Here is a 57,671-nt window from a genome sequence, read left to right on the forward strand (position 1 = left end):
GGGGGGTGGGGGGGGGGGGGGTGCGCGGGCGGGGGCCCCCCCGCTACCCGGGGGGGGCGGGGGGGGGGGGGGCGGGGGCCCCGCGCGCCCCCCCCGGCCGGCGGACGGCACCCGCACGGCCGTACGTGCCCAGCCTGCCGCGTCCGCATGTCGCGGGCGGGTCGGGCGCGTTGCCCGCGCGTAACCGCGATCCGCGCGGCGGGACCGCGGCTCAGTCCTCCGGGGGGACCACCGTCTTCTCCTCGGCGAAGTGGCAGGCGCTGGGGTGCGCCGCCGGGGAGTCCAGGCCGCGGAAGACCGCGGGGACGGCGAGTTCGGGGACTTCCAGGGCGCAGCGCTCCTGGGCCTTCCAGCAGCGGGTGCGGAAGCGGCATCCCGACGGCGGGTCGGCCGGGGAGGGCACGTCGCCGGAGAGCAGGATGCGTTCGCGGTGCCCGCGGGCCTCGGGGTCGGGCACGGGGACGGCGGAGAGCAGGGCCTGGGTGTAGGGGTGCGTGGGGTGTTCGTAGATCTGGGAGTCGTCGCCGGTCTCCACGATCCGCCCGAGGTACATCACCGCGACGCGGTCGGAGATGTGCCGGACGATGGACAGGTCGTGCGCGATGAAGACGTAGGACAGCTCGAACTCGTTCTGCAGCCGCTCCATCAGGTTGACGACCTGGGCCTGCACGGACACGTCCAGCGCCGAGACCGGCTCGTCGGCGACGATGATCTCCGGGCGCAGGGCCAGGCCGCGGGCGATGCCGATGCGCTGCCGCTGGCCGCCGGAGAACTGGTGCGGGTAGCGGTTGATGTACTCGGGGTTGAGGCCGACGACGTCCAGCAGTTCCTGCACCTTGCGGCGGCGGTCGCCCTTGGGGGCGACCTCGGGGTGGATGTCGTAGGGCTCACCGATGATGTCGCCGACCGTCATGCGCGGGTTGAGCGAGGTGTACGGGTCCTGGAAGACCATCTGGATGTTCCGGCGCACCGCTTTGAGGGCGCGCCCGGACAGCCGGGTGATGTCCTCGCCCTTGTAGAGGATGCGGCCGGCGGTGGCCTGCTCCAGATTGACCAGCAGCCGGGCGACGGTGGACTTGCCGCAGCCGGACTCCCCCACGATGCCGAGGGTCTCGCCCCTGTACAGGTCGAAGTCGACGCCGTCGACGGCCTTGACGGCGCCGATCTGCTTCTTGACCAGGATGCCCTGGGTGAGCGGGAAGTGCTTGACCAGCCTGCGCACTTGGAGGACGGGTTCAGTGCTCGTGCCCACCGAGGCACTCCCTCCAGAAGTGGCAGGCGCTGCCGCGTGTGTCGCTGACCCGGTAGAGCCCGGGTTCGTCGGTGCGGCACCTCTCGCGGGCCATCGGGCAGCGGGGGTGGAAGGCGCAACCGGGCGGGATGCGCAGCAGGTTGGGCGGCAGGCCCTTGATGGCGAACAGGTCCCGGCCCTTGTGGTCCAGGCGCGGGATCGACGCGAGCAGGCCCTTGGTGTACGGGTGGGCGGGGTTCTTGTAGATCTCGTGGACGGGGGCGGTCTCCACGATGCGCCCGGCGTACATCACGGCGATGTGGTCCGCGACGTCGGCGACCACGCCGAGGTCGTGGGTGATGAGGATCAGGCCCATGCCGTACTCGCGCTGGAGCTCCGCCAGCAGCTCCATGACCTGCGCCTGGACGGTGACGTCCAGGGCGGTGGTCGGCTCGTCGGCGATGATCAGCTCGGGTTCGAGGGCGAGCGCCATGGCGATCATGACGCGCTGCCGCATACCGCCGGAGAACTGGTGCGGGTACTGGCCCACGCGCTCCTTCGCCGCCGGGATGCGGACCCGGTCCATCAGTTCGACGGCCTTGGCCCTGGCGTCCTTGCGCGACATGCCCCGGTGCACCCGGAACATCTCGCCGAGCTGGTCGCCGACGGTGAGTACGGGGTTGAGCGAGGACAGCGCGTCCTGGAAGATCATCGCCATCCGGGCACCGCGGACCTTGCGGCGCTCCTCGCCGCTCATCGTGAGCAGGTCCCGGCCCTGGAAGAGGATCTCGCCCCGGGTGACATGGCCGGGCGGCGAGTCGAGGATGCCCATCACCGCCTGGGCGGTCACCGACTTGCCGCTGCCGGACTCGCCGAGCACGGCGAGGGTCTGGCGGGACCGCACGGAGTAGCTCACGCCGTTGACGGCCTTGGCGACGCCGTCGCGGGTGCGGAACTCCACGTGCAGGTCGCGGACGTCGAGCAGCGGCGCCGCGTCCCGCGCCGCCGCCGCGTCCGTCACCGGGCCGGTCATCACGCCTCCGTCCATCAGCGCAGCTTGGGGTCGAGGGCGTCGCGCACGGCGTCGCCGAGCATGATGAACGCCAGCACCGTCACGCTGAGCGCCCCGGCGGGCCACAGCAGCATGTGCGGGGCGTTGCGGATCTGGGTGGACGCCTGGGAGATGTCGATGCCCCAGGACACCGTGGGCGGTTTCAGGCCGACGCCGAGATAGGACAAGGTGGCCTCCAGCGCGATGTACGTGCCGAGCGCGATGGTCGCGACGACGATGACCGGCGCCACGGCGTTGGGCGCGATGTGCCGGAGCAGGATGCGCCCGTTGCCGGCGCCCAGTGCCCGCGCGGCCTGCACGTAGTCGTTGTGCTTGGCGGTGATGACCGCGCCGCGGGCGATACGGCCGATCTGCGGCCACCCCAGCAGCACGATGAAGCCGACCACCGGCCAGACCGTGGAGTTGGTCACCACCGACAGGAAGACCAGGCCGCCCAGCACGATGGGGATGCCGAAGAAGATGTCGCTGACCCGGGAGAGGACCGCGTCCGTCCAGCCGCCGAAGTAGCCCGCCAGGCCGCCGAGGAGGCTGCCGAGCAGCGCGGCGCCGACGGTGGCGCAGATGCCGACGGTGACCGAGGCGCGGGCGCCGTACACGACCCGCGTGTAGACGTCGCAGCCCTGGTTGTCGAAGCCGAAGGGATGGCCGGGCGCCGACCCCAACTGGGAGTTGGCGAGGTTGCAGCTGAGCGGATTGCCGTCGGCGATCAGCTGCGGCCGGATCGCGATGACGACGAGGAAGGCGATGACGAGCGCGGAGAGCAGGAAGACCGGATTGCGCCGCAGGTCACGCCAGGCGTCCGACCACAGGCTGCGCGGCCTGTCCGCGATCGCCGGCCCCTGCTCGCCGGGGCCGCCGGGGCCGCCCGGAAGGGGCTTCTCCAGGCTGCGTGCCTCGTCCTGCCCCAGCCCCATGGAGGCGCCGGTGCCGCCGGCGGCCTCCATGGCCTCGTCGGGGTGGTCGGTGGGTTCGGGCATGGTGGTCCCCCGGCTCGGGCTGAAGGTGCTGCCGGTTCGCTCCGGGCCGCCGATGTCCGGCTCAGGCATAGCGGATCCTCGGGTCGAGCACCGCGTACAGGAGGTCGACGAGCAGGTTCGCCACGAGGAAGACGATGACCAGGATCGTCACGAAGCCGACGACGGTGGCCGAGTCCAGCCGCAGGATGCCCTGGTAGAGCTGGAAGCCGACGCCGCGGATGTTGAAGATGCGCTCGGTGACGATGGCGCCGCCCATCAGGGCCCCGATGTCGGTGCCGATGAAGGTGACCACCGGGATGAGGGAGTTGCGCAGCAGATGGCGGGTGACCACCCGGCGGCGCGGAAGTCCCTTGGCGACGGCGGTGCGCACGTAGTCGGCACGGGCGTTCTCCACGATCGAGGTACGGGTGAGCCGGGTGACGTACGCCAGTGAGGTCAGCGCCAGGACCAGGCCCGGGACGATCAGTTCCCCGAAGGGTGCCTCGATGGAGACCGAGGGCGCGATCAGGCCCCACTTGACGCCGAGCAGGTACTGCAGCACGTAGCCGGAGACGAACGTCGGGACCGAGATGACGATCAGGGTGGCGAGCAGCGCCGCGGTGTCGGCGGGGCGGCCGCGGCGCAGCCCGGTGAGCACCCCGAGGCTGATGCCGATCAGGATCTCGAAGAGGATCGCGACGATCGTCAGGCGCAGCGTGACCGGGAAGGCGGTCCGCATCAGTTCGGTGACCGCCTGGCCGTTCCAGGCCGTGCCGAAGTCGCCCTGGAAGATCTGCCCCATGTAGTGCAGGTACTGCTGCGCCAGGGGGTGGTCCAGGTAGAGGTCGTGGCGGATCTGCGCGGCGGTGGCGGGGTCGCAGGCGCGGTCGCCGCACTTGGCCTGCACCGGGTCGCCGAGCGCGTACACCATGAGGAAGATCAGCAGGGTGGTGCCGATGAACACGGGGATCATCTGCAGCAGCCTGCGGACGACGTACCGGCCCACGGCGTCAGCTGACCTTGATCTGGTTGTAGACGGGGACGCTGAACGGGTTGAGCGCCACGCCGGACAGCCGCTCCGACCAGCCCGCGCTGCCGTTCTGGTACCACAGCGCGATGGCCGGCACCTGCTGCGGCAGGATGCGCTCGGCGTCCTTGAACGTGGCGACGGCCTTGGCGAGGTCGGTCTCGGCGTTGGCCCGGTCGACCAGCTTGTCGAACCTCGGGTCGCTGAAGTGCGAGTCGTTGGACGAGGCGCCGGTGTAGTACAGCGGCTGGAGGAAGTTCTGGATCAGCGGGTAGTCCATCTGCCAGCCTGCCCGGAAGGGGCCCTTCATCTGCTTGTTGGCGATCTGGTTGCGGAAGTCGGCGAAGGTGCCGACGGGATTGCCGACGCAGGCACTGTCGTTGCCCAGCGCGTTGTTGATGCTGTTGCAGACGGCGTCGACCCAGTCCTTGTGCGACCCGCTGTCGGCGTTGTACGTGATCTTCATGGTGCCGCCGGGAATGCCGCCGGCCTCCTTGACCAGCTGCTTCGCCCGAGCCGGGTTGTAACGGCAGACGTCGCCGCAGATGGTGTCGTCGAAGCCGCCCTGCGCGCCGAGCACCGGTGAGGTCCAGTCCTTGGCGGGCGTGCGGGTCTTCTGGAAGATCTGCTGGGTGATCTGGTCGCGGTTGATCGCCATCGAGATGCCCTGGCGCAGCTTGGCGGAGTCCGGTCCGGACCAGGCCTTGTCGTACAGCGGGAAGGCGAGGGTCTGGATGATGCCGGCCGGGGTGTTGAGGTAGCGGTTGCCGAGGTCGGACCGGACGTGCCTCAACTGCTGGGCGGGGACGTCGTCGACCAGGTCGAGGTTGCCGGCCTGCAGATCGGTGTAGGCGGTGTTGCTGTCGGTGTAGACCTGAAGGTCCACACCGCCGTTGACCGCGGCGTCGGCGCCCTTGTAGCCGCGCCATGTGCGCAGCTTCATGACCTGGCCCCTGGTGTACGAGTCGACCTGGTAGGGGCCGTTGCCGACCGGCTTCCTCAGCCAGGCCGCGTGGTCGGTGAAGAAGCTCTTCGGCAGCGGCATGAAAGCGTTGTAGCCGAGGGTGTCGGGCCAGCTGGAGAACGTCTGGTTGAGCTTCACGGTGAAGTTCAGGGCGTCCTTCCTCACCAGTCCGGACAGCACCTTGGCGGTCGGGGCGCCACTGGCCGGGTGCACCGTGCCGTACCCCTCGATGTAACTGAAGAAAGGCGCATTGACCTGCTTGTTCGTCACCAGCGCCGCGTAGTTCCAGGCGTTGATGAACGAGTCGGAGGTGACCTTCTCGCCGTTGCTGAACGTCCAGCCGTCCTTGAGCCGCACCTCGAAGGTGCGGGAGTCGGTGGTCGAGACCGAATCGGCGACGACGTTCTCCGCGGCGCCGGTCCTCGGGTTGTAGCGCTTCAGGCCGCGGAAGATCATGTCGAGCACTTTGCCGCCCTGCACCTCATTGGTGTTGGCGGGCTCCAGCGGGTTCTGCGGGTCGCTCCACGAGGCACTGAGCACGCCCTCGCCGTCCGGCTCTCCGCCCGCGCCGCCTCCGCCGCCCCCGCACGCCGTCGCCGCCAGGACGAGGGCCGCCGCGCTCATGGCCCGACCCGCCGTGCTCCGTCGCATCGGATGCGCCTCCTCAGGGAGCTCTCGCCACACAGGACACCTGAGCCCCCATCAGACCTCAAAACCGGACATTGCGCACTGCGGCTCACCGGGCCCGGGCCGGGCCGCCGCGGCGATGGAGGGTTATCCCTCGGTCCCGGTCCGCCAATAAGGGTTTACCCGATCGTCAGGTTAAGTTTCGATCAAGAAAATAAAGGATCGATCACGACGAACCGGCCTTCATTGACGCGGATGTAATTCCGTTGCGAAAGTCCCACTCAACCCGCAAGGGCCGCGCACCCCCACTCGCACGACCTGCGAAGACGGATGCGTCCCCCATGTTTCAAACGCGTTGCACCACTATGCCAGAGACGGCTCAAACGTAACGCCGAATTATTTTTCATTATCTTCAACCGAGTGAGAGTGTGTGACTCGTGGGCCGATATCTGCTGCGCCGACTCGTCAACTATCTGGCGCTGGTCCTCATCGCGGCCTCGCTCACCTACACGCTGGCGGCGCTGAGCCTCGACCCGAGGTCCAACTTCCTGGGCCGGAACCCCCCGGTCTCGGCCACCTCCGTGTCGGCCACCCTGGACGAGTACAACCTCAACCCCGACACCCCCTTCGTGGTGCGCTTCGGCCACTGGGCCGACGGTGTGGCCCACGGCGACCTCGGACGGACCGTCACCGGCGGCCAGGTCAACGACGAGTTCGCCCGGCGCGTCGGGGTGAGCACCCGGCTGCTGCTGATCGCCACCATCGTCGGCTCGATCGGCGGCGTGCTGGTCGGTGCCTGGGGCGCCATCCGGCAGTACCGCGTCTCGGACCGGGTCGCCACACTGGGCTCCTTCTTCATCCTGGCGATGCCGGTGCCCGTGATCGCGGTGACGCTCAAGCTGTGGTCGATCGACGTCAACGAGGCCGTCGGCTTCAAGCTCATCGAGTACACCAACGAGTACGATCCGGGCCTGACCGGCACCTGGGACATCCTGCTCAGCCGGCTCCAGCACCTGCTGGTCCCCAGCCTCACCCTGATCCTCGTCCAGGTGGCGCTCTACAGCCGCTACCAGCGCAGCACCATGCTGGACGTGCTCGGCAGCGACTTCCTGCGCACGGCACGGGCCAAGGGCTTGTCCCGGCGGGCGGCCCTGATGAAGCACGGACTGCGCACCGCCGTGCTGCCGGTGGTCCCGCTGCTGGTCTACAACGTCGTGCTGCTCTTCACCGGTGCCACCTTCACCGAGAAGATCTACGGCTGGCACGGCATGGGCGAGTGGCTGGTCGACTCCATCCACACCAATGACGTCAACGCGGTCGCCGCCGTGGGCATGTTCACCGCCCTCGTCGTCCTGGTGGCCGGTCTGCTCTCCGATGTGCTCTACGCGGCACTCGATCCGCGCGTCCGGGTGCGCTGAACCCCACCGCGCCTCCGTCGCCCTGATCCCGCGTCACCAGGAGCCCTCTCTCATGGCCGTCCAGACCCCCTCCGTCCAGCCCGCCACCCTCCCCGCCCCGCCGGCCCGGCGCCGCAGCGGCGGACGGCTGCGGCTCACCGCCGTCCGCTTCGCCCGCAACCGCCTGGCGCTGTTCGGGCTGTGCATGCTCCTCGTGCTCTTCGTCCTGGCCTACGGCTCCCCGCTGTTCTACAAGTGGAGCTACACGGACCTGGACTTCACCGCGTTCCAGAAGCCGCCTTCGGGAGCCCACTGGTTCGGCACCGACCAGACCGGTACCGACCTGTTCGCCATGACCATGCGCGGCCTGCAGAAGTCCCTGGTCATCGGCATCCTGACCGGCATCATCTGCACCTTCTTCGCCGCCGCGGTCGGGGCGAGCGCGGGCTACTTCGGCAGCTGGACCGACCGCTCCTTGATGTGGGTGGTCGACCTGCTGCTGGTGATGCCCAGCTTCCTGATCATCGCGGTGCTCTCCCCGCTCTTCCAGGGCACCACCTGGCTGGTGTTCGTGCTCCTGCTGGCGCTGTTCAGCTGGATGATCACCGGCCGGGTCATCCGCAGCATGACGCTGACGCTGAAGGACCGCGAGTTCGTCAAGGCCGCCAAGTACATGGGCGTCCCGGCACCGGTCATCATCTTCCGGCACATCCTGCCGTCGATGGCCTCGATGCTGATCATCGACGGAACGATCCAGGTCGGTGCGGCGATCATCGGCGAGAGCAGCCTGTCGTACTTCGGCTTCGGCGTGCAGGCCCCCGACGTCTCGCTCGGCACTCTCATCGCCACCGGCACCCCCGCCGCCCCCGCCTTCCCGTGGCTGTTCTACTTCCCGGCCGGCTGCCTGGTGCTGATCTGCCTGTCGATCGCCTTCATCGGCGACGGGCTGCGGGACGCCCTCGACCCCAACTCCGCCGGCGCCAAGGCCCGCGCCCCCCGCACGCTCAAGAGCACGTCCAAGGAAGGACGCACGTCGTGACCGAGATCCCCGCCCTGGAGGTCACCGACCTCCACGTCTCCTTCCCGAGCGAGGCCGGGCCGGTCGGGGCCGTACGCGGCGTCTCCTTCTCGGTGCGGCGCGGCGAAGTCCTCGGCATCGTCGGCGAATCGGGTTCCGGCAAGTCCGTCTCCTCCCTGGCCGTCCTCGGCCTCCTGCCGGACAGCGCCGAGGTCAAGGGCTCGGTGAAGCTGCACGGCCGTGAGCTGCTGGAGCTGGACGACCGGGAGATGACGAAGATCCGCGGCAAGGACATCGCGATGGTCTTCCAGGACCCGCTGTCCGCGCTGACCCCGGTCTACTCCGTCGGCGACCAGATCATCGAGGCCCTGCGCATCCACCAGGACCTGGACAAGGACGCCGCCCGCAAGCGCGCGGTGGAACTGCTGGACCTGGTCGGCATCCCCGACCCGCAGCGGCGCGCCGACGCCTTCCCGCACGAGTTCTCCGGCGGCATGCGCCAGCGGGCGATGATCGCGATGGCGATCGCCAACGACCCCGAGGTGATCATCGCCGACGAGCCGACGACCGCCCTGGACGTGACCATCCAGGCGCAGATCCTGGACGTGCTGAAGAAGGCCCAGGAGGTCACCGGCGCCGCCATCGTCATCATCACCCACGACCTCGGTGTGGTGGCCGGCTTCGCCGACCGGGTCCAGGTGATGTACGCGGGCCGCCCGGTGGAGACCGGCCCCGTCGACGACGTCTACTACGCGCCCCGCATGCCGTACACCATCGGCCTGCTGGGCTCGATCCCACGGCTGGACGACGGCGGCCGGCACGCCCTGACCCCCATCGACGGCAACCCGCCGTCGATGGTCGCCCTGCCGACGGGCTGCCCCTTCGCCGCCCGCTGCCCGGTGGCGATCGACGTGTGCCGCCGTGTCGAGCCGGAGCTGACGGTGCGCGAGGGCGGCAACCACCCCACCGCCTGCCACCGCAGTCACGAGCTGGAGGACGGCGGCTCCCTGGACCCGGCCACCGTCTACCCGGTGCCGGAACTGCCCCCGCCGCCCGCCGCGGACGTGCCCCGCGACCTGCGCGACACCGTGCTGGAGGTGCGCGGGCTGGTCAAGCACTTCCCGCTGATGCACGGCGCCGTCATCAAGCGCCGGGTCGGCGAGGTGCGGGCCGTCGACGGCATCACCTTCGACATCCGCGAGGGCGAGACCCTCGGCCTGGTCGGCGAGTCCGGCTGCGGCAAGACCACCACGCTGCTGGAGATCCTCGACCTGCCGACGGGCCAGTCCGGCGCCGTCACGGTCTTCGGCAAGGACATCCGGGGGCTGGGGCGCGCCGACCGCAAGGCGCTGCGCCGCGACCTCCAGGTGGTCTTCCAGGACCCGATGGCGGCCCTCGACCCGCGCATGCCGGTCGGGGACATCCTCGCCGAGCCCATGAAGACCCACGGCTGGTCCCGGGACCGCATCGCCGCCCGCGTGCCCGAACTGCTGTCGCAGGTCGGCCTCGACCCGGACCACGTGGACCGCTTCCCCGCCGAGTTCTCCGGCGGCCAGCGGCAGCGCATCAGCATCGCCCGCGCCCTGGCCCTGGAGCCCAAGCTGGTCGTCCTGGACGAACCGGTCTCCGCGCTGGACGTCTCCATCCAGGCCGGTGTGCTCAACCTGCTGGACGAGCTCAAGTCGCGGCTGGGGCTCAGCTATCTGTTCGTCGCGCACGACCTGTCCGTCGTACGGCACATCGCCGACCGCATCGCCGTGATGTACCTGGGCCGGATCGTCGAGATCGGCTCCGCGGAGGCCGTCTTCGACGCCCCTTCGCACCCGTACACCCAGGCCCTGCTGTCGGCGGTCCCCCTGCCCGACCCCCGCAAGGAACGGATGCGCAAGCGCGTCCTGCTCTCCGGTGACCTGCCCAGTCCCACCGATGTGCCCACCGGCTGCCGCTTCCGCAACCGGTGCCCGAAGTTCGCCTCCCTCGACGAGGTCCAGCGCGGCCGCTGCCGCGACGAGGACCCGTCACCCTCCGCCCTGGCGGGCGACCACAACGCGGCCTGCCACTACGCCGCCGCGGTCACTGTCGTCTGACCCCCTTGTTGTCCCAACCCGTTAGAGGAGAGAGTCCGTTGAACAGAACCCGTACCTCCGCGGTCATGGTCGCGCTGGCCACCGCCGGCGCGCTGGTCCTCACCGCGTGCGGCGGCGACAGCGGCGGTGACGACGCCGCGGCCAAGAAGAACTCGGTGCCCAAGTCCAGCGCCAACAACATCAAGGCCACCGACCGCGACCAGCTGAAGGAGGGCGGCACCCTCAACTGGCCGGTCGCGGAGATCGCCGAGAACTTCAACTACAACGAGATCGACGGCACGCTCGCGGACGGCTACGACGTCGAGCGCTCCCTGATCCCGATCACGATGCTGTCGGACGCGACGGGCACCGTGACGCCGAACCCGGACTACCTGACCTCGGCGAAGGTGGACGACAGCTCCGGCAAGCAGGTCGTCACCTACGAGATCAACCCCAAGGCCAAGTGGTCCGACGGCACGGCCATGTCCTGGAAGGACTACGAGGCCAGCTGGAAGGCGCTGAACGGCAAGGACGCCAAGTACAAGATCTCCTCCAGCACCGGCTACGAGCTGATCAGCAGCGTCGCGAAGGGCAAGACCGACCAGGAGGTCGTGGTCACCTTCGACAGCCCCTTCGGTGACTGGAAGAGCCTGTTCAGCCCGCTCTACCCGGCCTCGGTCATCGGCACCCCGGACGGCTTCAACACCGGTTACCTCGGCAAGATCCCGGTCACCGCCGGCCCGTTCAAGTTCCAGGGCATCGACAAGACCACCAAGACCCTCACGGTCGTCCGCGACGACAAGTGGTGGGGCAACAAGGCCATACTGGACAAGATCATCTTCCGGGCCCTGGACGCCGACGCCCAGGCCGGCGCCTTCGCCAACGGCGAGGTCGGCTTCTTCAACGTGGGCCCCGACTCGGCCGCGTACAAGCAGGCCAAGGAGGTCAAGAACGCCGAGATCCGCAAGGCGGCCGGCCCCAACTACCGCCACATCACCTTCAACGGCGCGCACGACAACCTCAAGGACGTCAAGGTGCGGCAGGCCATCATGTCGGCCCTCAACCGCGACGCCATCGCGCAGTCCGACCTCCAGGGACTGGACTGGGACCCCAAGCCGCTGAACAACCACTTCTTCGTCACCAACCAGAAGGGGTACACGGACAACGCGGCCGGCGTCGGCGTCTTCGACCAGGCCAAGGCCAAGAGCCTGCTGGACGAGGCCGGCTGGAAGCAGGACGGCGAGTTCCGCACCAAGGGCGGCAAGACCCTCGAGCTGGACTTCGTCATCCCGGCGAACGTCGCCACCTCCGCCAACGAGGGCAAGCTCATGCAGCCCATGCTCAAGGCGGTCGGCATCAAGCTGAACATCAAGACCGTCCCGGTGCAGGAGTTCTTCGACAAGTACGTCAACACCGGCAGCTTCGACCTGACGGCCTTCTCCTGGCTGGGCACCGCCTTCCCGGTGTCGTCGACCAAGTCGATCTACGCCAAGCCCGTCGGTGACAACATCCAGCAGAACTACACCGGCGTCGGCAGCGACGAGCTCGACGCGGCCATGAACAAGGCGGCGGCCGACACCGACCCGGCCCAGGCCATCACCGACGCCAACGCCGCGGACGTGCTGATCTGGCAGCAGGCCAACCTGCTGCCGCTGTACCAGCGCCCCGACATCTACGCCGTCCAGAAGAACCTGGCGAACATCGGCGCCTACGGCTTCCAGGACCTGCGCTACGAGAACATCGGCTACACCAAGTAAGCCCCGCCGGCTCCGCCCCGCCACCGCGCCCCGCGGCGGCGGGGCGGAGCCGTTCCCGGGGGCGCCCCCCGCGGCGCCGCGCCGCCGTACGGCCCGTCACACGGGCTGGATCCGCACCTTCGCGCCGGCCGCGCCCAGGTGGTTCAGCAGGTGCCGGATGTCGTCCGGGTCCGCGGTGGCCACCACCGCGCCGAACCGCGCGGCCAGAACGCTCACGCTCGCGTCCACCGTGTCGTCGCCCCCCGCGGCGCCGAGGAGTGCGCCGGCCTCCCTGGCGGTCGCCTCGTCGAGGGCCACCACGTCGCAGCCCTTGAGGAACTGCGCCAGGCGGGCCTGCCGTGAGCCGTTCCCCCACACCTGGGCCACGACCGGCGCCGGCACCCTCGGCACCCCGCCGGCGGTCAGATACGCCCGATGCCCGCGCCAGACCTGAGCGCTTGCCGGCGCCCGTCCGAGTCGTCCGGTCCGGTTCACCCGTAGGTGTCGCGGCGCCGTCACGGGCGTTCCCGGGCCCACGCGCGAACGCGGAAGGGCGCCCACGCGGTGATCGCGTGGGCGCCCTTCGGACGCTACGGGCCGGGGTCAGACCGTCGCGTTGACGACGTCCTTCTCCTCGGCGAAGTGGCACGCCGAGTCGTGCGCGGCCGGGGTCTCGGAGCTCTTGAAACGCTCCGGGATCGCCAGCAGCGGCTCCTCGGTGGCGCACTTGTCCTGCGCCTTCCAGCAGCGGGTGCGGAAGCGGCAGCCCGACGGCGGGTTGGCCGGGGAGGGCACGTCGCCGCTGAGGATGATGCGCTCGCGGTGCTCGCGCGCGTCCGGGTCCGGCACCGGCACCGCCGACAGCAGGGCCTGCGTGTACGGGTGGGTGGGGTGGTCGTAGATCTCGGTGTCGGTACCGATCTCGGCCATCCGGCCCAGGTACATCACGCCGACGCGGTCGGAGATGTGCCGGACGATGGACAGGTCGTGCGCGATGAAGATGTAGGACAGGTTGAACTCGTCCTGGAGCTTCTCCATCAGGTTGATGACCTGCGCCTGCACGGACACGTCCAGCGCCGAGACGGGCTCGTCGCAGATGATGATCTCCGGGTTGAGCGCCAGGCCGCGGGCGATGCCGATGCGCTGCCGCTGACCGCCGGAGAACTGGTGCGGGTACCGGTTGATGTACTCCGGGTTGAGACCGACGACGTCCAGCAGCTCCTGCACCTTGCGGCGCCGGTCGCCCTTCGGGGCCACCTCGGGGTGGATGTCGAAGGTCTCGCCGATGATGTCGCCGACCGTCATACGCGGGTTCAGCGAGGTGTACGGGTCCTGGAAGACCATCTGGATGTTCCGGCGGACGGCCTTGAGCGCCCGTCCGGACAGCCGGGTGATGTCCTGGCCCTTGTAGAAGACCTCGCCGGCGGTGGCGCGCTCCAGGTTCATCAGCAGCTTGGCGACCGTGGACTTGCCGCAGCCGGACTCGCCGACGATGCCCAGGGTCTCGCCCTGGTACAGGTCGAAGGAGACGCCGTCGACGGCCTTGACGGCGCCGATCTGCTTCTTGAACAGGATGCCCTGGGTCAGCGGGAAGTGCTTGACCAGGTTGCGCACCTGCAGGATCGGCTCGCCGCGCTCGACCGGCTTGGCGATCGCGGCCTCGACCGCGGTCACTTCGTCGGAGACGGCCTCGTCGTTCTGGTTGACGTCAGCCATGGATCGTCTCCTTCCAGAAGTGGCACGCGCTGCCGCGGCCCGGCAGCTCGCCGCCGTCCCGCTCGGTCACCGCGTGGAGCTTCGGGACCTCGGTGCGGCAGATGTCCTGCGCCATCTCGCAGCGCGGGTTGAACGCGCAGCCGGTGGGGATGCGCAGCAGGTTGGGCGGCAGGCCCTTGATCGCGTAGAGCTCCTGGCCCTTCTGGTCCAGGCGCGGGATCGACGCGAGCAGGCCCTTGGTGTACGGGTGGGCCGGACGCTTGTAGATCTCGTGGACCGGCGCCGTCTCGACGATCCGGCCCGCGTACATCACGGCGATCTTGTCGGCGACGTCGGCCACGACACCCAGGTCGTGGGTGATCAGGATCAGGCCCATGTTGAACTCGCGCTGCAGCTCCGCGAGCAGGTCCATGACCTGGGCCTGCACCGTCACGTCGAGCGCGGTGGTCGGCTCGTCGGCGATGATCAGGTCCGGCTCCAGGGCCAGCGCCATCGCGATCATGATGCGCTGCCGCATACCGCCGGAGAACTGGTGCGGGTAGTCGTTGACCCGCTCCCTGGCGGCCGGGATGCGGACCCGCTCCATCAGCTCGATGGCCTTGGCCTTGGCGTCCTTCTTGGACATGCCCTGGTGCACCCGGAACATCTCGGACAGCTGGTATCCGACGGTGAGCACCGGGTTGAGCGAGGACAGCGCGTCCTGGAAGATCATCGCGATCTTGCGACCGCGGATCTTCCGGCGCTCCTCGCCGGACATCTTGAGCATGTCCTGGCCGCGGAAGAGGATCTCGCCCTGCGGGATCCTGCCGGGCGGCATGTCGAGGATGCCCATGATCGCCTGGGCGGTCACGGACTTGCCCGAGCCGGACTCGCCGAGCACGGCGAGCGTCTCGCCGGCCGACACGGTGTAGTTCACGCCGTTGACGGCCTTGGCGACACCGTCACGGGTGTGGAACTCCACGTGCAGGTCGCGGACTTCCAGCAGGGGGGTGCCGGCGTCCCCGGTGCGGGGCGCGGGGACCTCCGCGTTCTTGTCGATGATGGTCACGTACGCCTCCCTCAGCGCAGCTTGGGGTCGAGGGCGTTGCGGACCGCATCGCCGAGCATGATGAACGCCAGCACCGTGATGCTGAGCATGATCGACGGGTACAGCATGATGTGCTGAGCCGTACGGATCTGCTGGGCGCCGCCGGAGATGTCCTGGCCCCAGGAGACCACCGTCGAGGGCAGGCCGACTCCCAGGTAGGACAGCGTGGCCTCGGCCGAGATGTAGCCGCCGAGCGCGATGGTGGCGACCACGATCACCGGCGCGACGGCGTTCGGCAGGATGTGCCGGATCAGGATGCGAGTGGTGCTCGCGCCCAGCGCCTTGGCGGCGTGCACGTAGTCCGCCTGCTTGATGGTGATCACCGAACCGCGCATGACACGGGTGATCTGCGTCCAGCCGAGGAAGCCCAGCGCGGCGATCACGACCCAGACGGTGCGGTCGGTGAAGGAGTTCAGGACCACCAGCGCGCCGAGCAGGAAGGGGATGGCGAAGAAGACGTCGGTGATCCGGGAGAGGATCGAATCGACGATGCCACCGAAGTAGCCGGCGATCATGCCGACCACACCGCCCAGCAGCGTGACCACGACCGTCACGCAGATGCCCACCTCGATCGAGGCACGGGTGCCGTAGATCATGCGGGCGTAGACGCTGCGTCCCTGGCCGTCGTAGCCGAGCCACTCCGGCGAGAAGACATGGCCGTACTGGGGCTTGCCCAGGAAGTGGTTCCGCAGGTCGCCGTAGGTCGGCGAGGCGCTGGTGAACAGGCCCGGGAAGGCCGCGATCAGCAGCAGGATGATGATCAGGATCGCGGAGACCACGAAGTACGGGTTGCGCCGCAGGTCACGCCAGGCGTCGCCCCACAGGCTGCGGGCCTTCTCGGCCTTGGGCTCCACGGCGACGGCTCCGGCGGCGTCCGCTGCGGTCGTGGCCATGGGATCCGTGTTCTCCACGGCGGTCTTGGTCACGTCAGGCATAACGGATCCTCGGGTCCAGGACCGCGTAGAGCAGGTCGACGAGCAGGCTGGTGACGAGGAAGACCAGCACGAGGACGGTGACCAGACCGACCAGCGTGGTCCCCTCACGGCGCACGATGGACTCGTAGATGGTGCCGCCGATGCCGTGGATGTTGAACAGGCCCTCGGTGACCACCGCACCACCCATCAGGGCGCCGATGTCGGTGCCGAGGAAGGTGACCACGGGGATCATCGAGTTGCGCATCAGGTGCACACCGACCACACGCCGCCGGGGCAGGCCCTTGGCGATGGCGGTCCGCATGTAGTCCGCGCGCAGGTTCTCGGCTATGGAGGTACGGGTCAGCCGTGCCACGTAGGCGAGCGAGAGGCTGGCGAGCACAATCGCCGGCATCAGCAGCTGTCCGAAGTTCGTGTCGTCCTGGACGTTCGGTGTCACCCAGCCGAGCTGGAAGGCGAAGACCAGCTTGAAGATGAAGCCGAGGACGAACACCGGGACCGAGATCAACAGCAGGGTGAAGATCAGCACGGCAGAGTCGACGAGCTTGCCCGCCCTCATGCCGGCCCAGACACCGAGCGCAATGCCGACGACCAGTTCGATCACGAAGGCGAGCCCCGCGAGTCGGATCGTCACCGGGAACGCATCCCCGAGCACGTCCCGCACCGGCCGACCGCTGGCAATCTGGTTGCCGAAGTCGAAGTGCAGGAGAATGCCGGTCATGTAGTCCCAGTACTGCTTCAGGATCGGCTGGTCGAGCCCGAGGTCGTGGCGGAGCCGCGCCACGGTCGTCGGGTCCGCGCCCTTGTCGCCGAACAGCGCCCGTACAGGGTCGCCCGGCAGGGCGTAGACCATCAAAAAGATCAGCAGAGTCGTCCCGATGAACACCGGGATCATCTGGAGCAGTCGTCGTGCGACATAACGCCCCATCGTGCCTCCATGTCAGTCGCTGCGGCAGCAGAGACGGGCCCCTCCCCCGTCCTCCTTGACGGAAGACGGGAGAAGGGCCCCCCAGCCACTGCCTGCACCCGGCGCGTCCGACGGCTTCGTCAGCCCCGCATCGGTGTGCTCACTACGCGAGTGGTTACTTCTTGACCTGCACGCCGGTGAGGATCGGGTCACCGTTCTGCGCGTACTTGACGCCCGTCACGTTCTCCGAGTAACCGGCGTTGACCTTGTAGTACCAGAGCGGGATGGCCGGCATGAGGTCGACCATCTTCTTCTCGACCGCCTGGTACTGCTTGACGGAGTCGTCGAGCGTGGGCGCGGTGTCCGCGGCGTTGATCATCTTGTCGAGCTCCTTGTTGGAGAAGCCCGACTGGTTGCCACCCGACGTGGTGCCGTACAGGTCACGGATGAAGTTCGCGTTCACCGGGTAGTCGAGCACCCAGCCACTGCGGTACCAGGACTTGACCTCGTGGGCCGTACGGGCCTCGAGGTCCGAGTCGAAGTCGGCCTTGGAGTCGCCGACGCACTTCACACCCACGGCGTTGGTGATGCTGTTGCAGACAGCCTCCACCCACTCCTTGTGACCGCCGTCCGCGTTGTACTGGATGGACATGGCGTTGCCCGGAACGCCGCCACCCTCCTTGATGAGCTCCTTGGCCTTCGCCGGGTCGTACTTGAACACGTCGCCGCCGACGTTGTCCTGGTAGCCCAGCACGCCCTTGGCGACGAAGCCGGTGGCGGGCTCACGGGTGCCCTGGAGCACGGTCTTGGTGATGGTGTCGCGGTCGATCGCCATCGACAGGCCCTGGAGGACCTTGGGGTTGATCGTCTTCCAGTCCTTCGTGTAGAAGGCCGGGACGATGGACTGGATCGCCGAGTACGGCTGGTCCACGGCGCGGTCACCGAGGTCGTCACGGTAGACCGGGAGGTCCTTGGGGGCGACCTGGCGCAGGACGTCGACGTTGCCCGACTTCAGGTCCTCGTAGGCGGCCTCGAGGGTGGTGTAGTTCTTGAACGTCACACCACCGTTCTTCGCCTTGTTGTCACCCTTGTAGGCGTCGAAGCGCTTGACCACGATGCTCTTCTTGTGGTCCCAGCTGACGAACTGGTACGGGCCGTTGCCGACCGGCTTCTCGCCCGCGGCGGTCGGGTCCTTGAAGAAGGACTCGGGCAGCGGCGAGAACGCGGTGTAGCCGAGCTTGTACACGAAGTACGGGATCGGCGTGTTGAGCGTGATGGTGAAGGTCTTGTCGTCGACGACCTTCAGGCCGGACATCTCCTGGGACTTGGGGTCACCCTTCTCCGGGTGAACGTCCTCGTAGCCCTGGATGTCGGCGTACCACGACGAGTTGAGCTGGTTGTTCTTGCTGTTGGCGCCCCAGTTCCACGCCTTGACGTAGGACTCCGCGGTCACCGGGGTGCCGTCGTGGAAGGTCCAGCCGTCCTTCAGGGTGACCGTGAAGGTCTTGTTGTCCTTCGTCTCCACCGACTTGGCGTTCGACATCACGATCTTGCCCTGGGGGTCGTAGTCCACCAGCTGCGAGAACAGCGAGTCGACGACGATGCCGCCGTTGCTCTCCTGCGTGTTGGAGGGCACCAGACCGTTCTGCGGCTCGCCGACCTCGACGGAGAACTTGCCGTTGGGGTTGAAGCCGCCGCCGGCAGCGTCGTCGCTTCCCTTGTCGCCGCCGCCACCACCGCAAGCGGTAGCAGCCATAGCAACGATGATCGCACCTGCGACCCAGGTGGCGCTCTTGGCACCGCGCATGGGTTTGCCTCCTCAGGAGTCACTGTCCGTACGTGAAAGGCGCCGGACCCCACTGACACCCCTGACAGTGGACTACCGGCTACCTGTGCTCGTGAGTCGGCGCTCCCCATAAGCGCTTGGACCCATTGACCCGAGCTCAACGGCTCCAACTATCGGTCACGTTGGGCCTACGAACCACACACTTACGATCTCGTTTTGGTCACAACCGGTCCAAAACAGTTTCGCAATTCGGACATTTGGATTGTAGACAGACACCGACGAAACGGACTTGTAACACAAGTATCGGTGAACACTGTCCGGTATTCGGACGTCGAAAACTGAAAAACACTTGCCTCAAAGCGCGTGGATCCACGCGAATCTACGGCGCTGACGGACCGCCAGGGAACGCGCTGTCGTGGCCGCGCCACTGGCGTAACCGCGACACATCGCCCCGGTCCACGGGGCCCGCCGCGAGGGGCGGTTGCGGGCGGTGACATCGGTCACAGCAACTGCCCGTGAGGGCACCGGCCGTGGCCCGCCTCACATGCGCGGACCGCCCCGTCACGGTGCCGTCACGCAAAGGCACCGGCCCTGGCCGCCCGTGGGAACGGGAGCAGGACCGGTGCCCCTGGTGCATGTCAGCGCTTGGCGCGGGAGGCGGTACGACCGCGCTCCTTCTGGTCCAGCACGACCTTGCGGATGCGGACCGTCTCCGGGGTCACCTCGACGCACTCGTCGTCGCGGCAGAACTCCAGCGACTGCTCCAGGGAGAGCTTGCGCGGCGGCACGATCGCCTCGAAGGAGTCGGCGGAGGAGGAGCGCATGTTCGTGAGCTTCTTCTCCTTGGTGATGTTCACGTCCATGTCGTCGGCGCGGGAGTTCTCGCCGACGATCATGCCCTCGTACACCTCGGTGCCGGGGTCGGTGAAGAGCACGCCGCGCTCCTGGAGGTTCGTCATCGCGAAGGCGGTGACGGCACCGGCGCGGTCGGCGACCAGCGAACCGTTGTTGCGGGTGACCAGCTGGCCGAACCACGGCTCGTGGCCCTCGTGGATCGAGTGGGCGATGCCCGTGCCGCGCGTTCCGGTCAGGAACTCGGTACGGAAGCCGATCAGACCGCGGGAGGGGACGACGAACTCCATGCGGACCCAGCCGGAGCCGTGGTTCGACATGTTGTCCATCCGGCCCTTGCGGGTGCCCATGAGCTGCGTCACGGCCCCCATGTGCTCCTCGGGCACGTCGATGGTGATGCGCTCGACCGGCTCGTGGACCTTGCCCTCGACCTCGCGGGTGACCACCTGCGGCTTGCCGATGGTCAGCTCGAAGCCCTCACGGCGCATCTGCTCGACCAGGATGGCGAGCGCGAGCTCGCCGCGGCCCTGGACCTCCCAGGCGTCCGGACGCTCGGTGTCCAGCACCCGGAGGGAGACGTTGCCGATCAGCTCGCGGTCGAGACGGTCCTTGACCTGCCGGGCGGTGACCTTGCGGTCCTTGACCGCGGACTTGACGGCGCCCTTGCCGCCGGGGCCGCGACCGACCAGCGGGGAGGTGTTGGTGCCGATGGTCATGGAGATCGCGGGCTCGTCCACCGTGATCAGCGGCAGCGCGACCGGGTTCTCCGGGTCGGCCAGGGTCTCGCCGATGGTGATGTCCGGGATGCCCGCGACGGCGCAGATGTCACCGGGGCCGGCCTTCTCGGCGGGCTTGCGGGTGAGCGCCTCGGTCATCAGCAGCTCGGTGATGCGGACGTTCTGGATCGAGCCGTCGCGCTTGATCCACGCGACCGTCTGGCCCTTCGTGAGCTCGCCCTGCTCGACGCGGAGCAGCGCGATACGGCCCAGGAAGTTGTCGGCGTCGAGGTTGGTGACGTGCGCCTGCAGCGGCGCGGCCTCGTCGTAGGACGGGGCCGGCACGTGCTCCAGCAGCGTGGAGAAGAACGGCTCCAGGCTGTCGCTGTCGGCGGGGACGGTGCCGTTCTCCGGCTTGGTGAGCGACGCCACACCGTCACGCGCGCACGCGTAGACGATCGGGAACTCGATCTGGTCCTCGTCCGCGTCCAGGTCCAGGAACAGGTCGTACGTCTCGTTGACGACCTCGTCGATCCGGGAGTCCGGGCGGTCGGTCTTGTTGATGCAGAGGATGACCGGCAGCTTGGCGGCCAGCGCCTTGCGGAGTACGAAGCGGGTCTGCGGCAGCGGGCCCTCGGAGGCGTCCACCAGCAGCACGACCGCGTCGACCATCGACAGGCCGCGCTCGACCTCGCCACCGAAGTCGGCGTGGCCGGGGGTGTCGATGATGTTGATCGTGATGGGGTCGCCACCACCCTTGGGGTGGTACTTAACGGCCGTGTTCTTCGCGAGGATGGTGATGCCCTTCTCGCGCTCCAGGTCGTTGGAGTCCATCATCCGGTCGTCCAGATGCTGGTGCGCGGCGAAGGCTCCGGCCTGCTTGAGCATGGCGTCCACCAGCGTCGTCTTGCCGTGGTCGACGTGGGCGACGATGGCGACATTACGAATGTCGTTGCGCGTGGGCATACTGGGGCGCTTCTCCCGGGTAGGTAGGTGGGGCGGCGTGCCCTCGTCGGCACACCAGCCCGCCGGGCGAGTCAAGCCACGGCCTCACCCCATGGTACGGGGCCCGAACGGTAACGACCGCCCGGGCATGATCGTCCGCCCCCGGGCCATCCCCAGGTGCCTTTCAGGCAGTCGCGGTGTGCGGGACGAGTTCGACGCGCAGATCGAGGCCGAGCGCCCGCGCCAGGCGATCGAGCACCGGCAGAGTCGGCACGGTGCCGCCCGCTTCGAACCGGGCCACGGCCGACTGTGTGAGATTCGACCGGCGGCCGAGTTCGGACTGCGAGATACCCAGCTCCAGGCGCCGCTCCCGCACGGCAGTACCCAGTTCGAAGCGCAGGCGCGCAGCCGTGTGCTCCTCTTCCATTTCCGGCGTGACGGCCCGTGCCTGCCGCGCCCCGGCGAGCGTCGTACGCCCCGACTCAGCGCTCACAGCTCCTCCTCGTGGTCGGCGGTGTGACCTCCAGAAGATCCAGGTGCATCAGAGCCTGAGCCCAGCGCCTGTCGTCGAGAGCCGCGAGCCACTGCGCGACCTCCGGTTCGAGTTCCACGGCCCCCAAGCCATAGCACGAACGCTATGACTCGGGGGGACTCGACGAGGGAGTGATCCGGAGTGGTCACCCGAACGGGAAGGTCATTTCTTGAAGCCGATGTCCTGGAAGCGCGGGGTCGCGAAGCCGAAGGCGCCCGCGTTGCGGACGGAGGAGCGCAGGGCGACCAGTTCGGGGCGCTGGAAGAGGGGGAGGGAGCCGGCGACGGCCCAGATGCGGGCGTCGGCGCGGGCGGCGAGGTCGCGGGCCCGGGACGGGTCGAGTTCGCCGGCGGCCTGGTCGAGGAGCTGGTCGATCTGGTCGGTGCCGACCCGGGGGAAGTTCTGCGCGACGACCAGGCTGCCGTCCGGGCCCGCCTCCGGCTTGGCGTAGATGGGCCGGGTGTCGGTGGCCGGGAAGGCCGTGCCGGGCCAGGAGTAGAGGGCCAGGTCGAAGTCGCCGGCGGCGAGGTGGTCGCGCAGGAAGCTCTCGTCGGAGACCTTCTGGATCTCGGTGCGGACGCCGATCCCGGAGAGCATCGCGGCGACCCGGCCGCCGACCGCGTCCAGGGCCTTGTTGGACTCCGGCACCACGAACCGCAGCGTGAGCGCCTTGCCGTCCTTGCGCAGCACGGTGGTGGAGGGCTCGACGACCGTGACCCGCACCTTGTGCGCGGGTGCCGCCAGGTTGCGCTCGGCGGGGCGGGCCGGGGCCAGGGCGGTGCGGCGCCAGCCCGCGTCGGCGAGCAGCGCCTGGGCGGCCTTGGGGTCGGACTCGCCGAGGGCCGCGCTGTGGTCGGCGTACCCGGCCTGGGACGCGAGCAGCAGGTGGTTGCCGAGCGGTTCGTCGGGCAGGCCGACCGGCTTGAGCACCGCCCGTGCGATCGCCTGGCGGTCGATCGCGCGGGCCACCGCGCGCCGGACCCGCTCGTCGGCCAGCGGGCCGTCGGCGCCGTTCAGGGCGAGCTGGGTGTAGGAGGCCGAGCGCGTCCGGTAGACGGAGACGTTCTTGATCTTCGGGGTGCGGTCGACGTTCGCCAGGTCCAGGCTGCCGTCGGCCAGGCCCGCGGCCCGCAGGTGCGCCGGCACCGCGGTGAGCACCAGCTTGTCGAGTCTCGCCCGGTCTCCCCACCAGCGGGGGTTGCGGACCAGGGTGACGTCCTTGCCGGTGACCTTCCGCACCTGGAACGGACCGCCGGACACCGGCAGCGAGCGCCGGGCGGAGTCGTTGAACGCCGCGGCCGTGCCGGTGACGGACTTGGGGTAGAGCGGGGTGAACAGGGACTGCCAGTCGGCGAAGCGACGGGCGAAGGTGACCCGGACCTCGCCCGGCTCCTTGCCCTGGGCCACCGAGGCGATGCGGTCGTAGCCGGCGTTGCGGGCGGCCCAGTAGGCCTCGTCCTTGCCGCGCAGCGCCTTCCACTGGGCGGCGAAGTCGGCGGTGGACACGGCCCGGCCGTCGCTCCACACCGCCTTCGGGTTGAGCTTGTACGACACGACCTGGCGCGGCGCGCGCTCCACGACCTCCGCGGACTGCAGCAGGTCGGTGTCCCGCTGGGGCCGTCCGCTGCCGTCCAGCCGGAACGTCGCGGGGAGCACCGCCGCGGCCACCATGTCGGTGGTGTCGCCGGCCGGGACCTGGAAGGCGTTGAGGGTGGCCGGCGCGGTGTCGACGGCCCAGTGCAGCGTGCCGCCGTTGCGCACGGCGTCGCGCGGCGCGGAGGCGAGGTCGGTCCCGGCGAGCGGGTCCTCGCGGCCCGCGGAGCAGCCGGCGAGCGTCGCCACCGCGAGGGCCAGCGCGGTGGCGAGCGCGGGTGGGGACAGGGGGGCGCTGCGGGCCATCGTTGCGTACCTCCGCGAACCGGGGCCATGACCATCTGGCGTTATTTGCCGCTTATCGCACCTCACTGAAAGCGATCATCGCGCCCCCTCGTGTTCGACACGGCGCGCGCCTCCCGGCTCCCACCCACCCGGCCCAACGGGGCGCGCGGCGCCGGGCATACGCCCCCCATGAGTGGGAGAATCACGGCAGATCTCTTCCCAAGCGCGACTGTGACGCGCAACACTCGGCAGGCGCCGGCGTCGTGCGCCCGCACCGTGGCGGAGGTGAGGACAGCCATGTCCCTGCAGGACGATCTGACATCGGTACAGCGTCGGCTGGACGAGCTCGGCAGAGCCGTCTCCCGGCTGGAACAGCAGGTCGGCGACAGCCTTGACATGCGGCGCGTGCGCGCCGACACCAAGCACCTGAGCGACGACCTCGCGCTGCTGCGCGACAGTGTCAGCGCCACACACGCGGGCCAGAAGCCGCGCCCGGAGATGGTGACCATCCCCGACACGCCGTACGACCCCTCATTCTGGTCCGGCGCGGAGGACGAAGGGCTGGGGGCGCCGGACCGCCGAGCGCCCTAGGGAGCCACCTTTGGCCACAGATACCGGAACCGCACCCGGAACCGAACCGCCTCCACCCGCACCACCCGCGCGCCACGGCGTCCTTTCCGCCGGGCGCGCGGCCATTCCCGCCCGCCACCTGCGCACCGACCGGTGGTGGCTGCAACCGCTGCTGACCGCGCTGGGCCTGACCGCCTTCGTCGTCTACTCGACGTGGCGCGCCTTCGCCAACGCGCACTACTACGCGGAGCCGTACGTCTCGCCGTTCTACTCCCCCTGCCTGGGATCGAACTGCGTGGACATGCCGCTCGGCGCCCGATGGCCGCTCTTCGGCGACTGGTGGGGGCTGTCCCCGGCGCTCCTGGTACTGATCTTCCCCCTGGGCTTCCGGCTGACCTGCTACTACTACCGCAAGGCGTACTACCGGGGCTTCTGGGCCTCGCCGCCCGCCTGCGCGGTGGCCGAGCCGCACACGGGCTACACCGGCGAGACCCGCTTCCCGCTGATCCTGCAGAACATCCACCGGTACTTCTTCTACTTCGCGATCCCGGTGGCCGCGATCCTCAGCTACGACGTCGTCCTGGCCTTCCGGGACGGGCGGGGCACGTGGGGGCACATGGGGCTCGGCACCCTGGTGCTGCTGGTCAACATCGCCCTGATCTGGGCGTACACCTTCTCCTGCCACTCCTGCCGGCACATCGTCGGCGGGCGGCTGAAGCACTTCTCGCGGCATCCGGTGCGCTATCGCGCATGGACGTGGGTGGGGCGGCTGAACCGGCACCACATGGGACTCGCCTGGGCCTCGCTGGTCAGCGTGGCGGTGTCCGACTTCTATGTCTACCTGGTCGCCAGTGGCGCGTTCGACGATCCGAGGTTCTTCTGATGGCACAAGTCGAACGGCACACCTACGACGTCGTCGTGGTCGGTGCGGGCGGGGCGGGACTGCGGGCCGCCATCGAGGCGCGCGAGCAGGGCATGCGCACCGCCGTGATCTGCAAGTCGCTCTTCGGCAAGGCGCACACCGTCATGGCCGAGGGCGGCATCGCGGCGAGCATGGCCAACGTCAATCCGCACGACAACTGGCAGGTGCACTTCCGCGACACCATGCGCGGGGGCAAGTTCCTCAACCAGTGGCGGATGGCGGAGCTGCACGCCCGCGAGGCGCCGGACCGGGTGTGGGAGCTGGAGACCTGGGGCGCGCTCTTCGACCGCACCAAGGACGGGAAGATCTCCCAGCGCAACTTCGGCGGCCACGAGTACCCGCGGCTGGCGCACGTCGGCGACCGGACCGGCCTGGAGCTGATCCGCACCCTCCAGCAGAAGATCGTCTCGCTGCAGCAGGAGGACCTGGCCGAGTACGGCGACCACGAGGCCCGGCTGAAGGTGTTCCAGGAGTGCACCGTCACCCGGGTGCTCAAGGACGGCGACCGCGTGTCGGGGATCTTCGGCTACGTGCGGGAGTCCGGGCGCTTCTTCGTGGTCGAGTCGCCGGCCGTGGTGCTGGCCACCGGCGGCATCGGCAAGTCCTTCAAGGTGACGTCGAACTCCTGGGAGTACACCGGCGACGGGCACGCGCTGGCGCTGCTGGCCGGGGCCCCGCTGATCAACATGGAGTTCGTGCAGTTCCACCCGACCGGCATGGTCTGGCCGCCGTCGGTGAAGGGGATCCTCGTCACCGAGTCGGTGCGCGGCGACGGCGGGGTGCTGCGCAACTCCGACGGCAAGCGGTTCATGTTCGACTACATCCCGGACGTGTTCAAGGAGAAGTACGCGCAGAGCGAGGAGGAGGGCGACCGCTGGTACGAGGACCCGGACAACAACCGGCGCCCGCCCGAGCTGCTGCCCCGCGACGAGGTGGCGCGCGCGATCAACTCCGAGGTCAAGGCCGGCCGCGGCACCCCGCACGGCGGTGTCTTCCTGGACGTCTCCACCCGGCTGCCCGCCGAGGTCATCCGGCGCAAACTGCCTTCCATGCACCACCAGTTCAAGGAGCTGGCGGATGTCGACATCACCGCCGAGGCGATGGAGGTCGGCCCGACCTGCCACTACGTGATGGGCGGCGTGGACGTCGAGCCGGACACGACGGCGGCGACCGGGGTGCCGGGGCTGTTCGCGGCCGGTGAGGTCGCGGGCGGCATGCACGGCTCCAACCGGCTCGGCGGCAACTCCCTGTCGGACCTGCTGGTCTTCGGCCGGCGGGCGGGCCTGCACGCGAGCGAGTACGCGTCCGGGCTGGGCGCGGAGCGTCCGTCGGTGGCCGAGTGGCAGGTCGACGCGGCCGCGGCGGAGGCGCTGCGCCCGTTCAGCGCGGAGGCCGAGACGGTCGCCGACGAGGTCGCCGAGAACCCGTACGGCCTCCACCAGGAACTGCAGCAGACGATGAACGACCTGGTCGGCATCATCCGCAAGCAGAACGAGATGGAGGAGGCGCTGACCCGGCTGGCGGCCCTGCGGGTGCGGGCGCGGCGGGCCGGTGTCGAGGGGCACCGGCAGTTCAACCCCGGGTGGCACCTGGCGATCGACCTGCGCAACATGCTGCTGGTCAGCGAGTGCGTGGCGCGGGCGGCCCTGCAGCGCACGGAGTCGCGCGGCGGGCACACCCGGGACGACTACCCGGAGATGGACCGGCGCTGGCGCAAGGTCAATCTGGTGTGCCGGCTGGCCGATCCGGCGAACGCCTTCGGCGACGTCTCGGTGGATCGGCGGGAGTCGGTCCCGATCCGTGACGACCTGCTCGCGCTGTTCGAGAAGGACGAGCTGCTGAAGTACCTGACGGACGAGGAGCTGGACCGGTGAGCACGTACTCGGGGCACTTCAGGGTGTGGCGCGGCGACGCCGACGGCGGTGAGCTCAAGGACTACGAGGTCGAGGTGCACGACGGCGAGGTCGTCCTCGACATCATCCACCGCCTGCAGGCCACCCAGGCCGGCGACCTGGCGGTGCGGTGGAACTGCAAGGCGGGCAAGTGCGGTTCGTGCAGCGCGGAGGTCAACGGGCGGCCGCGGCTGATGTGCATGACGCGCATGTCGGTCTTCAGCCGCGAGGAGACCGTCACGGTGACCCCGATGCGCACCTTCCCGGTGGTGCGGGACCTGGTGACGGACGTGTCCTTCAACTACCAGAAGGCGCTGGAGGTCCCCTCCTTCGTCCCGCCCAAGGGTGTCGCGCCGGGTGAGTACCGGATGTTCCAGGAGGACGTGGAGCGCTCGCAGGAGTTCCGCAAGTGCATCGAGTGCTTCCTGTGCCAGGACACCTGCCACGTCGTCCGTGACCACGAGGAGAACAAGAAGGCCTTCGCGGGCCCGCGTTTCCTGATGCGGGTGGCGGAGCTGGACATGCACCCGCTGGACGCGGCCGAGGAGTCGGGCCTGGACCGCAAGCGCTCCGCGCAGGAGGACCACGGGCTCGGCTACTGCAACATCACCAAGTGCTGCACCGAGGTGTGTCCCGAGCACATCAAGATCACCGACAACGCGCTCATCCCCCTCAAGGAGCGCGCGGTGGACCGCAAGTACGACCCGCTGGTCTGGCTCGGTGACAAGATCCGCCGCCGCAGCGGCAGCTGACCGGCCCGGGCCGGCCCCGCGGGGCCGGCCCGCACGCTCGCACCGGGGCGCTGCTCAGAACAGGCTGAGCAGCGCCTCGATCATGTCCTCCCCCGAGGTGCCGCCGCCGTCCGCGGGCAGCGCCAGTTCGAACCAGACCGTCTTGCCGCGGTGCGTGCGGCGTGAGCCCCAGCGCGTACTGAGCAGCGAGACCAGTTGCAGGCCGCGGCCGCCCTCGTCGGTGGCGCGGGCCCGCCGGCGGCGGGGCTGCAGGAGGGCGTCGTCCCAGACCTCGCAGACCAGGGTGCGGTCGCGCAGCAGGCGCAGCCGGATGTCGCCGTGGCCGTGCCGCAGGGCGTTGGTGACCAGTTCGCTGACGAGCAGCTCGGTGGTGTCCACCAGGGCTTCCAGGTCCCAGGACAGCAGGCAGTCGCGGGCCAGTTCGCGGGCTCTGGCGACCGAGCGGGGGGTCGGCTCCAGCGTCCAGTCGCCGACGGAGTCGGCGGGCAGGCCGTGCACGCGGGCCATCAGCAGGGCGATGTCGTCCTCGCCGTGCGCGGTGTCGAGCCGGGCCAGTATGTGGTCGCAGACGTCCTCCAGCGGGCGCTGGGGGTCGTCCAGGGCCAGCCGGAACGCGCGCAGGCCCTCGTCCAGGGGGTGACTGCGGGACTCGACCAGGCCGTCGGTGTAGAGGGCCAGCAGGGCGCCGTCCGGGAGGTCGATCTCGACCTCCTCGAAGGGCTCGCCGCCGACGCCGAGCGGCATGCCGGTGGGCACCTCCAGCATCATCGCCGGCTCGCCGGGCTCCACGAGGACGGGCGGCAGATGGCCGGCGTTGGCGATGACGACCCGGCGGGTGATCGCGTCGTAGACGGCGTAGACGCAGGTGGCGAGGTAGACCTCGGACAGGTCGGAGGAGTCCGCCTCCTTGCCGCGCCGGCTGGTGCGGCCCTCGCCGCTGCCGCCGAGGCCGCGGGCGACCTCGTCCAGGGCGGTCAGCACGTCGGCGGGCTCGATGTCGAGCAGGGCCAGGGTGCGCACCGCGGTGCGCAGTTCGCCCATGGCGACGGCGGCGCGCAGGCCGCGGCCCATGACGTCGCCGACGACGAGCGCGGTGCGGTGGCCGGGCAGTTCGATGACGTCGAACCAGTCGCCGCCGACCTCGGTTTCCATGTTGCCCGGCAGGTAGCGGCAGGCGATGTCCAGTCCCGCGGCCTCGGGGTTGCCGGGGGGCAGCAGGCTGCGCTGGAGGATGAGGGCGCGTTCGTGCTCGCGGCGGTAGAGCCGCGCGTTGTCGATGAAGATCGCGGCGCGGGCGGCCAGTTCCTCGGCGATCATGCGGTCGCGTTCGGAGAACGGCTCGCTGCCCTTGGCGCGGGCGAACTGCACCAGGCCGAGCACGGTGTCGCGGGCGACCACGGGCACCGCCAGGATGGACTGGACGAGGCCGCCGCCCAGTTCGCCGAGTTCCACCTCGGTGTCGCCGCCGTCGCCGGCTATGACCTGGGTCTGCGCGGTGCGCAGGGCGCCCGCCCAGGGCGAGTTGAACGGATAGCGGTGCACGGCGCCGACCGAGACCGGGCTGCTGCCGGTGTCGCCGCCCAGCCGGGTCACCGGGGCGTCGGAGACGGCGCTGGCGAACGCCACCCGGCGGACCTCGCCGCTGCCGTCGGCGGTGCCGACCGGGCCCTCCTCGCCCACCAGGAGCGCCTGGTACAGGTCGACCGAGGCCAGGTCGCAGAAGTGCGGCACGGCGACGTCGAGCAGTTCGCGCGCGGTGGTCTCCAGGTCCAGGGAGCTGCCGATGCGCCGGCCGGCCTCGTTGAGCAGGGCGAGGTTGCGGCGGGTGTGGGCGGCCTCCCGCTCGGCGCGCTGGCGCCCGGTCACGTCCTGGGCGAGGCCGGCGACGCCGATGGGCCGCCCGCTGCCGCTGTGCAGCCGGTAGAGCGAGATCGCCCAGCGCCGGCGGCTGGTGGTCCCGCCCGCCGCGGGGACCGTGCCGACGATCGTCATGTCGAGCACCGGGTTGCCGCTGTCCAGGACCTGCTTGAGCGCGGCGGTCAGCCGGTCCGCCTCGACCCGGGAGAGGAAGTCGTGCGGGCTGCGGCCGTGGTGGCCGCCGGGGGTGCGGCCGAAGACGGTGGCGAAGCGCTCGTTGACGCGCAGCAGCCGCAGGTTGGTGTCGAAGAGGATGAAGCCCATCGGCGACTGGCCGAACACCGCCTGGGAGGAGGCGAGGTCGGTCTCGATCTGGCGCAGCACCCGCATGTCGACGGCGATGCACAGCGCCCCGCGGGCGTTGGTCTCGCCGCGCGAGGGCATGACGTAGACCTCGGCGAGGCCCTCCTGGCCGGCCTTGTCGCGGTAGGGGACGACGCCGGTCCACTCGCGGCCGTCGAGGATCTCCGCGACGCGCTCGTGCGCGCGCTCCCGCCGGTCCTCGGGCACGAAGGCGCGGATCGGGTCCTTGCCGAGGGCCTCGGCCGCGGACACCCCGAAGAACTCCTCGGCGCGCTCGCTCCACTGCTCGATCCGCCCGTCGGGGCCGAGGGAGAACGAGGCGACCCGGATGTAGTCGTAGATCGACCCGGGAGGGCTCGACTGCCAGGCGCTCTGCGGCAGGGCCTCAGGGTTCCGGGGCCCAACGGCCCCCGATGGCTCATCGCTCACGCCCGACCCCTCCAGCTCACACATACGGACCGGCTGGTGCCGAGTATTCAGCATTACCCCCGTTCCGCACATGGTCTTGTCGATCACAGCATCATCTCAAGGCGTACCGATCCCGTCGGTGCCCCACTTCAACTACCCTGCTCCAGCACGTCGAACCGTGCACCGGGGGGCTCATGCCGGTACGGGCAGGGCGAGTTCGAACCAGACGGTCTTCCCTGCAGGCCCGTGGCGCGTCCCCCAGCGCCGGGAGGCGCGGGCCACCAGCTGCAGGCCCCGGCCGCCCTCGTCCTCGGCGCCGGCGGAGCGTTCACGCGGCGGATCGGGCAGCGGGTCGGAGACCTCGACCAGCAGCGAGCTGCCGCGCACGACGCGGACGCCGATCGGCCCGTGCGCGTGACGCAGGGCGTTGGTGACCAGTTCGCTGACGAGCAGCGCGGTCACATCGGTCAGTTCCGGCAGCTCCCACCGCGCCAGGGTGTCCCGTACGAGCGCCCGGGCGTGGCGCACCGCGCTGGGCTCCGCGGCGAAGGTCCACGAGGCCGTGCTGCCCTCGGGCAGGCCGCCCAGGCGGGCCACCAGCAGGGCCACGTCGTCGGGTTCGCGGCCGTGCGCGAGGGTGGCCAGCAGGTCGTCGCAGGCGGCCTCCAGGGAGTCCGGGGGCCGGGCGGCGAGCACCGCGCGCAGCCGCTCCAGGCCGACGTCGATGTCCTCGTCGCGCGCCTCGATCAGGCCGTCGGTGTAGAGCACCAGCACGGCCCCGTCGGGGACGTCGAGTTCCACCGACTCGAACTCCACCCCGCCGACGCCGAGCGGCACCCCGGCGGGGATGTCCATCAGCCGCACGTCGTCACAGGGCTGGGCCGGATCCCCGGTCGCCGTGCCCTCCGTCGGGCCCGTTCCCGGGACGACCAGGACGGGCGGCGGATGCCCGGCGCGCGCGACGGTCAGCCGCCGCGTGGAGGGGTCGTAGACGGCGTAGACGCAGGTCGCCGTCCAGCCCTGCGCGGTGTCCCCGGCCAGGTCGTCGCCGAGGTCGTCGACGCGCCGCAGCAGTTCCTCCGGCGCCATCTCCATCGCCGCCAGGGTGCGCACGGCGGTGCGCAGTCGCCCCATGGTCGCCGCGGCCCGCAGCCCGTGCCCGATGACGTCGCCGACGACCAGCGCCACCCGGCCGCCGGCCAGCGGGATGACGTCGAACCAGTCGCCGCCGGCGGCGGCTCCCGAACTGCCCGGCACGTAGCGGAAGGCTAGTTCGACGCCCGGCGGTTCCGGGACGCTCTGCGGCAGCAGGCTGCGCTGGAGCATCAGCGCGCCCTCGCGCTCGCGGATGTAGAGGCGGGCGTTGTCCAGGGCGGCGGCGGAGCGGTCGGCGAGCTCCGTCGCCAGCGCGAGGTCCTCGGCGTCGAAGGGTTCGCGCCCGCCGGCCCGGCTGACCACCAGCAGGCCCAGCACGATGCCGCGGGCCAGCAGCGGGGCCACGATCAGCGAGTGGATGCCGAGGTCGACCGCGGCCTGCACCTTGGGGTCGCCCGGGTAGGTGGTGATCGTGTCGCGCAGTTCCCGCGGGCTCTGCACCAGGGCGGGCCTGCCGGTGTGCAGCACGGCGCCGAAGATCGACGCGCGGTCGACCTGGATCGTCTTGCCGATGCCGAGCATCCGCTCGACGAGCGGCCCCTCCTTGATCGCCCCGATGCCGAGCTGGCGCATCCTCGTGGTCTCGCCGTACGGGGCGCCGGGCAGCTCGCCGCCGTCGGGGACCGCGGTGTGCAGGATGACCCCGCTGTAGTCGCTGAAGCGGGGCACCACGGTCTGCGCCAGCTGCTCGGCGATCCGCCGTACGTCCAGGAGGTCCGCCAGGCGCGAGCCGACGTCGTTGAGCAGGGCCAGGCGGCGCCGGGCGCGTTCGATCTTCGCCGCGGAGTGCTGCCGTTCGGTGACGTCCATGACGGTGCAGCTGATGCCCAGCACCCGGCCCGCCCCGTCCTCCAGACGGTGGTAGGACACCGACCGCCATCCGCCGTCCCGTCCGGGGATGACAACGTCGATGACGGCCCGCCCGGTGGCCAGTACGTGCCGTTGCAGCGCGGCCAGTTCGTCCGCGGCGGCCTTGTGGACGACCTCCTCGACCCGGCGGCCCAGCGTCCGCTCGCGGGGGACGCCGTTCATCCGGGTCAGGGCGTCGTTGACGCGGATGTAGCGCAGGTCGGTGTCGAAGATGGCGACGCCCAGCGGGGAGGAGTCGAAAAGCGGGTCCAGGGCCGCGAGATCGTGCTCCAGGGTGCGGATCCGGCTGGTCTCGGCGACCGACGCCAGCACGAACTGGCGGCCGTCCCCGTCGACGAGCATCGAGGCCCTGGCCTCCACCTGGACACTGTGCCCGTCGCGGTGGCGCAGCCACAGGACGCCGTCCCAGCTCCCGGAGCGCAGCAGCTCCTCCAGGATGCCCTCCGCCGGGCCCGGGGCGGGCGCCGCGCCGGACCGGGGGGCGCCGCGGGCGGACGGCCGGGCGCCGGCCGCCAGCAGGGTGCCCACCCGGCGGCCCACGATGTGCTCGCCCGCCCAGCCGAGCATCTCCTCCGCGAGTGGGCTCCACAGCAGGACCCGCCCGGAGGTGTCGAGCATGACCACGGCCAGCCGCAGGCTGTCCAGGAGGCCGCCCGCCATGGTGCGCACGGGTGGCGGCGGCTGCGGCGGCGGCAGCGCCCTGGCGGGTCCGAGCGCGCGCGCGGTCGCGGCCGCGGGCGGCGCGGGCTCCCGTGCGCCCTCCGCGTCCTGGGTGGAGTCGTCGCTCCCTGTCATGGATGGAGGCCCCAGACCATTGGGGGGTGTCCGGCGGGTGCCCGTCGGAGCGTCCTGGACGGATCAATCAGCCCATACCCGGTATTCCGGTCCGCGTATCGCGGGTCGGCGGCGGGGGGTGCGGCGGCTGGAGGGCTGCTCATCGGCGTGCGGACGCGTGCGCCGCCACCCAGGCCACGGCCGGCCGGTCCTGGTCCAGCCAGTCGACCTCGTCGACGCGGTCGGCGGCGAGCCAGCGCAGTTCGTCGTGGTCCTGGAGCGGCCGGGGCTCCCCCGCGAGGATGCGCGCCGTCCAGACGTGCAGGACATACCCCGGTTTCAGCGGCCACTCGCCCGGGACGCGTTCCAGGGGCTCCGCCTCGATGCCGAGTTCCTCGCGCAGCTCCCGCACCAGCGCGTCCCGCACGGTCTCGCCGGCCTCGGTCTTGCCGCCGGGCAGCTCCCAGCGGCCCGCCAGTTCCGGCGGGGCGGTGCGCCGGGCGGCCAGCAGCCTGCCGTCGTCGAGCAGGGCGGCACCGACCACCACGGTCACGTCACGCGTCGTCATGCGCGGAACCTTACGACGCGCGGCGGTCGATGCGCTCGATCAGGTAGAGCTGCTTGTGCCCGCGGGCGTCGAGGGTGTCCGCGACGCGCTCGGCCTCCTGCTTGGTGGCGTAGCGGCCGACGCGGTAGCGGTTGCCGTTGTCGTCCTGGCGTATGACGACCCACACCAGCTCGCCGCTCATCGGATCTCCTCCAGGTGCGCGACATTGGCGCGGTCGTCGTCCTCGGCGCTGGGCCGGCCGGCGAACCAGGCGTCGAGGATCTCCCGCAGCAGCGGTCCGCTGGTCAGCCGCAGGCTGAGCGCGAGGGCGTTGGCGTCGTTCCAGGTGCGGGCGCCGTCGGCGGAGTACGCGTCGACGCACAGGGCGGCGCGGACGCCCGGCACCTTGTTGGCGGCGATGGAGGCTCCCGTACCGGTCCAGCAGCAGACCACGGCGTGGTCGGCGCGGCCCTCGGCGACGTCCCGGGCGGCGTTCCCGGCGCTCCAGGCCCAGTCCTGGCGGTCGCCGGCGCGCAGTGCGCCGTGCGGGAGGACGGTGTGGCCGCGGCCGCGCAGTTCGTCGACGAGCTGCCGCGCCACTGGCTCGTCCATGTCCGAGGAAACGGCGATGCGCATATGCCGGAGCCTACGCCTCAACGTGACGCGCCGGACACGTTCGGACGGTATTCGACTCGATCGGGCCATGTTCGATGGGGAGTTGACTCAGAAGGGCCACTCGTTCGCGCCCTTCGGGCTCCCCCGCGCGCCCCGGCGGCGCCGCTCGGTTCCCCAAGCGGCCGCCGGGGCATGCACATTGACGATGCGTCACCAGGGCAGGGCGCCGTTGCGGTCGAAGTAGCCGCCGGTCGGGCCGTCGGGGGCGACCGTCGCCATGCGGACGATGACCTCCGCGCCCTCCTCGACCGTCTGGAAGCCGGTGTTGCCGTTCAGGTCGGTCTTGGTGAAGCCGGGCTCCACGGAGTTGATCCGGAAGTGCGGCAGCGCCTTCGCGTACTGCACGGTGATCATGTTGACCGCCAGCTTGGACGCCGGGTAGTCCAGGCCCGGGAACATGTGGGCCGGCTGGTCGGGGTCGGTGACGTGGTGCAGGGAGGCCAGTCCGCTGCTGACGTTGACGACGACGGGGGCGGCGGACCTGCGCAGCAGCGGCAGGAAGGCGTGGGTGACCCGCACGACGCCGAAGACGTTCGTCTCGAAGGTCTGCCGCATCGCGTCGGCGGTGGTCTCGACGGTGGGCACCACGCTGTTGTCCGGCCGGCGCACCTCGATACCGGCGTTGTTGATCAGGACGTCCAGTCCGCCGTCGGCCTCGACCGTCCGCGCGGCGGCCGCCACCGAGGCGTCGTCGGTGACGTCGAGGACGACGAAGCGCGCGCCCAGCCGCTCGGCGGCCTCCCGGCCGCGCCCGGCGTCCCGGGCGCCGATCCAGACGGTGTGGCCCTCGGCGATCAGACGGCGGGCGGTCTCGTAGCCGAGGCCCTTGTTGGCGCCGGTGATGAGAGTGGTCGGCGTAGTCGGCATGGTCTCGCTCCTGTGGGGGTGTGGGCGGTCGGTGACTGATGCCTCCAGCGTGCGGCGGGGGCCGCCGGACAGACAGTCGTCCCGTGTTCCTGGGACTCGCGGTACCAGGGCGATCGCGCGCCCGCGGCGCACACTGGGGAGCATGGCGACAGCGGAGTTCGGCAGGGCGGTGCGCCGGTGGCGCGACAAGGTGTCCCCGGAGGCGGCCGGCCTGCCCGCGGGCGGTCACCGGCGTGCGGCGGGGCTGCGCCGCGAGGAACTGGCGCAGCTCGCGGGGATCTCCGTCGACTACGTCACCCGGCTGGAACAGGGCCGCGCCTCGAACCCGTCCGCGCAGGTCGTGGAGGCCATGGCGCGGGCGCTGCGGCTGTCGCCGACCGAGCGCGGCCATCTCTTCGAGCTGGCCGGGCTGGCGCCGCCGGGGCCCGAGACGGTCCCCGCGTACATCACGCCGAGCGTCCACCGGCTGCTGGACCGCATGACCGGCACGCCGGTCGCGGTCTACGACGCCTCCTGGACGCTGCTCCAGTACAACCCGCCGTACGCGGCCCTGATGGGCGACCCCTCCGGATGGCGCGGCAACGAGCGCAACGGCGTCTGGCGGCACTTCCTCGGTGCGGGCAGCCGCGCCCGGCTCACCCCGGAGGAACTGGAGGCGTTCGAGACCGCGGTGGTCTCCGACCTGCGCGCGGCGGCCGCCCGCTACCCGTCCGACCAGCGGCTGCGGCGCATGATCACGGAGCTGCGGGCGGGCAGCGAACGCTTCACCGCGCGATGGGACTCCGGCGCGATCGGCCGCCACGAGGCCGCACGCAAGACCATCGACCATCCGGGGGTCGGCGCGGTGCGGCTGGACTGCGACGTGCTCACCGTGGCAGGCAGCGACCTGCGCATCATGGTCTACACCGCCGAGCCCGGCACCGAGGACGCCGAACGCCTCGCCCTGCTCACCGTGCTCGGCACCCAGTCCCTGGTGGGCTGACCGGGCCCTGGCCCGGGGCGGACGGCCTCCCGGCCGGTGGACCGCCGATGCGTGCCCGGGACCCGGCCCGCGGCAGCCGAAGGCCCCGCGCCCTCATCGGCCGCGGGTTCGAGCCCGCCGCGCGGACAGCACCACTGAAGGGGGCGGGCGGAAACGACCGCGACGCCCCACCACTCCGTGACGTGCCGTCAGAGCGCGGACCGGGCCGCCGGGGTCACTTGACCGGCATGCGGTAGGAGGCCCGGTAGCGCTCGGCGGGGACGATGATGTCCGCGGTCTCGACGGGCAGGCCCGAGGCGTAGAACGTGCGGCGGATCTCGATGACGACATGGCCGGGCACGCCGCCCAGCACCGCGGTCTCCTCCGCGAGCCCGGGGCGGGCGCCGACCTCCTCGGCGACGTTGTCGACGACGATGTCCAGCGCGGCCATGCGCTCGACCACGCCCTGCCCGGCCAGCGGGCCCTCCTCCGGCAGCAGGACCGGGGTGCGCCCGGTGACCGACAGCGGTTCCCACGAGGTGGCGAGCATCATCGGCTCGCCCTCCGTGCGGTAGAGGTAGCGGGTGCGCATCACCCGGTCGCCGGGCTGGATGCCCAGCCGTTCGGCGACCCGCGGTCCGGCCGCGTCCTGGAAGCTGTTCGCCTCCCAGTTGCCCTTGAAGCTCTCGTCGGCCTGCTCCTGCCGGAACGGCGACGCCTGACCGCCGCCCGGCCGGTAGCCGGTGCGGACGATCAGGCGCGGGTCGGGGCGCTCGCGGACGTACGTACCGGAGCCGGAGCGGCCCTCCACGAAGCCCTCGGCCATCAGGACCTTGCGGGCCTCCAGCGCGACGGTGTCCGACACCCCGTACTCGGCGCGGATGCGGGCCTGCGACGGCAGGCGGGTGTGCGGAGGGAGCGTGCCGTCGAGGATCTTCTGGCGGAGATCCCCGGCGACGCGAAGGTACGCGGGCTGCTCACCGAAAGGCACGTGCCCCTCCCTCGGGTTGACTGTGTGCAACAGCTTGGCAACACACCGTTGCCAGTCGCAAGTCTTGCCCATCGGATTACTTCTGTCGCGTCAACCCGGCAACAGCTCGAACGCCGCGAGGACCACCCTCGCGTGCTGCTCCGCCTGGTGCCTGACGGGGACCCAGCGCGCCCGGTGCGCGGTCTCGTACGCCCGGCACCAGTCCGCGACCAGGCGTTCCAGGCGCTCGCGCACCGCCGCGGCCGGGACCTGGGACGGATCGGCGCCCCGGGCGAGTCGCAGCAGCATGGCCGCGGCGCGCAGCGGCAGCCGCTGGGCGTAGATCTCGACGCTGCTGACCCGGGCCCGGGTCATCGCGGGCAGCGGCGGCGCGGAGGCGGTGCGCAGCGCCGGGTCCCAGTCGGCGGCGAGCTGCGGGCCCACGGCGACGATCTCGCACGCGGCGCGCAGCAGCGGCCCGCCGTCCCCGGACAGGCAGGGCCGCAGTTCGCCGATGAGCCCGCCGACGTGCTCGCTCGCCCGCCGCAGGGCGACCCCAGCGGCGCGCAGCGCCTCGTCGGCGGCGGGGTGCGGGGAGGTGTCGCCCGCGCGGTCGCAGGCCCACATCGGCACCTCGGCGATCGCGGTGATGCCGCCGTAGCGGTGGGCGTAGGTCCAGGTGGAGTTGCTGGCGTCCTCGCGCGGGCCGCCGGGGGGCGGCATCACGTAGACGCCGGGCCCGGGGCTCGGCCAGTGGAAGGCGTCGGACGAGCCGGCCTCCAGCGGGATGTCGAACTCGGCGGCCGATTTGGCGATCCGTTCGGCCAGCCGGGGGATGGCCCGGGTCACCTGGATGAAGCTGCCGCCGACGTCGATGCCGTGCAGCGAGCACTGGAGCACCGGGCGCAGTTCGTCGATGACCGCGATCAGCGCCCGGGTCTCGGGCAGCGCGCCGGCCAGCGAGCCGTCGTCGGGCAGCCACTCCGGCTGCTCGGCGGCGCGCGGCCGGAAGAAGTGCCGGTAGTGGCCGAGCATCGTGAACCGGCCGTCGGGGACGGCCTCGTTGAGCCGCGCGCCGTCCGGGTCGGCGCACAGCAGGAAGTGCCAGGCCGCGTCGGCGCCCTCGCGCAGCGCGGGGTCGGCGGCCACCCACCGGGCCAGCCGGAGCGCGGTGGCACCGCCGATCATCTCGTTGGCGTGCGGCCCGGCCACGACCAGCACGTTGCGCCGTCCGTGGCCCACCGACAGCAGGAGCAGCGGCTCGCCCGCCCGGGAGGTCCCCACCGTCCGTATCCGGCACAGATCGGGCCGGCGGAGGGTCAGTGCCCTGGCCGCCGCGTTCACCTCGTCCACGGTCGGGTAGCGGTCGCCGGCGGTGGATTCCCCCGGATGTCTCATACAGCCCCCCGCTGTGGTCGAACGGTCGCACTGGATTGTTCCAATGCCCGTCAACCCGGGGCTAGTACGCGTAGGTGTGGTCGCCGCACACGGATGAAGGGGGTACGGCGCCTGGCGCAGCCGTACCCCCTTCCCTGCCGGAGCGTCAGTGGCGACGGGCGGCCTGGCGGCGGCGCGAGGCGAAGACGACGCCACCGCCGGCGAGCAGCAGCAGCGCGGCGGCCGCGGAGACCATGCCGACGTTGCCGGAACCGGTCTCGGCGAGGTCGCCGGAGTCACCGTTCGGGGACTGGGCGGCGTCGACCGCGGGGCTGGAGGCCGACGCGGAGACGGAGTCGGAGGCGGACGGGGAGTCCGAGGCCGGAGCCGACGCCGACGGCGTCTCGGACCCGGTGACCGGAGCCGAGGTGGACGGCGTCGCCGAGGCCGGCGGCGTCGTGGTCTCGTCGCCACCGGACGGGGTGGTCGGCGGGGCGGTGGTCGGCGGCGTGGACGGCACGGTCTGCGTGCTGCAGTCCTTGGTGCCGCCGTTCCACCAGGCGATCTTCTTGTCGCCGATGACCGCGTGGTCCGGGCCCTCGGGCAGCGGCCCGTGCTCGTAGCCGTCATTGGCGTCCATGACGCCGTCGTACTTCTTGTTGCCGTAGTACAGGTCGACCTGGGCGAAGCAGGTGACGTCCGGGACGGCGACGTCGAGCGTGTCGGTGCCGTTGGTGATCGTCACGGTGTCCCAGTCGTGGAACACCTGCTTGCCGGAGGTCTCGAAGGTGGCGCCGTGCGTGCGGTACGAGGCCAGGGACACGGTGCAGGACGAGGAGCCGTCCGCGACGCGCACCTTGACGTGCACCTTTCCGTCCTCGGCGGGCTTGAGGGTGACGTCGTCGACCTTCACCGACTGGTACCAGTCGGTGCCGTCGAGCGAGAACTCGCAGCGGTCGGTGCTGGTCTTGGTGCCACCTCCGTGGCCCGGCTTGTAGGTGTGGTGGCCGCCCTTGTCCCAGCCCTTGCCACCGGGGCAGTCGCCCGCCCAGGCGGAGGTGGCACCGGCCGCGGAGAGGGCGACGGCGGCGGCACTCACACCGAGCAGCCGTCCGATGGTGACGCGTCGCGATATGGCCATGCGGAACCCAATCTTGCGTTGCGTGGCCCGGCGGGAGCGCGAAGGACGGCAGCTGCTTCCCCGTGTGCGAGCAGGCCGAGGCGTCGCCGGGCGGAGGTCGAGGTGCACACGGGGCTCTCCGGCCCCAGTGGCACCACGCATCGTCGTGTCTGCGTCAATGGCCTGTCAACCTGGCCCGCTGAAAAGGCCGTTGGATCGAGGTTTCGATCCGGGAAATGGCGGAAAGTGCGCCGAACGCGATCAGCCGCACCAGGTCCGCGTCGTACGGATCGGGGTCGGCGGCCCGCCAGGCCTCCACATCCGCCTCGGTGATCCGGTACGGGGCCAGCGCGGCGAGCAGCACCAGTCGCGCCGCCGGGCGCTGGGCCGGGGGCAGCGGGGACGTCCGGTGCGCGATCCAGCCGCCGTCCAGCGGCGGGTGCGAGCCGTCCCACATGTCCACGGCGGCGGCCACGGCCTCCCGTGCCTGCGCGCCGAGCCGTTCCCCGCCACGCCCCGCCGCGGCCCGCAGCGCACCGAACGCGGCCCCCACGGGCGCCCCTTCGGCCCAGTCCGGCGGCGGCCCGGCCGGCACCCCGCGCAGCAGCGGCAGGCTCGCGCCGGGCTCCAGTTCCCTGCGCACGGTGCGCCCGAGGGCCCGGCCCCCGGCGCTGCGCACCAGCCGCAGCCGCTGCAGTCCCGCGGGCAGCATGTCATCGGTGAGCAGCGCCGACACCATGCGGTTGATGAAGTGGAAGGCCAGCGCGGTGCCGATGAACTCCGGTGCGTCCGCGGCGTCGAAGGGCCGGTCCGCCGCCTCGGCCGCGTCCGGTCCGAGGGCGGTCCTGGTGGCCTTCCCCCAGGCGAGCAGCGCGGCGTGCCCCGGGTCGGCGGGCGCGTCACCGCGGGCGACGGTCTCGGCGAGCCGGTGGTCGCCGGTGGCGTGCAGCAGGACGGTGTGCGCGTCCACGCAGAACGGGCAGCGGTTGGCCTGCGACACCCCGAGCGCCACGAGCTCCTTCGCGGTGCGGGAGGCGCGGCCCGCGAGCAGCGACTCGCGCAGCACGGCCCAGGTCGCGGCCAGCAGGTCGGGGGCGGGCGACAGCACCACGAAGGTGGGCGCCCGCCGGATGCCGAAGTCGCCGGCCAGCTGGGCGTACACCGCGGCGGACCGCCCGGTGAGCGTGTCCGGCGGCGCGGGGGTGGTGAGGCGGAAGGGTGCGGGCACGGGATGCCTCCTCCGGGGTCGTCGGCCCGTTCGCGGATCTCGATCGTGGCCCCGCAGGCGCCCCCGGGTCGTCGTCCCCGGGAAGTGACATGGCACTGCTGCGCGGGCCGCGTGGCGGGGCGGCGCTACTCCCCGGGGAGTAGCGCGGGAGCCGTCTTCCAGGAGGACGTGCGGGGCGCGGGCCACGGCTAGGGTGCGGTCATGGGAGGAGCCAGGCTGATCGCACGTCAGGTCCGCGAGTCGCCGCTGGACTTGCGGGGGTGGCAGGGCCACCTCTTCGACGGGCTGCTCGGTCTCGTGCTCGTCGCCGACGTCCTGCTGCTGCCCGGGGTACCGGCGCCCGCGGACGCGGTGGACCTCGTCCTCGCCCTCGTCGGCGCGCTGGCCGTCACCGGCAGCCGCCGCGCCCCCGTGCCCGCGCTGCTGCTGTGCACGGGCTGCATGCTGGCGTACGCGCTGCGGGTGCACCCGGGGCCGTCGGCGGCCTTCCCGGTGCTGGTCGCCGTGCACATCGCGGTCAGGAGCGGCGGCCGGCGGCTGCCGGTGAAGCTGGCGGTGCTCGCCTTCCTCGGCGGCTACCTGGCCTCCGGGCAGCCCGCGCCGACCGCGGCGCAGTCCACCGCGCTGCTGCTCGGCTGGTTCCTCGCCTCGGTCGCCATGGCGGTCGTGGGGCGGCACCGCCGCGCGTACCTGGAGCAGCTGGAACGGCGGGCGCTGGAGGCCGAACGCACCCGCGAGGAGGCCGCCTTGCGCCGCGCGGGCGAGGAACGGCTGCGCATCGCGCGGGAGCTGCACGACTCGCTGACGCACAGCATCTCGATCATCAAGCTCCAGGCGGGCGTCGCCGTCCATCTGGCCCGCAAGCGCGGCGAGGAGGCCCCCGAGGCGCTGCTCGCCATCCAGGAGGCGAGCGGCGAGGCCATGCGGGAGCTGCGGGCGACGCTGGAGGTGCTGCGCGGCAGCGGGGGCGGCCACGGCGTGGACCGCATCGGGGACCTGGCCGAGCGCTCCCGGACCGCCGGGCTGCCCACCAGCGTCACCGTCAGCGGCCGGGAGCGGCCGCTCGCGGACGGCGTGGACCGGGCCGCGTACCGCATCGTGCAGGAGGCGCTGACCAACGTCACCCGGCACGCGGGGCCCCGGCCGCGCGCCACCGTCCGCATCGAGTACGCCGACCGGCAGCTCGTCGTCCAGGTCGACGACGACGGCACCGCCGCGCCGGACGCCCAGCCGGTGCCCGGCGTCGGCCTCACCGGCATGCGCGAGCGGGTCACCGCGCTCGGCGGGCGGCTGCGGGCCGGACCACGGCCCGAGGGCGGCTTCACCGTACGGGCCGAACTGCCACTGGAGGCCACGACATGATCCGCGTACTGATCGTCGACGACCAGGCACTGATGCGCGCCGGATTCCGCGCCCTGCTGGACGCGGAGGAGGGGATCGAGGTCGTCGCCGAGGCGGCCGACGGGCAGGAGGCCGTCGCGCTCGCCGAACGGCACGTGCCCGACGTGGTGCTGCTCGACATCCAGATGCCGGTGCTCGACGGCATCGGGGCGACCCGGCGGATCGCCGCCGACCCGCGGCTGGCGGAGGTGCACGTCGTGATCCTGACCAACTACGGCCTGGACGAGTACGTCTTCGACGCGCTGCGCGCCGGTGCCAGCGGCTTCCTGCTCAAGGACACCGAGCCCGCCGACCTCGTCCAGGCCATCCATGTCGCGCAGCGCGGCGACGCACTGCTGTCCCCGGCCATCACGCGCCGCCTGATCGCCGAGTTCGTCTCCCGCCCGCCCGACGCGGCGCACGCGGCGGGCCTGGAGGCGCTGACCAACCGCGAGCGCGAGGTGGTGGCGCTCGCCGCGCGGGGACTGGCCAACGACGAGATCGCCGCGCGCATGGTCATCAGCCCGCTGACCGCCAAGACCCACGTCAGCCGGGCCATGACCAAGCTGGGCGCCCGCGACCGGGCCCAACTGGTCGTGTTCGCCTACGAGTCGGGGCTGATCACGCCCAAGTCCCCGGTCGCCGGGCAGCCGCCCTACGCGTCGGCCGGCTCCGCGGCCGCGGCGGCATCAGCGGTCCCCGCCGATTCGTCGGCCTTCTCGAAGTAGGTGTCGAGCACGGCGTCGAGCTCCTCGGACCAGGTCTTCAGCCGGCTCCTGGAGGGTGCCTCGACCCAGGTCTCGTACCAGCGCCGCGGCGACAGGTAGACCGTCACGCCGAACCGGCGCCCCCACCGCGGGGCGTCGACCTCGACCGCGCCGATCTCGTCCCAGCCGAACTCGGCCTCGGTGTCGTCGAGCCGGAACGTGACGCCGTCGCGGTCCGCCTGGATCGAGCCGCGGCGGTCGGCGACCTCGAACTCCGGTCCGCCGTCCGGCTCCGGGTCGCGCCGCGGGGTCTCCTCGGCGGCGGGCTCCTCGGCGGAGCTGTCGTCGGCGGCGGTGTCCTCGGCGGTGTCTTCCGCGGGGGTCGGCGCGTCGTCCGGCGCGGGCGCCGCCTTCACCAGGTCCGCGGACGGCTCCGCGGACGTGACCTGGGGCTCGTCCGGCTCCGGCACGGCGATGCCGGGGACGTACGCCGGATCGATGCCGGCCGCCTGTACGAGCGGGATGTTCGAACCTCTGCTCTGCTCCACGGCGGGCAGTATGGCCCATCGGGCTGTGCCCGCGACACTCGCCCCGGCCCGGGGCGTGCGCGTGTCGCGCGCCCCGGGCCCGCGCGGGTCGGCCGGCGACATCGCCCGGTGGCCTGTCGTGACGGGTCCATTCATGATCACGCAACCGGGGCGGCACCTGCCCGGACGACCCTCGACGCATGACCGACACACCTACGATCGTTCCCTTCGACCGCCGGAAGTTCCTGGCGGCGGCGGGCGGCACCACCCTCGGCGCCCTCGCCGCGGGCCAGTTGGCCATGGGCGCCGCTTCCGCCGCCGACGGCGGGACGGGAACCGCCACCGCCGCCACCGGCCCGTCGGCCGTCGTCGACCCGGCCCCCTTCCTGCTCGGTGTCGCCTCCGGCGACCCCGACGAGGACAGCGTCGTGCTGTGGACGCGGCTCGTCACCGACCCGCTCGACGCGGAGACCGGCGGCATGGCACCCGTGCCGGTCAAGGTGAGCTGGGAGCTGGCGCGCGACGAGGAGTTCCTCCACATCGTCGACGACGGGCACACCAACGCCGTCCCGGAGTCCGCGCACAGCGTGCACGTCGAGGCGAGGCACCTGACGCCCGACACCTGGTACTGGTACCGCTTCCAGGTCGACGGGGTCCACAGCCGCGTCGGCCGTACCCGCACCCTGCCGAAGCCCGGGTCCCCGGCCGACCAGCTGCGCTTCGCCTTCGTGTCCTGCCAGAGCTGGGCCGGCGGCCACTTCGCGGCCTACCGCGACCTGGCCGGGCAGGAACTCGACTTCGTCATGCATCTCGGCGACTACATCTACGAGACCGCCGACGGCAGCCTGACCGAGTTCCGCCGGCTGCACGCGCTGTACAAGAGCGCCCCCGAACTCCGCGACGCCCACGCCCGCTTCCCGTTCTTCGTGACCTGGGACGACCACGAGGTCCAGAACAACTACGCGGGCGACGTCCCCGGCGGCGCCGGCGACGGACGGCCGTTCCTGGAGCGCCGTGCCAACGGCTACCAGGCGTACTACGAGCACCTGCCGCTGCGCCGGGAGCAGCGGCCCGAGGGCCCCGACGCGCTGATGTACCGCAGGTTCGACTTCGGGCGGCTCGCCGAGTTCAGCGTCCTCGACACCCGCCAGTACCGCACCGACCAGCCGTGCGGCGACGGCCGGAAGACGCCCTGCGAGGCGGTCGGCGACCCGGCGGCCACCCTCACCGGCCCGGAGCAGGAGAAGTGGCTGCTCCGGGGTCTGCACAAGTCCAGCGCGCAGTGGAACGTCATCGCGCAGCAGACCATCATGGCCGCGTTCGACTACGACCTGGGCCCGTCGAAGATCGTCAACCTCGACCAGTGGGACGGCTACCCCGCCGCCCGCTCGCGGATCCTGGACTTCCTGGACACCGAGCGCCCCCAGAACCCGGTGGTGCTCAGCGGCGACTGGCACACGCACTGGGTCAACGACCTCAAGAAGGACTTCGACGACCCGGCCTCCCGGACCGTCGCCACCGAGTTCGTCGGCACGTCCATCTCCTCGGGCGCCGGCTGGGACGCGGACGTCCGGGCGGGTCTGGCGGCCAACCCGCACGTGAAGTTCTACAACGGCACCTACCGCGGCTATGTGATCTGCGACGTCACACCGGAGCGCTGGCGCGCCGACCTGCGGATCGTGCTGAGCGCCGGCGACGCCGCCTCCCCCGCGTACACGATCGCCGCGTTCGAGGTGCTCGACGGCGTCCCCGGCGCCCGCCGGGTCGACGGCGCGGGCGACGGCCTGTCCGGCCGGATCACCGACAGCGCGACCGGCACCCCGCTCACCAACATGCGCGTCAAGGTGCTGGACTCCGCCGGCAAGGCCGTCGTGTCGAGCACGACCGGCGCGGACGGTGAGTTCCTCGCCTTCGCCGTCCCCGGTGTCTACACCGTCGTGGCCGACGGCGTCGGTTACGACCCCGTCCAGGTGACCGCCACCGTGCAGGACGGCGCGCAGACCCGCGTCACCCTGCGCGCGGACCGCGCGCGGGCGCGCGCCGGCACGGGAACCACCGTCCCCGGCCCCGTGGCCGAGGGCCTGGTCTCCGACCTGGTGATCTCCAACGACCAGCTGGCCATGGCGATCTCGGCCGGTTCCGAGGACTCGCAGCTGACCCCGGTCACCCTCGGCAAGCCGCGCGACATGGCCGCCGTGGGCCACCTGGACCAGATCGACTGGTTCAACCTGCCCTACGCCTCGGCCGCCCAGCCGCGCGGCTCGAACGCCTGGCAGCAGCGCACCGTGAAGTCGACGTCGGTCCAGGTGGTCTCCTCGACCGGCGCCGAGGCCCGGATCCGCGCCACCGGCGCGAGCACCGCGTTCCCGGACGTCGCGGTGGTCACCGAGTACTCCGTCCGCGAGGGCGAGCGCTGGATCACCGCCGAGAGCGTCTTCACCAACCGCGGCACGGTGGCCCGCACCCTGTGGATCGGCGATGTGATCGACCACGACGGAACGGGACAGCGCAGCGGCGTCCCCGGCCACGGCACCATCACCACCGGTACGCCCGCCGACTACGCGCCCACCGCGCCGTGGATCGGCATGACCGGGGCCGACAGCCAGACGTACGGCCTGCTCTACGAGGACACCGCGTTCACCGCGTACGCGTGCGACATCTGGGCGATGAGCCAGCGCCAGGTCACGATCGAGCCGGGGGCGGCCTGGACCCTGCGCCGGCGGATCACCGCGGTCGACAACCGGGCCTCGCTCGACCCGTTCGCCGTGCTGAACACGCTCTGACCGGCCGGGCCGGCGAGGCCGCGCTGCCACCGCCTCGCCGGCCCCGGGTCAGCGCAGCTTCCTGAAGGTTCCCCGCAGGTCGGAGACGAAGGCCTCGGTGTTCTCGTAGTGCACGAAGTGGCCGCCCTTCTCGTGGGCGTTGACGTTGATCGCGTTGAACGCGGCGCGGGTGGGCCCGTTCTCGAAGGCGGCGATGCGCTCCTCGACGGTGCGGACGCCGGGCGGGTAGGCGTCACCGAGGAGGAACGTGAAGCCGGCCGGCGGCTCGACGGTCGGCCGGCGGTCGTGCGAGGGCACCCACGGGTAGCGCACCGCGTTGCGGTACATGCGGATGGACGAGCCGATGGACTCGGTCACCCAGAACGTGGTGGCCTGTGTGAGGACGAAGTCGCGGGGGAAGGCCGCCTCGAAGTCCCCGTTCTTGTCGCTCCACTTCCGCCACCGCTGGAGCAGCCAGGCCAGCATGCCGATCGGCGAGTCGTTCAGACCGTGCGTGAGGGTCGACGCGTCCAGCATGTGCGCGGTGACGTGGGAGACGTACGTGGTGACGAAGTTCTCCATACCCGCGCGCAGTTCCGGTGAGGCGTCGGCGGGGATCGTGGCCCCGTCGGTCACGTCCCAGAACCGCTCGTTGGCGAACATGCCCGGGGGCAGGTCCTGGCCGTAGTGCAGGCCGATGATGCTGTCCGCGTACTTGTGGCCGAGCGCGCTCGCGACCAGGGAGCCGTAGTCGGAGCCCGCCACGGCGTACTTCTCGTAGCCCAGCGTCTGCGTCATCAGCGTGTGCAGGATGTCGGCGATCTTCCAGTAGTTGAGATCGCCCCTGGTGAGCGGGGTGGACCAGGCGAAACCGGGGAGGTTCGGCACGACGACGTCGAAGGCGTCCGCCGCGTCGCCGCCGTGGGCGACGGGGTCCGTCAGCGGGCCGACGACCGGAAGGCTGAACTCACCGGGCCACGGCCAGCCGTGCAGGACCATGACGGGGATCACGTCCGTGCCCTTGCCGCGCTCGTGGACGAAGTGCACGGGCGCGCCGTCGATCTCGACCTTGTGCTGGTGGAAGGAGTTCAGCCGCGCCTCCTGCGCCCGCCAGTCGAACCCGTCGGCCCAGTACTCCACGAGCGGCTTGAGGTAGGCGGTGCTCACCCCGTAGTACTCCTCCTCGTTGTCCAGGTCGTCGAAGAAACGGGTCCTCCTCAGGCGGTCCTTGAGGTCGTCCAGGACGTCCTGCGGGACGTCGATCCGGTACGGGGCGAGCGCGGTGCGCTCGGTGTTCTCGCTCACAGTCGTGCTTCCTTCGCGTAGGGGGGTGGTGGGAGGGGGCGTCGGCCGGCGTCAGTCGCTGAAGTCGAGACGGATCCGGGTCTGCTCGAGCTCGGCGATGAACCAGGACCCGCCGGTCCTGACGAAGCGCACCCGGTAGTGGCCGTAGCCGTGCATGCCCCGGAAGGGAACGGCCTCGGACACGGGGGCGTCCGCGGGGCGGGTCACGATGTCCTCCATCGCCCATACGCCCCGGGCGGCGGTCGCCGAGGCGACGTCGATCTCGTCGGAGAACAAGTGGTGGATCAGGGTGACGCCGGGGCCGCCGCTGGAGCCGACGGTCGCCACGATCTGCTCGCGGCCCTCCATACGCAGCCACACCGAACCGTCCGGCTTGCGCGGGGTGAAGGTGCCGTCCGGCGTGAACAGGCCCGCCAGGTCCTGCCAGCGCTGGTGGTCCGCGTAGCGGACGTAGCGCGCCATCAGACGGCGAAGATCCTCGGTGATGCTCAGACGCTCTGCGGTATCCATGGGTCGACCACCTCTTCTGGACTGGCTGGTCCACCCATCGTGCGGAGAAAAGATTGGACCGGCAAGTCCAGAAATAGGGGGTCTGGAGACACGGCCCCGGACGGCGCGACCGGCTTCATGGTCCGGTCCTCGCCGCATCGCTACCGTTGGGCCATGACCGCGCTGCCCGACTGGATGCGCCCGCCGCGCGCGGAGGGCTGGTTCGCGGAGGACCTGGACCGCCTCCCCGAGGCACCTCGCCACACCGAGCTGATCGACGGAGCACTCGTCTTCCTGCTGGCGCCGCAGCGGGCCTGGCACGGCCGCCTCGTCACCGCCCTGACCGCCACGCTCATGGCGCAGGCACCGGTCGGCTTCGAGGTCGAGCGCGAGATGACGATCCGCCTCGACGCAAGGAACCGCCCCGAGCCGGACCTCTTGCTGACGGACCTGCCCTACGACCCGGACCGCACCTGGTAGGCCCGGAGGACGTCAAGCTCGTCATCGAGGTGGTCTCTCCCGAGTCCGCCCATCGCGACCGCACGGTGAAGCTGCGCAAGTACGCGGAGGCCGGCATCCCGCACTACTGGTGCATCGAGAACGAGGACAGGGCACCCGTCGTCCACGTCTATGAACTCGACTCACCCACCGGCGCCTACGCACCCGCCGGCATCTTCCGAGGCACCCTCCGGCGCCCGGTGCCCTTCGCGATCAGCCTGGACCTGGGCACGCTCACGCCGCCGCGCACCGGCTGAGCCGAGGCCGGCCCCTCGCGCAGTCCGTTCGCCGGATCAGTCGCCGTCGAGGACGAAGAGCGGCTTGGTACCCCGTGCGGGTGCTTCGGCGACCGCGACGGCCTCCGTGAAGCGGTCGAGCGGGAACGGCCGTCCCTGGGGGATCGTCAGCACGCCGTCGGCGACGAGATCGCGCACCTGGGACAGCGCGCGCAGCGCCTCCTCGGGCGAGGCGGTGCCGAACCAGCGGTTCAGCCAGAAGCCCCGGACCGCCTTGGTCTCGTAGATGACCGAGCGTGCCGCCAACGGGATGGTCAGCGCGGCCGGGTCGGTCTGCCGGTGGGTGGAGAGCGCGCCGTAGACCACGACCTCGCCTCCCGGAGCCAGCGCCTGCGACACCTGGGCGCCGACCGGGCCCGCGACGCAGTCGACGGCCTTGCGCACCCCGGCCGGTCCGGCGATCTCGGCCACGCGCCGCACCAGGTCCTCGTCCTCGGTGCAGATGACCTCGTCACCGCCCAGCGCCTTGATCCCCTCGACGGCGTCGCGCCGCCGCACGACATTGATCGTGCGGATGCCCAGGTGCCGGGACAGCTGGATGACGAGCCGGCCGACGGTGGAACCCGCGGCCGTCTGCAGCAGCCACTCCCCCGGCTGGACATCGAGTTCGCGCGTCACGAGGAGCAGCGCGGTCAGCGGATTGACGGCGAGTTGGCAGGCGCTGGAGTCGCTCAGCCCGTCGGGGACCGCCAGGAGCCTTCGTGTGTCGGCGACGAGGTACTCCTGCCATGTGCCGGCCACCGGCGGCCCGGGCACCGCGGGGACTGCGGCAACCACGACCCGCTCGCCGATCGCCGGCCCCTCGGTGTCCGGGCCGAGGGCCTCGACACGGCCCACGCACTCCATGTGGCCGCCCACGACGGGGAATTCGGGGGAGAAACCGTAGCGGCCGCGCAGCACGTGCAGATCACTGGCGTGAATCGGCGTCGCCCGCACACGGATCAACGCCTGACCGGCCTCCGGCGTGGGCACCGGCCGGGACTCCAGCCGCAGGACGTCACCGGGCTCGCCGACCTCGCCGGCCACGAGCGCACGCATGGATGGGGGCATGAGGGGGGACCTTTCGTCTCGCAACGCCCGTCGAACCCGGCGGGCGTTCCGCACAGGAACAATGCTGCGCCGGCATCGTCGTCGGCGCCTCCAGGAATCGGGGCCGGAGAGCCCCCCCTCAACCGCGATCGGCTTCTGCCGTCGCAAGGAACTCCAGCACCTCCGATGAAAGAACCGTAACACGTTTACTTCTGTCAGGGCGGTGAGTCCCTGCCCCGCGCGGACACCTGGCGGAAGCGGCGGCGCGGGCAGGCGAGCCGGCAACCGTCGGGGAAGGGGTGGCGCCGCTCACAGCGGCCAGGCGGTGAGCAGATCGGCGGGGCCGTAGGCGGCGTCAAGGCCCGGAGAGTCGACGCCGCTGCGCGAGACCGCCACGACGGGCACAGGTTCGTCGGTGAGGGCGGCCCGGTGCCGATGGAGAGCGGCCGAGTCGTGCCGGTCGAAGGGCGACCGCTCCAGCCACTTGATGGAACCGACGAAGAGCAGCTCCTTGGCGACAGGGGCGCGGTCCGCCCCGACGATATCGATCTCGATGTCGTTGGTGCGGGTCCAGTAGCCCCCCACCGCGGGGGCTGCCGGCAGCCTGTCGTCGGGCAGTATCCGCGCCAGCGCCTCGCGGACAAGGGGCTCGACGGCCCGGCCACGCCAACTGGTCCAGTTCTCCCGGATCCGCGCCAGGGTCAGATCGCCACGCCCCCGCTCGATCTCCTCCATGGACGGGCCGAGAAATCGCACCCAGAACCGCAGGTACGGATCCGCCACCCGGTAGCGGCGGTCCTTCGACGGACGTGGCGACACGGGCAGTTCCGCGGCGACGATCCGTTTGTCCGTGAGCAGTTCCAGCGCCCGTTGCAGCGGCGTGGCCCCGATCCCACCGGCCGCACGGGCGATGTTGGTGAAGGTCCGTTCGCCACTGCCGATGGCCGCCAGCACCGTGCGCGCCTGTGCCTGCGGGGGGAATTCGGCAGCCTGTGAGCGCTCGGCCGACACCAGCAGGGCCGACACCGGGTCGCTCAGCGCCTCGCCGAGGAAGTCCCACACCCCGGCCCCGTGCGGCCATTCCGCGCAGATCAGCGGCAGCCCGCCGGTGACCAGCGCGGCATCGAAGGCTTCCGCCGGATCCAGTCCGAGCATCCGCCCCACCTCGGCGGGGTTCAGCGGACCCAGGACCATCTCCCGGCCGCGCTGATGGAAGGGGCGTCCGTAGCTGTTCAGTGCCTCCATCATCGACAGGTCGGAGCCGATGAGGACCAGCAGAACCGGCTTGGTCTCCAGGACCCGGTCCCAGGCCCGTTGCAGCATCCCCTCAAAGGCGCCGTCGGCATCCATCAGGTACGGCACCTCGTCGATGACCAGTACGCTCGCCCGGTCCGCGGGAAGCGCCGCGGCCAGCACATCGAACGCGGCGTCCCAGCTCTCCGGCCGCGCGGCGGCCACCACCCCGGCCAACGGCAGCGTCGACGCCTGCGCGTCCCGTGCCAGCCGGGCCAGATCGGCCCGGGGAGACGCACCGGTCGCCGCGTAGAACAGGAACGGCATTCCGGAATGCTCCGCGAACCTCTCGACCAGCCGCGACTTGCCCACCCGGCGCCGCCCGCGCAGCATCACGCACCGACCGGGCCGCTCCCCGCCAACCCCGGTCACGACCTTCTGGAGCTCTCGCTCCAGCGTCGCCAGCTCCTGCCCCCGGCCCACAAAATCGACCACGTCCGCCACCTCCACGGACCACACTAACATTCATGTTAGTAACATGGACGTTAGTAACTTGCCCATGTGGCTCATGTGACCCATGGTCCGAGTCCTGCACGCACACCCCTCGCACTGTCCGCGAACCGCAGGAAGCAGACCCGGAACATGCCCCAGGGAATGAATTCCTCCCGCGCCGCATTTCGGCCTGTTTTCGCGGCCAGATCGGCCCCGGGCACGAGGCGGAGGGGTCCGTCCCGGAATGAGAGGGAAACAGATAAGCCCGCCCCATTTCGCGGGGCGGGCCATTTTTTGTTTCACGCCTTGCCGGAAGACTTCTTCACCTCGCCGGGGACGGTCTTGACGCGAGGGATTCTCAGGCTGAATCCATCGGGACCGCCCCACTCGACCACCAGCCGAGTCGCGTTGAAGGTGGCGGAGGCGTGCATGCTCCCGTCCTTCTTCTTCTCGAACTTGAGGTCCTTGGCGACCTTGACCACCTCGGCCAGGAGCGAGGCCATCTGTCCTTGCGGCGTGTCCTTGATTTCCTTCTTCAGGTCCATGAGCGTTTCCCCCCAAGGGTCGGCACGGCTACCACCGTGACGTTCGTACGGCCCTCAGGCTCCAGGGCCTCTTTTACGGCTCTCGGCCGTACTCCACTGTAGGACATCACGGACCGTACCCGCCAAGGCTTGGGGCAGTCCCACTCCATCGCCTCGAGAGCCGTCATCGCCCGACCCATGGCCTTGAAATTCTCGTTCGCATTTGGCGTGTTCTCATCCGAGGTGAAAACACGCTTCGGCTCGGCATTCAGCGCTTCCCTCGCCTTCCGCTCCGGCCGGAACCGGCACCCCGCCGACCCGCGAAGGGACGATCGCCCACTCCCGCCACTCCCGCTCGGCCTGGACACAGGCAGCCGCCAAGGTGCGCCGGCACTTCCCCGTTCTGGGGGTGGACGCGGGCCGCGCGTACGGCGCCTCCGAGACCCGCTCCCCCGCGCACCGACCGAAGGCACCACGCTGCGGACTCCGTGCGGACCGCAAAGGCCGCCCAACCTGCTCCGTCGCAGGTCAAGCGGCCTTTCGCGGAACGGATCAGACGTTGAAGCGGAACTCCACCACGTCGCCGTCCTGCATGACGTACTCCTTGCCCTCCATGCGGGCCTTGCCCTTGGCGCGGGCCTCGGGGATGGAGCCGCACTCGACCAGGTCGCCGAAGGAGACGATCTCCGCCTTGATGAAGCCCTTCTGGAAGTCGGTGTGGATGACACCGGCGGCCTCGGGGGCGGTGGCGCCCTTCTTGATCGTCCAGGCGCGGGCTTCCTTCGGGCCGGCCGTGAGGTACGTCTGCAGGCCGAGGGTGTCGAAGCCGACGCGGGCGAGGGTGGCGAGACCGGGCTCGTCCTGGCCCATGGACTGCAGGAGTTCCAGGGCCTCCTCGTCGTCGAGCTCGATGAGCTCGGACTCGATCTTGGCGTTGAGGAAGATCGCCTCCGCGGGGGCGACCAGGGCGCGCTGCTCGGCCTTGAAGGCGTCGTCGGTCAGCTCGTCCTCGTCCACGTTGAAGACGTAGAGGAACGGCTTGGTGGTCAGCAGGTGCAGCTCGTGCAGGAGGCCGCCCTTCTCCGTGGCGGCGGTGATGCCGGCGGAGAAGAGGGTGCGGCCGTCCTCGAGGATCTGCTGCGCCTCCTGGACGGCGGCGAGCATCGCCGCCTTCTCCTTCTGGAGACGGGCGTCCTTGGTCAGCCGGGGCAGGACCTTCTCGATGGTCTGCATGTCGGCGAGGATCAGCTCGGTGTTGATCGTCTCGATGTCGTCCTTCGGGGACACCTTGCCGTCGACGTGGACCACGTCCGGGTCGACGAAGGCCCGGATGACCTGGCAGATCGCGTCGGACTCGCGGATGTTCGCGAGGAACTTGTTGCCCAGGCCCGCGCCCTCGCTGGCGCCGCGCACGATGCCCGCGATGTCGACGAAGTCGACCGTCGCCGGGAGCTTGCGCTGCGAGTCGAAGATCTTCGCGAGCGTGTCCAGGCGGGGGTCGGGGACACCGACGACACCGACGTTGGGCTCGATCGTGGCGAACGGGTAGTTGGCCGCCAGCACGTCGTTCTTGGTCAGGGCGTTGAACAGGGTCGACTTGCCGACGTTCGGCAGGCCGACGATTCCGATCGTGAGCGACACGTGACGACTTCCCGTAGCGAGGTGGGTGGAGGGCCCGTGCGCCCGGGGCGGGCGGGGACGGACCGATCCACCAGTCTACGGAAGCGGGAGACCCCCGGAGGCTCCGGCGGCCCGCCTCGCCCCCTGTGGGGCTGAAAAGTCGTGTCCTGCCCCTGTTTCCCCCCTGCCGGGAGCCTACGTTGGGTGCGTGGACCAACACAGTGCGCGCACGCCGCACAACAACGGTGCCGTGACGCGGCCGGCCAGACCGGCCGAGCGTCCGGCGCGCAGGCCCGCGGGGGCGACCGCCGTGGGCGGAGGTCCGCGCCGCGGCCCGTTGTGGGGGGTGCGGCGGGGACAGAGCGAGTCCCGTCTGACGGGACTCGGCACCGGGGTCTTCATCACGCTGACCGCCCTGTGCGGCGGCGCCGTGGACTCCCTGGTGAACGGCGAGCCGGGCACGCTGTTCGGCGTCGTCTTCCTGCTGGCCTGCATCGCCGGCGGCGTGTGGGTGCGGCCGTACGACCTGTCGGCGGCGCCGGTGAGCGCGCCCATCGCCTTCACCATCGCGCTGGCCGTGACCGCCGACGGCGGCGGCGGGCTGACCGGGCACGTAATGGCGCTGCTCACCGGGCTCGCGACGCTGACCGGCTGGCTGTACGGCGGCACGGTGTGCGCCGCCGTGATCACGGCCGTGCGGAAGGTGGCGTACGTGACGCGGGCGCGGCGCGCGGAACGCCGCTGACAGCGCCCGTACGCACCCGCGTCCGCGCCCGGACCGCTATCCGGCGGCGGTGGTGGCGACCGCCGCGGCCGCCGCCATGCCCGCGCCGACGATGCCCGCGTTGTTCTGCAGCGCGGCCGGCACGATCTCCGCCTCGATGCCCTCGATGAGCGGCAGGAACTTGTCCGCCTTGCGGCTCACGCCGCCGCCGATCACGAACAGCTCGGGCGAGAAGAGCATCTCGACGTGCGCGAGGTACTTGTTGACCCGGCGCGCCCAGTGCTCCCAGCTGAGCTCCTCGTCCTCCTTGGCCTTGGTGGAGGCGCGTTTCTCCGCCTCGTGCCCGTGCAGCTCCAAGTGGCCCAGCTCGGAGTTGGGCAGCAGCTTGCCGTCCACGAACACGGCGCTGCCGATGCCCGTGCCGAGCGTCAGCATGATGACCGTGCCCGAGCGGCCGCGCCCCGCGCCGTACGCCATCTCGGCCATGCCCGCCGCGTCGGCGTCGTTGAGCAGCGTCACGGGCAGGCCGACCCGCTCGGAGAGCAGGCCGGCCGCGTCCATGCCTATCCAGCCCTTGTCGACGTTGGCCGCCGTGCGCGTGACCCCGTGCGTCACCACACCGGGGAACGTCGCGCCGATCGGTCCCTGCCAGCCGAAATGGGTGACGACCTGCTTGACGCAGTCCGCCACCGCGTCGGGCGTCGCGGGATGCGGAGTGAGCACTTTGCAGCGCTCCTCCGCCAGATCGCCGCGATCCAGGTCGACCGGGGCGCCCTTGATCCCCGAACCGCCGATGTCCACACCGAAAACGCTCATGGCCCAACGCTACGACGTGGGAAGGACGATCACCCCTCGGACGGCGGACCCGCCTGCTCGGGGGCGGTCCCGGCGGCCGGGGCGGCGGCCACCTTGGCGGCGGCCTCGGCGCGCAGGTCGCGGCGGAGCTCCTTGGGCAGCGAGAAGACGATCGACTCCTCGGCGGCCTTGACGATCTCGACGTCCTCGAAGCCGCGCTGCGACAGCCACTCCAGCACCTGCTCGACCAGCACGTCGGGAACGGAGGCACCGGAGGTGACGCCGACCGTGGAGACGCCCTCCAGCCAGGCCTCGTCGATCTCGGCGGCGAAGTCCACGAGGTACGCCTCGCGGGCGCCCGCCAGCTTGGCGACCTCGACCAGGCGGACGGAGTTGGAGGAGTTGCGGGAGCCGACGACGATCACCAGGTCGGCCTCGGCGCCCATCTGCTTCACCGCCAGCTGGCGGTTCTGCGTGGCGTAGCAGATGTCGTCGCTGGGCGGCGAGATGAGCTGCGGGAACTTCTCCTTGAGCGCGTCGACCGTCTCCATGGTCTCGTCCACGGACAGCGTCGTCTGGGAGAGCCAGACCACCTTGGAGGGGTCCCGGACCTCGACCTTGGCGACGTCGGCCGGGCCGTCGACCAGCGTGATGTGGTCGGGGGCCTCGCCGGAGGTGCCGATGACCTCCTCGTGGCCCTCGTGGCCGATCAGCAGGATGTCGAAGTCCTCGTTGGCGAAGCGGACGGCCTCCTTGTGGACCTTGGTCACCAGGGGGCAGGTCGCGTCGATGGTGGCGAGCCTGCCGCGCTCGGCCTCCTCGTGGACGACGGGCGCCACACCGTGCGCGGAGAACATCACGATCGACCCCTCGGGGACCTCCGCCGTCTGCTCGACGAAGATCGCGCCCTTCTTCTCCAGGGTCTGCACGACGTACTTGTTGTGGACGATCTCGTGGCGGACGTAGATCGGGGCCCCGTACTGTTCCAGGGCCTTCTCGACGGCGATCACGGCGCGGTCCACGCCGGCGCAGTAGCCACGGGGGGCGGCGAGCAGGACCCGTCGGGCAGCAGCAGTCATGTGCCCATCGTACGGGGCGTGACCGAGGTCATCGGCCCCGCCGGGGGCGCCCGCGGCGGGCCGCGCGCAGCAGTCCGGGCAGCCCTCCCGCGAGCACCGCCGCGGCCACCGCCGTCAGGCAGCCGAAGCAGCCGCAGCCGGGGCCGCGGCGCCCGATGCGGAAGCCGCCGCCGACGCGCGGCGGCCGCGGCGGCGGCGGGCCGTGTGAGCGCATGGGGACCTCCCGGGCACGGGGCGCATGGGGCTGCGATCCAGCGTGCGGCGTCCGCGGGAGGACGGACAGCGGTGGACGCCATTCGGGTCTGCGGCGGGACCGGCCGCTGCCCCGGGGCCGGAGCAATCCCGCCCGGGGCGGGGTCACTGTCCGTGGCGGGGGCTAGTCTCGGCGTATGGCTCTGAACACGTCCGCGGAGGCGCCGATCCCGGTCGGCGAGGTGTCGCGGCTGATCGGCGGCTGGATCGACCGGCTCGGCGCGGTGTGGGTGGAGGGGCAGATCACCCAGCTGTCCCGGCGCCCCGGCGCGGGCGTGGTCTTCCTGACGCTGCGCGATCCGTCGCACGACATCTCGCTGAGCGTGACCTGCCGCCGCGCCGTCTTCGACGCCTTCGACGGGGCGGTCGGCGAGGGCGCGCGGGTCGTCGTGCAGGCCCGGCCGGAGTGGTACGCGCCGCGGGGACAGTTGTCGCTGCGGGCTTCGGAGATCCGCCCGATAGGGATCGGCGACCTGCTGCTGCGGCTGGAGCAGCTGAAGAAGCGGCTGGCCGGCGAGGGTCTGTTCGCGCTGGAGCGCAAGCGGCCGCTGCCCTTCCTGCCGCAGCTGATCGGCCTGGTGTGCGGCCGTGCCTCGGCCGCGGAGCGCGACGTGCTGGAGAACGCGCGGCTGCGCTGGCCGGCCGTCCGTTTCGAGGTGCGCAATGTGCCGGTGCAGGGGGCGTACGCGGTCCCGCAGGTGATCGAGGCGGTGCAGGGGCTCGACGCGCACCCCGGCGTCGACGTGATCATCGTGGCGCGCGGCGGCGGCAGTGTGGAGGACCTGCTGCCGTTCTCCGACGAGCGGCTGGTGCGGGCGGTCGCCGAGTGCCGTACACCGGTGGTGTCCGCGATCGGGCACGAGCCGGACACCCCGCTGCTGGACCTGGTCGCGGACCTGCGCGCCTCGACGCCGACCGACGCCGCCAAGCGCGTCGTCCCGGACGTGGGCGAGGAGCTGACCCGGGTCGGGCAGTTGCGGGACCGCTCCCTGCGGGTGGTGCGCGGGCTGCTGGACCGCGAGGAGCGGGGGCTGGCGGCGGCGATGAGCCGTCCGTCGATGGCGCGTCCGCGGCTGATGGTCGAGGAGCGCGAGGAGCAGGTGGCGGCGCTGCTGGAGCGTTCGCGGCGGCATCTGCGGCACCGCCTGGACCGCGCGGACGACGAGCTGGCGCACACCCGGGCCCGGGTGGTCGCGCTCTCCCCCG

48 protein-coding genes and 1 pseudogene (1 of these 49 running past the window's edge) are annotated in these 57,671 nt (G+C 71.1%); 15 read left to right on the forward strand and 34 right to left on the reverse strand.

From position 1 onward, the window contains the following. Nucleotides 1–211 precede the first annotated feature (211 nt). From ABZ883_RS37900 to ABZ883_RS37920, 5 genes are all read right to left on the reverse strand, one after another. Nucleotides 212–1,252: a dipeptide ABC transporter ATP-binding protein gene (locus ABZ883_RS37900; protein WP_360914960.1), complete on the reverse strand. Its 1,041-nt coding sequence runs from the start codon at nt 1,250–1,252 to the stop codon at nt 212–214. Continuing rightward, complete coding sequence (locus ABZ883_RS37905) at nt 1,236–2,264, reverse strand: ABC transporter ATP-binding protein (RefSeq protein WP_360915132.1); 1,029 nt, start codon at nt 2,262–2,264, stop codon at nt 1,236–1,238. Before ABZ883_RS37905 ends, ABZ883_RS37900 begins: the two co-directional genes overlap by 17 nt. A 14-nt stretch (nt 2,265–2,278) precedes the next feature. Next, entirely contained in the window at nt 2,279–3,280 is a 1,002-nt protein-coding gene (locus ABZ883_RS37910; RefSeq protein WP_360915135.1) for an ABC transporter permease, read from the reverse strand. A 61-nt stretch (nt 3,281–3,341) separates the two neighbouring features. Continuing rightward, nucleotides 3,342–4,265: an ABC transporter permease gene (locus tag ABZ883_RS37915; RefSeq protein ID WP_360914963.1), complete on the reverse strand. Its 924-nt coding sequence runs from the start codon at nt 4,263–4,265 to the stop codon at nt 3,342–3,344. A 4-nt stretch (nt 4,266–4,269) separates the two neighbouring features. Further along, nucleotides 4,270–5,901: an ABC transporter substrate-binding protein gene (locus ABZ883_RS37920; protein WP_360914966.1), complete on the reverse strand. Its 1,632-nt coding sequence runs from the start codon at nt 5,899–5,901 to the stop codon at nt 4,270–4,272. A gap of 413 nt (nt 5,902–6,314) precedes the next feature. On the opposite strand from ABZ883_RS37920, the gene ABZ883_RS37925 reads away from it, so the two are divergent. From ABZ883_RS37925 to ABZ883_RS37940, 4 genes are read left to right on the forward strand one after another with little or no spacing between them, the layout of a single operon-like run. After that, nucleotides 6,315–7,295, forward strand: coding sequence for an ABC transporter permease (locus ABZ883_RS37925; RefSeq protein WP_360914969.1), 981 nt, complete (start codon nt 6,315–6,317; stop codon nt 7,293–7,295). Between the two features lie 52 nt (nt 7,296–7,347). Continuing rightward, complete coding sequence (locus ABZ883_RS37930) at nt 7,348–8,313, forward strand: ABC transporter permease (RefSeq protein ID WP_360914972.1); 966 nt, start codon at nt 7,348–7,350, stop codon at nt 8,311–8,313. Beyond that, the gene (locus tag ABZ883_RS37935) at nt 8,310–10,379 is read left to right on the forward strand and encodes an ABC transporter ATP-binding protein (RefSeq protein ID WP_360914975.1); all 2,070 of its coding nucleotides are present in this window, start codon (nt 8,310–8,312) and stop codon (nt 10,377–10,379) included. The genes ABZ883_RS37930 and ABZ883_RS37935 overlap by 4 nt, the downstream gene beginning before the upstream one ends. 38 nt (nt 10,380–10,417) lie before the next feature. After that, nucleotides 10,418–12,115 carry an ABC transporter family substrate-binding protein gene (locus tag ABZ883_RS37940; RefSeq protein ID WP_360914978.1) on the forward strand — a complete coding sequence of 566 codons (1,698 nt, stop codon included), beginning with the start codon at nt 10,418–10,420 and terminating at the stop codon, nt 12,113–12,115. Nucleotides 12,116–12,211: 96 nt separating this feature from the next. Here the strand turns inward: ABZ883_RS37940 and ABZ883_RS37945 are convergent, their stop codons facing one another. The 9 genes from ABZ883_RS37945 to ABZ883_RS37985 all read right to left on the reverse strand — a co-directional run bounded on the left by ABZ883_RS37945 (nt 12,212) and on the right by ABZ883_RS37985 (nt 23,466). Then, nucleotides 12,212–12,496: a hypothetical protein gene (locus ABZ883_RS37945; RefSeq protein ID WP_360914981.1), complete on the reverse strand. Its 285-nt coding sequence runs from the start codon at nt 12,494–12,496 to the stop codon at nt 12,212–12,214. Nucleotides 12,497–12,697: 201 nt separating this feature from the next. Next, nucleotides 12,698–13,810: a dipeptide ABC transporter ATP-binding protein gene (locus ABZ883_RS37950; protein WP_360914984.1), complete on the reverse strand. Its 1,113-nt coding sequence runs from the start codon at nt 13,808–13,810 to the stop codon at nt 12,698–12,700. Then, nucleotides 13,803–14,858 (reverse strand): ABC transporter ATP-binding protein, encoded by a 1,056-nt coding sequence (locus ABZ883_RS37955; RefSeq protein WP_360914987.1) that lies wholly within the window; start codon nt 14,856–14,858, stop codon nt 13,803–13,805. The genes ABZ883_RS37950 and ABZ883_RS37955 overlap by 8 nt, the downstream gene beginning before the upstream one ends. An 11-nt stretch (nt 14,859–14,869) precedes the next feature. After that, nucleotides 14,870–15,790, reverse strand: a complete 921-nt coding sequence (locus tag ABZ883_RS37960; RefSeq protein WP_360915138.1) for an ABC transporter permease — start codon at nt 15,788–15,790, stop codon at nt 14,870–14,872. A 34-nt stretch (nt 15,791–15,824) separates the two neighbouring features. Beyond that, nucleotides 15,825–16,757, reverse strand: a complete 933-nt coding sequence (locus ABZ883_RS37965; protein WP_360914990.1) for an ABC transporter permease — start codon at nt 16,755–16,757, stop codon at nt 15,825–15,827. Between the two features lie 154 nt (nt 16,758–16,911). Next, nucleotides 16,912–18,543: an ABC transporter substrate-binding protein gene (locus ABZ883_RS37970; protein WP_360914993.1), complete on the reverse strand. Its 1,632-nt coding sequence runs from the start codon at nt 18,541–18,543 to the stop codon at nt 16,912–16,914. Between the two features lie 617 nt (nt 18,544–19,160). Beyond that, nucleotides 19,161–21,056 carry a translational GTPase TypA gene (gene typA / locus ABZ883_RS37975; protein ID WP_360914996.1) on the reverse strand — a complete coding sequence of 632 codons (1,896 nt, stop codon included), beginning with the start codon at nt 21,054–21,056 and terminating at the stop codon, nt 19,161–19,163. Nucleotides 21,057–21,219: 163 nt separating this feature from the next. Then, complete coding sequence (locus tag ABZ883_RS37980) at nt 21,220–21,528, reverse strand: helix-turn-helix transcriptional regulator (protein ID WP_360914999.1); 309 nt, start codon at nt 21,526–21,528, stop codon at nt 21,220–21,222. A 201-nt stretch (nt 21,529–21,729) separates the two neighbouring features. Continuing rightward, entirely contained in the window at nt 21,730–23,466 is a 1,737-nt protein-coding gene (locus tag ABZ883_RS37985; RefSeq protein WP_360915003.1) for an ABC transporter family substrate-binding protein, read from the reverse strand. A 276-nt stretch (nt 23,467–23,742) separates the two neighbouring features. Here ABZ883_RS37985 and ABZ883_RS37990 point away from each other — a divergent pair, with 276 nt between their 5' ends. From ABZ883_RS37990 to ABZ883_RS38005, 4 genes are read left to right on the forward strand one after another with little or no spacing between them, the layout of a single operon-like run. Then, nucleotides 23,743–24,036, forward strand: a complete 294-nt coding sequence (locus ABZ883_RS37990; RefSeq protein ID WP_360915006.1) for a hypothetical protein — start codon at nt 23,743–23,745, stop codon at nt 24,034–24,036. A gap of 10 nt (nt 24,037–24,046) precedes the next feature. Next, on the forward strand, nt 24,047–24,898 hold the full coding sequence (locus tag ABZ883_RS37995) for a hypothetical protein (RefSeq protein WP_360915009.1): 852 nt from the start codon (nt 24,047–24,049) through the stop codon (nt 24,896–24,898). Next, nucleotides 24,898–26,811, forward strand: a complete 1,914-nt coding sequence (locus tag ABZ883_RS38000; protein ID WP_360915012.1) for a fumarate reductase/succinate dehydrogenase flavoprotein subunit — start codon at nt 24,898–24,900, stop codon at nt 26,809–26,811. Before ABZ883_RS37995 ends, ABZ883_RS38000 begins: the two co-directional genes overlap by 1 nt. Beyond that, nucleotides 26,808–27,581: a succinate dehydrogenase/fumarate reductase iron-sulfur subunit gene (locus tag ABZ883_RS38005; RefSeq protein ID WP_360915015.1), complete on the forward strand. Its 774-nt coding sequence runs from the start codon at nt 26,808–26,810 to the stop codon at nt 27,579–27,581. Before ABZ883_RS38000 ends, ABZ883_RS38005 begins: the two co-directional genes overlap by 4 nt. A 54-nt stretch (nt 27,582–27,635) precedes the next feature. Here the strand turns inward: ABZ883_RS38005 and ABZ883_RS38010 are convergent, their stop codons facing one another. From ABZ883_RS38010 to ABZ883_RS38035, 6 genes are all read right to left on the reverse strand, one after another. Continuing rightward, nucleotides 27,636–30,182 (reverse strand): SpoIIE family protein phosphatase, encoded by a 2,547-nt coding sequence (locus ABZ883_RS38010; RefSeq protein ID WP_360915141.1) that lies wholly within the window; start codon nt 30,180–30,182, stop codon nt 27,636–27,638. Between the two features lie 219 nt (nt 30,183–30,401). Beyond that, a complete protein-coding gene (locus ABZ883_RS38015) occupies nt 30,402–33,029 on the reverse strand; it encodes a SpoIIE family protein phosphatase (protein WP_360915017.1) in 2,628 nt (875 codons plus the stop codon). A gap of 139 nt (nt 33,030–33,168) precedes the next feature. Then, the gene (locus ABZ883_RS38020) at nt 33,169–33,576 is read right to left on the reverse strand and encodes a (deoxy)nucleoside triphosphate pyrophosphohydrolase (protein ID WP_360915019.1); all 408 of its coding nucleotides are present in this window, start codon (nt 33,574–33,576) and stop codon (nt 33,169–33,171) included. Between the two features lie 10 nt (nt 33,577–33,586). After that, complete coding sequence (locus ABZ883_RS38025) at nt 33,587–33,757, reverse strand: SPOR domain-containing protein (RefSeq protein WP_360915022.1); 171 nt, start codon at nt 33,755–33,757, stop codon at nt 33,587–33,589. Then, nucleotides 33,754–34,191, reverse strand: a complete 438-nt coding sequence (locus tag ABZ883_RS38030; RefSeq protein ID WP_360915025.1) for an RpiB/LacA/LacB family sugar-phosphate isomerase — start codon at nt 34,189–34,191, stop codon at nt 33,754–33,756. The genes ABZ883_RS38025 and ABZ883_RS38030 overlap by 4 nt, the downstream gene beginning before the upstream one ends. Nucleotides 34,192–34,380: 189 nt before the next feature. After that, nucleotides 34,381–35,097, reverse strand: a complete 717-nt coding sequence (locus ABZ883_RS38035) for an SDR family oxidoreductase (protein WP_360915028.1) — start codon at nt 35,095–35,097, stop codon at nt 34,381–34,383. A gap of 142 nt (nt 35,098–35,239) precedes the next feature. Between ABZ883_RS38035 and ABZ883_RS38040 the strand changes: the two genes are divergently transcribed. Then, nucleotides 35,240–36,079: a helix-turn-helix transcriptional regulator gene (locus tag ABZ883_RS38040; RefSeq protein ID WP_360915031.1), complete on the forward strand. Its 840-nt coding sequence runs from the start codon at nt 35,240–35,242 to the stop codon at nt 36,077–36,079. A 214-nt stretch (nt 36,080–36,293) separates the two neighbouring features. On the opposite strand, the gene ABZ883_RS38045 is transcribed toward ABZ883_RS38040, so the two are convergent. From ABZ883_RS38045 to ABZ883_RS38060, 4 genes are all read right to left on the reverse strand, one after another. After that, complete coding sequence (locus ABZ883_RS38045; protein WP_360915034.1) at nt 36,294–37,049, reverse strand: GntR family transcriptional regulator; 756 nt, start codon at nt 37,047–37,049, stop codon at nt 36,294–36,296. A 90-nt stretch (nt 37,050–37,139) separates the two neighbouring features. Next, nucleotides 37,140–38,426 (reverse strand): M14 family zinc carboxypeptidase, encoded by a 1,287-nt coding sequence (locus ABZ883_RS38050; protein WP_360915037.1) that lies wholly within the window; start codon nt 38,424–38,426, stop codon nt 37,140–37,142. A 145-nt stretch (nt 38,427–38,571) separates the two neighbouring features. Continuing rightward, entirely contained in the window at nt 38,572–39,546 is a 975-nt protein-coding gene (locus ABZ883_RS38055) for an LPXTG cell wall anchor domain-containing protein (RefSeq protein ID WP_360915040.1), read from the reverse strand. Nucleotides 39,547–39,700: 154 nt separating this feature from the next. Then, nucleotides 39,701–40,753 carry a carboxymuconolactone decarboxylase family protein gene (locus ABZ883_RS38060; protein ID WP_360915043.1) on the reverse strand — a complete coding sequence of 351 codons (1,053 nt, stop codon included), beginning with the start codon at nt 40,751–40,753 and terminating at the stop codon, nt 39,701–39,703. Nucleotides 40,754–40,954: 201 nt separating this feature from the next. Between ABZ883_RS38060 and ABZ883_RS38065 the strand changes: the two genes are divergently transcribed. Then, complete coding sequence (locus ABZ883_RS38065) at nt 40,955–42,115, forward strand: sensor histidine kinase (protein ID WP_360915046.1); 1,161 nt, start codon at nt 40,955–40,957, stop codon at nt 42,113–42,115. Then, a complete protein-coding gene (locus ABZ883_RS38070) occupies nt 42,112–42,861 on the forward strand; it encodes a response regulator transcription factor (RefSeq protein ID WP_360915049.1) in 750 nt (249 codons plus the stop codon). Before ABZ883_RS38065 ends, ABZ883_RS38070 begins: the two co-directional genes overlap by 4 nt. Here the strand turns inward: ABZ883_RS38070 and ABZ883_RS38075 are convergent. Then, complete coding sequence (locus ABZ883_RS38075; RefSeq protein ID WP_360915052.1) at nt 42,789–43,388, reverse strand: hypothetical protein; 600 nt, start codon at nt 43,386–43,388, stop codon at nt 42,789–42,791. The genes ABZ883_RS38070 and ABZ883_RS38075 overlap by 73 nt on opposite strands. A 179-nt stretch (nt 43,389–43,567) precedes the next feature. Between ABZ883_RS38075 and ABZ883_RS38080 the strand changes: the two genes are divergently transcribed. Then, a complete protein-coding gene (locus tag ABZ883_RS38080) occupies nt 43,568–46,150 on the forward strand; it encodes an alkaline phosphatase D family protein (RefSeq protein WP_360915055.1) in 2,583 nt (860 codons plus the stop codon). A 48-nt stretch (nt 46,151–46,198) separates the two neighbouring features. Here the strand turns inward: ABZ883_RS38080 and ABZ883_RS38085 are convergent, their stop codons facing one another. Both ABZ883_RS38085 and ABZ883_RS38090 read right to left on the reverse strand, forming a co-directional pair. Further along, complete coding sequence (locus ABZ883_RS38085) at nt 46,199–47,434, reverse strand: epoxide hydrolase (RefSeq protein WP_360915058.1); 1,236 nt, start codon at nt 47,432–47,434, stop codon at nt 46,199–46,201. A gap of 51 nt (nt 47,435–47,485) precedes the next feature. After that, nucleotides 47,486–47,944 carry a nuclear transport factor 2 family protein gene (locus ABZ883_RS38090; RefSeq protein ID WP_360915061.1) on the reverse strand — a complete coding sequence of 153 codons (459 nt, stop codon included), beginning with the start codon at nt 47,942–47,944 and terminating at the stop codon, nt 47,486–47,488. A gap of 153 nt (nt 47,945–48,097) precedes the next feature. Here ABZ883_RS38090 and ABZ883_RS38095 point away from each other — a divergent pair. Then, nucleotides 48,098–48,678 (forward strand): annotated as a pseudogene (locus ABZ883_RS38095) (Uma2 family endonuclease). Between the two features lie 36 nt (nt 48,679–48,714). On the opposite strand, the gene ABZ883_RS38100 reads toward ABZ883_RS38095, so the two are convergent. From ABZ883_RS38100 to ychF, 4 genes are all read right to left on the reverse strand, one after another. Next, nucleotides 48,715–49,767: a zinc-dependent alcohol dehydrogenase family protein gene (locus ABZ883_RS38100; protein ID WP_360915064.1), complete on the reverse strand. Its 1,053-nt coding sequence runs from the start codon at nt 49,765–49,767 to the stop codon at nt 48,715–48,717. Nucleotides 49,768–50,055: 288 nt separating this feature from the next. After that, complete coding sequence (locus ABZ883_RS38105; RefSeq protein ID WP_360915067.1) at nt 50,056–51,474, reverse strand: DUF234 domain-containing protein; 1,419 nt, start codon at nt 51,472–51,474, stop codon at nt 50,056–50,058. Between the two features lie 296 nt (nt 51,475–51,770). Continuing rightward, nucleotides 51,771–52,016, reverse strand: a complete 246-nt coding sequence (locus ABZ883_RS38110; protein WP_360915070.1) for a hypothetical protein — start codon at nt 52,014–52,016, stop codon at nt 51,771–51,773. A gap of 531 nt (nt 52,017–52,547) precedes the next feature. Continuing rightward, nucleotides 52,548–53,636 (reverse strand): redox-regulated ATPase YchF, encoded by a 1,089-nt coding sequence (gene ychF, locus ABZ883_RS38115; RefSeq protein WP_360915073.1) that lies wholly within the window; start codon nt 53,634–53,636, stop codon nt 52,548–52,550. A 187-nt stretch (nt 53,637–53,823) separates the two neighbouring features. Here ychF and ABZ883_RS38120 point away from each other — a divergent pair, with 187 nt between their 5' ends. After that, nucleotides 53,824–54,360 (forward strand): DUF6542 domain-containing protein, encoded by a 537-nt coding sequence (locus ABZ883_RS38120; RefSeq protein WP_360915076.1) that lies wholly within the window; start codon nt 53,824–53,826, stop codon nt 54,358–54,360. 36 nt (nt 54,361–54,396) lie between these two features. Here the strand turns inward: ABZ883_RS38120 and ppgK are convergent, their stop codons facing one another. From ppgK to ABZ883_RS38135, 3 genes are read right to left on the reverse strand one after another with little or no spacing between them, the layout of a single operon-like run. Beyond that, nucleotides 54,397–55,155 (reverse strand): polyphosphate--glucose phosphotransferase, encoded by a 759-nt coding sequence (gene ppgK, locus ABZ883_RS38125; RefSeq protein ID WP_360915079.1) that lies wholly within the window; start codon nt 55,153–55,155, stop codon nt 54,397–54,399. 29 nt (nt 55,156–55,184) lie between these two features. Further along, entirely contained in the window at nt 55,185–56,213 is a 1,029-nt protein-coding gene (locus tag ABZ883_RS38130) for a 4-hydroxy-3-methylbut-2-enyl diphosphate reductase (RefSeq protein WP_360915082.1), read from the reverse strand. A gap of 28 nt (nt 56,214–56,241) precedes the next feature. Beyond that, a complete protein-coding gene (locus tag ABZ883_RS38135; RefSeq protein ID WP_360915085.1) occupies nt 56,242–56,427 on the reverse strand; it encodes a hypothetical protein in 186 nt (61 codons plus the stop codon). Between the two features lie 175 nt (nt 56,428–56,602). Between ABZ883_RS38135 and xseA the strand changes: the two genes are divergently transcribed. Then, nucleotides 56,603–57,671 carry the 5' portion of an exodeoxyribonuclease VII large subunit gene (gene xseA / locus ABZ883_RS38140; protein WP_360915088.1) on the forward strand. It continues 140 nt past the right edge of the window, so the window shows 1,069 of its 1,209 coding nt (coding positions 1–1,069); the start codon lies at nt 56,603–56,605; its stop codon lies off the right edge, out of view.

This window comes from Streptomyces sp. NPDC046977, from assembly GCF_040644455.1.
In the GTDB taxonomy this organism is placed as follows: Bacteria; Actinomycetota; Actinomycetes; order Streptomycetales; family Streptomycetaceae; genus Actinacidiphila.

What these genes read in the sequence shown, in the direction of transcription:
- ABZ883_RS37905 (WP_360915132.1), bottom strand. Translation starts at nt 2,264, where the DNA reads ATGACCGGCCCGGTGACGGACGCGGCGGCGGCGCGGGACGCGGCGCCG.
- ABZ883_RS37910 (WP_360915135.1), bottom strand. Translation starts at nt 3,280, where the DNA reads ATGCCCGAACCCACCGACCACCCCGACGAGGCCATGGAGGCCGCCGGC.
- ABZ883_RS37920 (WP_360914966.1), bottom strand. Translation starts at nt 5,901, where the DNA reads ATGCGACGGAGCACGGCGGGTCGGGCCATGAGCGCGGCGGCCCTCGTC.
- ABZ883_RS37930 (WP_360914972.1), top strand. Translation starts at nt 7,348, where the DNA reads ATGGCCGTCCAGACCCCCTCCGTCCAGCCCGCCACCCTCCCCGCCCCG.
- ABZ883_RS37950 (WP_360914984.1), bottom strand. Translation starts at nt 13,810, where the DNA reads ATGGCTGACGTCAACCAGAACGACGAGGCCGTCTCCGACGAAGTGACC.
- ABZ883_RS37960 (WP_360915138.1), bottom strand. Translation starts at nt 15,790, where the DNA reads ATGGCCACGACCGCAGCGGACGCCGCCGGAGCCGTCGCCGTGGAGCCC.
- ABZ883_RS37965 (WP_360914990.1), bottom strand. Translation starts at nt 16,757, where the DNA reads ATGGGGCGTTATGTCGCACGACGACTGCTCCAGATGATCCCGGTGTTC.
- ABZ883_RS37970 (WP_360914993.1), bottom strand. Translation starts at nt 18,543, where the DNA reads ATGCGCGGTGCCAAGAGCGCCACCTGGGTCGCAGGTGCGATCATCGTT.
- typA (WP_360914996.1), bottom strand. Translation starts at nt 21,056, where the DNA reads ATGCCCACGCGCAACGACATTCGTAATGTCGCCATCGTCGCCCACGTC.
- ABZ883_RS37985 (WP_360915003.1), bottom strand. Translation starts at nt 23,466, where the DNA reads ATGGCCCGCAGCGCCCCCCTGTCCCCACCCGCGCTCGCCACCGCGCTG.
- ABZ883_RS37990 (WP_360915006.1), top strand. Translation starts at nt 23,743, where the DNA reads ATGTCCCTGCAGGACGATCTGACATCGGTACAGCGTCGGCTGGACGAG.
- ABZ883_RS38000 (WP_360915012.1), top strand. Translation starts at nt 24,898, where the DNA reads ATGGCACAAGTCGAACGGCACACCTACGACGTCGTCGTGGTCGGTGCG.
- ABZ883_RS38015 (WP_360915017.1), bottom strand. Translation starts at nt 33,029, where the DNA reads ATGACAGGGAGCGACGACTCCACCCAGGACGCGGAGGGCGCACGGGAG.
- ABZ883_RS38020 (WP_360915019.1), bottom strand. Translation starts at nt 33,576, where the DNA reads ATGACGACGCGTGACGTGACCGTGGTGGTCGGTGCCGCCCTGCTCGAC.
- ABZ883_RS38025 (WP_360915022.1), bottom strand. Translation starts at nt 33,757, where the DNA reads ATGAGCGGCGAGCTGGTGTGGGTCGTCATACGCCAGGACGACAACGGC.
- ABZ883_RS38030 (WP_360915025.1), bottom strand. Translation starts at nt 34,191, where the DNA reads ATGCGCATCGCCGTTTCCTCGGACATGGACGAGCCAGTGGCGCGGCAG.
- ABZ883_RS38035 (WP_360915028.1), bottom strand. Translation starts at nt 35,097, where the DNA reads ATGCCGACTACGCCGACCACTCTCATCACCGGCGCCAACAAGGGCCTC.
- ABZ883_RS38040 (WP_360915031.1), top strand. Translation starts at nt 35,240, where the DNA reads ATGGCGACAGCGGAGTTCGGCAGGGCGGTGCGCCGGTGGCGCGACAAG.
- ABZ883_RS38050 (WP_360915037.1), bottom strand. Translation starts at nt 38,426, where the DNA reads ATGAGACATCCGGGGGAATCCACCGCCGGCGACCGCTACCCGACCGTG.
- ABZ883_RS38055 (WP_360915040.1), bottom strand. Translation starts at nt 39,546, where the DNA reads ATGGCCATATCGCGACGCGTCACCATCGGACGGCTGCTCGGTGTGAGT.
- ABZ883_RS38065 (WP_360915046.1), top strand. Translation starts at nt 40,955, where the DNA reads ATGGGAGGAGCCAGGCTGATCGCACGTCAGGTCCGCGAGTCGCCGCTG.
- ABZ883_RS38070 (WP_360915049.1), top strand. Translation starts at nt 42,112, where the DNA reads ATGATCCGCGTACTGATCGTCGACGACCAGGCACTGATGCGCGCCGGA.
- ABZ883_RS38080 (WP_360915055.1), top strand. Translation starts at nt 43,568, where the DNA reads ATGACCGACACACCTACGATCGTTCCCTTCGACCGCCGGAAGTTCCTG.
- ABZ883_RS38090 (WP_360915061.1), bottom strand. Translation starts at nt 47,944, where the DNA reads ATGGATACCGCAGAGCGTCTGAGCATCACCGAGGATCTTCGCCGTCTG.
- ABZ883_RS38100 (WP_360915064.1), bottom strand. Translation starts at nt 49,767, where the DNA reads ATGCCCCCATCCATGCGTGCGCTCGTGGCCGGCGAGGTCGGCGAGCCC.
- ABZ883_RS38110 (WP_360915070.1), bottom strand. Translation starts at nt 52,016, where the DNA reads ATGGACCTGAAGAAGGAAATCAAGGACACGCCGCAAGGACAGATGGCC.
- ppgK (WP_360915079.1), bottom strand. Translation starts at nt 55,155, where the DNA reads ATGAGCGTTTTCGGTGTGGACATCGGCGGTTCGGGGATCAAGGGCGCC.
- ABZ883_RS38130 (WP_360915082.1), bottom strand. Translation starts at nt 56,213, where the DNA reads ATGACTGCTGCTGCCCGACGGGTCCTGCTCGCCGCCCCCCGTGGCTAC.
- ABZ883_RS38135 (WP_360915085.1), bottom strand. Translation starts at nt 56,427, where the DNA reads ATGCGCTCACACGGCCCGCCGCCGCCGCGGCCGCCGCGCGTCGGCGGC.